We start from the raw sequence: 47,979 nt of genomic DNA, 5'->3' as shown, positions 1-47,979 counted from the left end.
CGAACCGACCGCAGCTCACTGCGTATCGCCAGCGTCTGCTTGCACGGCCCTCGTTCGCACGCGCCGTCGACGAAGCGCGGCCGTATCGCGACTATTTTCCGCTGGGCGCGCCGGACCGGGATTGAAGACAAAAATGGGAGTCGCGCACGTTCTGCCGAAAGGGACGTATTCTGACGCCCATTTGTTGCGTGAGAACGACATCGGAGACGCGCTTGGGATGCGCGAGGAAAAAGTAGATTTCCATTTCAACCGGAAATTACTTCGGCCGGAAAAGTGGTGTTGGAAATCCCTGATCTCGTCGTGGTGACTGCGTATTCGATAGCGGCCACGAATCAACCGGCATCCGTTGCCTGGGCACATCCACCAACCAAGCAGAGACGTTCGTCCCGCTCCTGTCGACGTCCGTCCCAGTCGCCTCGACAGCGGGGCTGAATGCAGATATTTCCTTGCCTGTCGGATTGATCCCGATGCATCGCGATGTTCGGATTCTTCTCGGTGGCCTGTTAGATAGAAATGCAGTTTAGTCCGCGAGAAGTGCCTCGCGATATGGAAGCTTGTCGCCATTGGCGACGACAGTGCCGAGCGCTTTCTTTCTCGTTTCGGAATGGGCCTAAAAGCGGGCCGAACACGCGTCATGGAGTTGATTGATCGTGAAAACAGGGTTACTTGCTCTTGCTGTTGTCGCCATTGCGGCTGCCGTCATTTTTCTTTCTTCAAAACAGCAGCACGCATCCGCCGCCATGGTCGCCGATGTCGCGCCGGCTTCGACGCGCCCAGGCGATGGAAATTTCGACGGTGCGCAGATACCTGCCAGAAAGCATTCCGCTGATGAGGCGAGCTACGCGACCGCAGTGGATCTGGCCTCGATTGCCGCGGTCATCAAGAGCAAGGCCGACGCCGGTGATGCCACGGCGCAGCGGATCTACGGGCAGATGCTCGAGGAGTGTCACGCCTACAGTCTAGGCCGCAGGACTTTCAAGGCCGATGTCGAGCAGCTCGCGAAGGTGACGCCTGCGCTCGCAGAAAGTTACCGGTCAGCCGCAGCCATCCGCGAGAAACGCTGTGCGCGTTTCACGGACGGCGTGGCGATCGCCGGCGATGAGCAGTATTTCTGGTATGCCCGCGCGGCGTTGAAAAAAGATCCGCAGGCCACCGCCAAGATCCTGGTCAAGATGGACCCGGCCAACATGAGCGATCAGGCGTTGCGCGAAGCCACGCAGATGGTTGTTTCTTCCAAGGATCCGGAAGCGCTGATGGAGCTGTCGAAGGTCATGGGCGAGCGCTATCAGTCACGCGCATCGGTCCTCGGCGCCGTCTCCGGCAGCCATCGCAGCGAATACGCCTGGCGACTGACGGCTTGCCGGCTCGGGGCGAATTGCACCGGTAACAGTCCTGCGCTCATCGACTACTGCCTGTACTCGGGTTTTCGATCCGCCTGCAACGGCAGCGATTTGCAAGAGGCTTTGAGAAGGGAGGCGCTTTCACCGGAAGACTACGAAGTGGCAATGAATCAATCCACCGCTCTGATTAAAAATATCAACAACCCATAGGGGATTTTATGTTTCGACTATTGCTTGCACTGATTTTCCTTGGCCTGTTTTCGCAGGCTTCCTTTGCCCAATCCGTTTCCGTCACGGTCGGGCAGGGCATCTATTCCGGTTTCGGCCCCGGCACCTTGCTGGGCGAGGCGAACGTCATGCAGGACGTGGAAGTCCGCATGGCAGCGCAGACCAACGTGATCGGCATGTATCGCACGACGAATGGCCCGTCGACCTTGCCGATCGGCACCATCGTGACCGTCACGTACAGGGATGGTTCGAGCGAGAAATTCATCGTCACCGGCACCGTCGGTTCCATGCAGGCGGCACCGATTGCCGGCACGCAGAAAGACAAGAATGGGCACCCGATCAATACCTGCGACGCGACCTGCGCTCCCGCGGCAACATCGGGTAGCGCCGGCGGCAACGAGGGCGGTGGTGCCTCGTCATCGTGGTGGAATACCTTCTGGCAATGGCTGACCTCCTACTTCAACCAGCCGGTGCGTCAGGGGCACGTGGACATCGGCCCCATCGAGCAGTAGGTCGCCCGGATAGTGTGGCCGCTGCAAACGAACCCCTTCCGTCTGGAAGGGGTTCTTCGTTTCCATAATTCGAAGGGGCCGATACGCGGCAAAATGGCATGCAGAACAGAGGCGCGCGGATCAGCGGGCGCTAAATTGCAGCCGTCATGCTTGCCGATCGCGCAAACAACCACGCCGACGCGAGCCACAGCGCAACGAAGACGCCGGTCAGCCCCGCTATCACGCCGGGCTCGGCAGTGAAGGCGGCCAGTGCGATGCCGCCGACCAGCGCCTGCGTGATCGCCATCGCGACCAACACGCGCGCCATCCCTCGCGGCTGGAAGCGCACGATGAGGGCGCCGATGATTCCGACGGTGAGGACGCCGGCAAACATCAGGTTGGCGCGATCGTGTTCGCTGCCGATGATTCCGACGGCGAGGTTTATCCAGACAAGGAAGAAGGCTGCCACGATGGCCACGCCGACGGCGGCCCGGTACGCGGTGTTGTGCGACATCCTCGCGCCCAGTTCGTAGGCGCTGCAGGCGCAGAGCAGCATGGTGCCGAAGACGGCGAAATCGAGCAGAGTCCAATTCACGTCCCTGGTGAACTGCATCGCCACCAGCGGCAGCAACAGCAGGCAGGCTGCGCCGCTCCAGACGACGAATCCCCAACGTCCGCTGCCTTTCTTCATGTTTGCTGCCATTGCCTGGTCTCCTTGTTTTCTTTGGGCCTTCAAGCTGGTCTGTGTGATCTTCGGGCCCCGAAGGATTTCCAGTTTCCGTGGTGCAGGTGAAGGCGTTGCGCGTGGCATGTGAAGTGGGGAAGAAGTCCTTCAGCGCGTCAGTGGAAACGGATGGCGGCTCGTGTCCCGCGCGAATCGTCCGGCCAATGCATCCATCCGGATATAGCGAATTTCCAGCGGTTTTTCTCGCTTATACCACCGTGGCCTTGTTGCCGGATTCCAATCCGTCGGCCTAGCGTGGCGTCACCGTCTGCACATCCCGGGACAGCCGTCACGGGCGCAGGCGCCATGAGAGGACCAATAGACACTTGATGAACGCCATTCTCACACTCTGTGTTGTTTCCGCCATCGTGATCGCGGTGTCGGGCTTTCGCATCTGCCAGGAATACCAGCGTGCCGTGGTATTCCGGCTCGGACGCTTCCAGGCCGTGCGCGGCCCCGGCTGGTACTGGAATATTCCGCTGATCGAATGGCAGCGACGCCTGGACATGCGTACCTGCACGGTCGATATCGAGCAGCAGGAAACGGTGTCGCGCGACAGCGTCACGATCAAGGTCAATGCGGTGCTGTGGTTTCGCATCGTCGACCCCGAACGTGCGGTGATCTCGATCCAGGACTATCGCGCCGCGGTTTACCAGGTGGCGTTGACCAGCCTGCGCAACATCATCGGTCAGCACGACCTGGACGACGTGCTGAAATCGCGCGACCGCATCAACGAAACGTTGCGCGCGATGGTCGACGAGGCGACCGATCCGTGGGGCCTGTCGGTGGAAATGGTCGAGATGAAGGACGTCGAGATTCCGATCGCCATGCAGCGCGCGATGGCGCGCGAGGCCGAAGCGGTGCGTGAGAAACGCGCGCGCATCATCAAGGCCGAAGCCGAACTCGAATCCTCGGTGAAGCTGCGCGATGCCGCGCAATTCATCGCCGACAATCCGGCGGCGCTGGAGTTGCGCCGCATGCAGATGGTCACCGAAGTCGGCGCCGAACATAACACCACGACGCTGATCATGATGCCGTCCGACTTCATGACCCTGGCCAAGCGTGCTGGCGACTACCTGCAGGCCAAGGCCTCGTAGACGATCGCGTTGGATTGCCGAGATTAGGCGCGCTCGGTGACGCGAACGGAGACTGGGGAACGTCCTATCCGATGCAATTCGAAGCCGCAACGCCCGCGTTGCGGCTTCTTCTATTGAGAGAGGCGCCTTCGCGGCGTCGCCGGACGCACTCACTCATCTGCGACGAGAAGCCACAACGTTCGTCAGCGCGCCTTCTCGCGAAACTGCACGACGTTGCCTTCTGGGTCGTGACCATCGCAGACGCGTCCGCCCTGGAAAAACCACTCGCGTTCGCGCGGGTTGAGTTCGCCGCCAAGATCGGCTGCCAGCTTGCGCACGGCATCGATGCTTTCGACGTGGAAGACCAGCTTGATCGGCGTGTCTTCTCTTCGTGTGGGCGGCGACGTGAGCGTGATCGATTCAGCGATCCCAGCCGGAATCGCCAGGATTACCAGCTGGAATGCGGGCGATGCGAGCACGACGTGATCGGTTTCCGAATGCGTCAGTTGCAGGTCGCAGATCCGGCTATAGAAGGCGCTGAGGCGTGCGACATTCTTTGCGTAAACGACAGCGCCCACGGCGGCATGCTGAGACATCTGAACTCCTTGGGTTGTTTGCGCCTGCAATCATTGTCCGCGCGATCCGGCGTTTTAATGTTCTCAGTCGGTTCGTCGATCGGCGATATGCCACAGCACGCCGGTGGGATCGGTCAGGTACAGGACGCGCAAGCCCCAGGGCTGCATCGTCGGTGGCTTGAGCATGATGTCGGGATATTTCGCCTTGAGCCCTGCCGCTTCGATGTGCCGCCACCAGTCATCGGCATCCTCGACCATCAGATGCATCATGAAATTGTCCGCGAATTGCGCTACATGGAAATTCTGCAGAAGGAAACGAAATGCGCCGGCTTCGAACTCGGCCACCTGTTCGTTGCCCCAGTTGAGCTTGAAGCCGAGATCGAGATAGAACTGCTTTGAAATCTCGTGATCCTTCGCGGGTACGAAGGTCTTCAGGTCGAGAACGGCAGGCATCTTCATGGCTTGTCTCCGGGCGCTGCGTCCGTTGCGACGGTTTCCAGAGCCTCGCCAAAATATAGCGTGTGCCCTTGGTCGTCCTCGATGACGAATTCCCGCGTGTCCCAGGCGGTCTCGTGCACTTCCTTCAGCAGGCGAATCCCCTTCTTTTTTAGGCTGTCCGCCGTTGCCGCGACGTCATTGGTTTCGAGATAGAGATGGAAATGCCCGCCCGCCCTGACGAATTCGATCGAGGGGTCCTTCTCGTCCACGAGCTTGAGGTGGAAGAGCTGATCGCCGGCGCGGATGCCTGCGTAGAAATCCTGGTGCTGGAATTCCAGCGTCAATCCCAACTGAGCGGTGTAAAAGCGGATCGATGCCGCCAGGTCGGTGGTTCGAAGCTGGGCGATCACGGCGCTGATCTTCATCTTTCCTCCGATGATTTGCGGATGCAGTGAATCAGCGGGCGCCGTAGGCGCGAAGCAGTTCGGACACGAGGATGCCGTTGATGGTCATGCCTTCGAGGTTTGCATGTGTGATCGCGACATGGCTGAAGTCGATGTCATCGAAGGTCGCGCCCAGCAGCGAGACATTGGTGAACGCAGCACCGGAAAGATTGATGTTGTTGAACCGCGCCGAGCGCAGATTGACGTCATCGAACTGCGCGTCGGCAAGCGAGGTTTTTTCGAATTTCGCGGCGGTCATGATTTCTTTCTCCGGGGTTTCACTGGCGTCGCTGGTGCCGCGACGGGGATTGCGCTCGCGGCATGTCCGCCAAGAATCTCGCCGATGCCTTCGAGCAGCGCGCAGGCCCGCAGCAATACGCGGCGATCATCTGCGCTGAGGGTGGTGGCGATGATCTCGGCCAGCGGCGAGTCCTCCGCCTGCGCCGCGGTGACCAGGCGTTTCCTGCCCAGCGCCGTCAACCCAAGCAGCCATCGCCGGCCGTCGGAGGCATGCGCCTCGCGGGCCAGCCAGCCATCGCTTTCGAGTTCGGCGACCAGGCGCGTCAGCGACGGCAGCTTGACGCCTTCGCGCGCGGCCAGCTCGGTCGGCGTCATCGGGCCGGCGCGATAAAGTTGGCCGATCACGCTGAGCTTGGCGGTGCTGACGCCCTCGCCCTGCAATCTTGGCCGCAGCCGGCGCGCGAGCATGAGCACCGCCCTGCGCAGCCGTACCGCACATTGAGTTGTCTCGGAACTGGTTCTGGTCATGGAGATACAAAGAATAGTCTTTGGATATCATAAGGCCGATCTTTGTATATTTCAAGTCTGACGAAGATTGGGGTCGATGCGACGCAGGCGATCCGCGCCGTATTTCGCCTCCTTACCGCCGGATCATCGTCGCCAGCATCGTTGCGACCAGGACTTGCTCGTCTTCCTGATCGGCCCAGACATCGCCGCGCGTCACCATCAGCGTGCGCCCAGGCTTGAGCACGGTGCCGACCGCACGAAATTTTTTGCCGGCGGCGGGACGCAGCAAATTGAGCTTGAATTCCACGCTCAGCACGTCCGATCCTGACGGCATCAGCGACAGCGCCGCGAAACCGCAGGCGCTGTCGACCAGCGTGGTGACGATGCCGGCATGCACGAAGCCGTGCTGCTGGGTCAGGTCGGTGCGATAAGGCAGCGAAATTTCGACCTCGCCTGCGTCCACGCGTGTGAGCAGCGCGCCGATCAGGCGCATCGCCGGCTGCTGGTCGAAGCAGGTACGGACGCGTTCGGCGAAGTCGGCGGCAGGTGCGAGTTTGTCCATGGTGTTGGCAGCCTAGAGTGGGAAGTTCGACCGTCGCAACGATGCCGGCGCGATGACGCCTGCACATGGCGCAATCGATGCGCCTAATCGATGCGGTACACCCGCGCCTTCGGCAAATCTTCATCGACCTGCAGGAACCAGCGGCCGGCGATGCCCGGCACCACCACGATCTCCGGCGCTTGCATCGGTTTGCGCAGTTTCATGCTGCCCTTGAGCACCTTCCATTGCTGGCCGTTCTCGAGTTCGAAGACGGTGCCCGGCTCCCAGCCGCTGACCACACCCTTGAGACGGCTATGAATGGGTTCGACATCCATGCCGATGAAGGAGGCATGCGGCGGTTGTGCTTCGCGCGCTGGCGCTTCGGCTTTCGCGGCAGCGGTGACAGCGACGGCATCGTCGCGCAGCACGGCATTGAGCGCAGTCAGTTGTGCTGGCGACAGGGTATCGAGGCCGGTCGCGTGCAATTGCTCGGTCGTGAGACGCTGCTCGATATTGACGTAGGGTGGCTGCGCCAACGCCAGTGCTGCGATGGCCATCAGCAGAAGCGTCAGCGTGAGGGCAAGGGTTCTTCTCGCGAACATGGTGTTTCTCCTGCGTGGCGTGATCCCGGCAGGCGCCGGGAATTCTGCATCTGGATGGCGATTCTAGTCCGGGCTTGTTTCAGGTTTGCATTCTTGCCGCAAGCTTCGGAAAAATCACAGCACAGGTCACCCTTCTCGGGATGTGGGAGCAGCGGTCGAGATCGCCCCCGCGCTGCCTCGAGCGACTAGAATGGCCGTAGGAACCACCAAGGGGCGCTTGTGATCGCTGTCGATAATCTGTCTTTTGCGTACAAGAAGACCCTGCTCTACCAGAACTTCAATCTGCGACTCAGCGAACCCGGTGTCTATGGTGTGTTCGGCCGCAACGGCAGCGGCAAGTCGACATTGCTGAAATTGCTGGCGGGGTTGTTGTTTCCACGGCAGGGGCGCATCGATGCAATCGGCTTTGCGCCGCGCGACCGCCACCCCGATTTCCTGTCGCGGGTCTACATCGTCCCCGAGGAGTTCCATCTTCCCGATCTGAGCGCAACGAAACTCGCGCAGACGCAATCGGGTTTCTATCCGGCATTTTCCGCGAAGGCGTTTGCGGACTATCTCGAGATCTTCGAGTTGTCGGCCAGCCAGACCTTCGGCGAGATGAGCCTGGGCCAGAAGAAAAAAGCCGCGATCGCTTTCGCACTCGCGACCTTCACGCCGGTGTTGCTGCTCGACGAGCCCACCAACGGGCTGGATATCCTCGGCCGCGACCAGTTCAAGAACATCGTCGCGCGACCCGAACAACGCGAGCGCCTGATCCTGATCAGCACGCACCAGGCGCATGATCTGGAGCGGATCATGAGCCATATCCTGTTCATCGATTCCGCGACGCTGGCCTTGTCGGCGACGATGCCGGAGTTGTCGGCGGCGTTGACGATGGGTGTTGCGCAGAATGCCGGAGATCTCGCGGCGGTCGCCGATGTCATCTATCACGAAGCGATGGGCCAGCAGTTCGCCTACGTCGCTGCCAACCGCACCGGGACCGCTGGCGCCGTGCATCTGGAGCTGTTGTACAAGGCGTTGAGCTTGAACAAGGCCGGTGTGCTCGCGGCGTTGCAGGCCGCGGACAAGGAGGTTGCTCATGTTTGATTTCACGCGCTTCCGGCGGCTGGCCGCCGCACACTGGGCCGAGTATCGCCGCGCCTACGCCTGGTTTTTCGGCATCGGCATGATCGTGCAGTTCGTTCTGGTGCTGATCATCCTGTCGATGCCGCACGGTTATACCTCGCTCGGCAACGATGGCCAGGGCACAATCTATTTTTGCGGCTTGTTTCTTACCGCGCCAATTTTCGCCGGACGCTACTTCCAGGCGATGGCCAAGCGCGAATCGGCGCTGGTGTTGATGATGCGGCCTGCGTCTATCTTCGAGAAATGGCTGCTGGCGATCATCGTCATCGCGTTGCTCTATCCGCTGGTCTACACGCTGGCCTTCTATGTCTGCGATGTGCCCGCTTGGCTAATCGCGGCTTCGCAAGTGCAGCATGCGTTGGCGTTGCTGCCGAAGGACGCGCCGGAGGAATCGACATACCTGCTCAGGTCGACGTCATATACGTTGTTCGTCGTTTGGCAGCCGATGCACCTGTGGCAATTTCTTGGGTGGAATTTGATGCTGGCCCCCTTCGAGGCATTCGCCGTGCTGGGCAGTCTCTATTTTCGTGCCATGCCCTTCATCAAGACGATACTCGCGGCGTTCTTCGTATTGCTGGCGTCGATCTTCCTGTCGGCCATCTTCGACAGCAATCCGGCGGCTTTTTTTGGTTTCTGGGACGACCATACCAAGCTGGCTGCTTGGCAGATGGTGTTTTTCCCCAGTGTCTGGTTTGGCGTTCCGCTGCTGCTGTGGCTATCTTGCTTTTTCGCCTTGCAGGAACGGGAGATAGTCTGATGAAACGTACGACCATCACTTTCCTGGCGGCGCTCGCGCTCTTTCTCGGCACCATCGCCTCGTCGAAATACAGCGTAAGCAACGATTTCATCCAGAAGCCATTGGATTTTTCCGGTATCGATACCGTGCAGTTCGAATCGGCGGGTCTCAGCGAAATCGCGATCTCGAAAACGCGGGCTCCGATGTTGCGTCACCGCCCGGATGACGCGGCCAAGATCCAGGTGACGCGGCAGGGCAACACCTTGCTGATTCGTTCGGATACGTCGCAATACGGCGATGTCGAGCTGATCATCCCGGCGACCATACGCACCCTCATCACTCAGAGCGCTCGCGTCGGAAGCAAGGACAAACTGGATTCACTCGATATCCGGGCCTCCGAGGACCTCTATTGGAGTGGCGACATCAAGACGCTGCGCATCACCGACACGCGCGCATACGGCGGCTGCAGCCCGCGCTGCCAGAATGGCCTTCATGTCGAAGATGGTGCGATCGCCGATCTCACCATCGCTACGCCGGCAGGCGAGGTGACGCTGAATCAGGCCGATGATATAAACAACGCCACCTTGCTACTGGGCCCCGATGCATCGTTTTCGCTGCTGAATGCCCATCATGTCGACCGGATACGTGTTGTCGATTTCGAGAGTGGCAAGTAACGGGTCGAAGGGCGGCTCGTACACTCGGTAGGCAAGGCGCCGGCGGCGAAATGGAATGCCGCAGGCGATGTCGATTGCGTCGCGTTGGGCGGATCCCTGCGCTAGCTGCCGAGCATCGGCTCCAGGGGTAGCGGCAGGGGCAGCCAAGGCTCTGGGCCCGCTCAGGCAGCGGCCAAACGCGAGTAAGCTGCAAGCGTCCCTCCACCGCCCCGCGCCATGACTCTGACCACGCCGGCCCGCTCCGATCGAACGCACCTGTGGCTGGGTTTGGTGATCTTCGTGCTCGCGCTGCTGGCATCGTGGTGGTTCATCGATTTTGTCGCCAGCACTGGCGACCGCCTCGAGCGCGATCGCGTGCAGTCGCTGGCACGCACCGCAGCTGCGACGCTGGAGTCGGGTCGCATCGCCAGCTTGCGGGGCAGCAGTGCCGACATCGCCACGCCGGGTTTCGATGCGGTGCGCGATGAGCTGCGTCGGGTCCGCGACGTCAATCCGGATTTCCGTTTCGTCTATCTGATGCGGCCGCAAGCGAATGGCGGCAAGCAGATGATTTTTCTCGCCGATGCCGAAGTGCCGGAATCGCCGGACTATTCCGCGCCTGGCGACGCCTACGACGGGCCCTCGCTGGAACTGTGGCGGGTGTTCCGCACCGGCATCCCCGAGATCCAGCCGCCGTATCACGACCGCTGGGGCTATTGGGTCACCTCGATCGCGCCGGTTCGCGACGCCACCGGAAAAGTCGTCGCGATCCTCGGCATGGATGTGCGCGCCGACAACTGGCTCGCGACGCAGGCGCGCTACCGTGCGTTCGCCTTCGCGATTTCTGCTTTGGTGCTGATGTTGATTGCGCTGTTCACGCTCGGTCTGCATCTGCAGAAGCGCGCCGGTGCGCGCCTTGCCATGCTCAACGGACAGCTGGCGCAGCAACTCGATGCGCTCGAGCGCGCGCAGGAAGGCCTGCGCCTGGCCGATGTCGTCGTGCGCCACACCGGCGAGGGCGTGCTCGTGCTCGATCCGGATCTGAAGGTGCTCAGCGCCAATCCCGGTTTCGTGCGCATCACCGGCCACGCCGCGGGCGATGCCATCGGCAAGACGCCGCCGCTGTTCGATGACGACGCCGATGCCCTGCAACAAGTGCGCACGCGTTTGCAAAGCGGTGTGCATTGGGATGGCACGCTCTGGGCGCGCCGAGCCGATGGCGATCGCTTTCCGCTGGAGGCCAGTCTCGACATCGTGCGCGATGGCGAAGGCCACGTGCAGCATTACGTGATGGTGTTCCGCGACGTCACCGTGCAAAAACAACTGGAGGACCGCCTGCGCGAACTCTCCGCCACCGATGGGCTGACCCTGCTCGCCAATCGGCGCAGCTTCGACGAAGCCCTCGAGCGCGGCTGGCATCACGCCACGCGTCATGGCGAGCCGGTGTCGTTGATCATGATCGACATCGACCACTTCAAACCTTACAACGATCTCTACGGCCACGGTGCCGGCGATCGCTGTCTGCAGCAAGTGGCCACCGCCATCGCGGCAGGTGTGCGTCGCGAAGGCGCGCTGGTCGCGCGTTACGGTGGCGAGGAATTCGCGGTGATCCTGCCGCGCACCGATGCCGCCGCTGCACAGGAAATTGCCGAAGCGCTGCGCCGTCGCGTCGAATCTCTGGGCATCGCCCACGCCGGCAATCCCGACGGCCGCCGCGTCACCGTCAGCGTCGGCATCTCCACCCGCACGCCACCGCAAACCGCCGATTTCGAAGACCTGATGCAAAGCGCCGACGAGGCCCTGTATCGCGCCAAGGAAGGCGGCCGCAATGGTGTGGTGGTGGCTGGGTAGGGGCTTCGAACTATCCATCGCCTGTCATCCCGGCGAACGCCGGAGCCCACAGTGGTTTTCGCGAAAGATCAGCGTGTCGAGATCAAAATGGATCCCGGCTTTTGCCAGGATGACGAATGAAGTCACCTCGCGCCAAACCCGCGTCGAACACGGCTCGCCACGGATAGCTCACGTCTTGCGGCAGATCCATTGTCTCAGGCTGAGGACTCGCCTATCTTCTGCCGTCCTCCCTTGGAATTTCTCTCATGCGCATTGCAAGACTTCTCGTCATCGTCGTGTTGGCCGGCGGCGCTTGGTATTACTCCGATCGCGAACTCAAGAAGATGGATGCCGAGGAAGCGGTCAGCACGCAGGGGTTTGCCGCGATGACAATGCCGGACGGAATGAGTGCACGCGGCGTGATCATTTTCTCGCCGAAGGATTGTCCGTCGGACGCAGCGCAACGTGCCGAAGCGCTGGCGCAGTCGCTGCGCAGCGCGGGTATCGAATTCTCGCGATCCGATGAAGCCAACTTCGGCGATCTGCCTGATGCCGACACCGCCGCGCGCATCGAAGCGGTGATGAACGGCCCGGTGCCCGTGGTTTTCGTCAACGGCAAGGCCAAGGCCAACCCCAGCGCGGCGGAAGTCATCGCCGAGCTTCACTCCGGCCAAAAGGGCTGAAAAGAGCAGTTTTCCCGCGCTGGTATTGCTGTCCTGCGACAGGCGAAGCGAATTCCTGCGGGCAACTTTTCTGGCGGGACACCACATGCGCGATCATTCGCTGCGCCCCGGCCCTGGACGGCGACGCGGCTGGAAATCGATGGCGTGCATTACGGCGATACCGGCATTTTTCGCATCCCGGTGTCGTTTATTCCGCAAGGGAAAATTGCCGAGCCGATCCCGGAATACTGCCCGGAAAGCGCCGATGTCTATTCCGGAAGCCTGAAGCTCATTTCCAGGCCCGAAGGAACGATGCTCTGATCGTGGCGCGACCGGCGGCGTGATCAGCGTGGCGAAGAAGGAAGTGCAGGCGAAATAATCGCGCCCGCAATCAATCCTCGAACTGGAAAAGATCCAGGCCCTCGGCATCGTCGCTGGTCGAGCGCTCCGCGCTCAACGGATCGTCGGCCGATGCCTGCCGGCTGGCGAGCGTCGGGTTCGGAATCGTGCGCAGGCCCAGGCGGTGGAAGACCTCGCCGACGTGATCGGGATTGCCTGTGCGGATGTCCGGCCAGTCGGCATCGAAGAGGATATCGACGCTGACGACATCGTCGTCGCTGCGTTCTTCGAGGACGCTGAAGCTGTCCACCCAGTCGATTTCCAGCAGGGCCTTGGTCACATCTTCCAGCAGGGACGCACCGGCGCCATGACCGGCACCGTCAATGTTGTCGCGCTCGAACAGGTAGGTGCCCATGGTCCTTTTCTCTTCCATCGCCGAGTGGCCCCGCGCCACTTCGTCACCCTATCGAACTCGCGCGAAAAATAATTGTTGGCGAAGACCTTTCCGACCAGCGGGCGGAATGTACCGACGAAAGCGAAACACCGCGGCTGACGGCTATTTCCACGCGGAAATGTCGTCATTCCCGGCGAAAACGCGCTGATGTTGTTCAGCCTTGCGTCGTCGCGGAAGGCATCGACGCGCCTGGTCGCGTATCGACGCAGCGCAGCATCGATGCGCGCCGAGGAATTCCCGCCGGAGGCATCGAACTCGATGACTCGGCATCACGGCAACGCAGGCATCAGCGATCGCGATCGATCCGCTCCAGCAGACCGTGTGCGCCACGATCGATCAGCGCGAAAGCGGTTTCGAAATCGCGTGCATCGCCGGTGTAGGGATCAGGCACTTCGCCCTGCGTCTGCACGCCGGACCACTCGAGAAACAGCGCGCATTCGGCACGGGCATCGCGCGGCCGGCGTCGACGCAACGCATCGAGATTGCTGCGATCTGCGCACAGGATCAGATCGAAGTTGTTGAAGTCAGCCGGCAGCAGCATCCGCGCACGCTGCCCGGAAATGTCGATGCCGTGCTGCCGCGCCACCGCAATCGCACGCGCATCCGGCGGTTCACCCGCATGCCAGTCGCCCAGTCCTGCGGAATCGATCCGCATCGCCCCCGGCCGCGACTGCCAGCGCGCCCGCACGCAACCTTCCATCAATGGCGAGCGACAGATGTTGCCGAGGCAGACGAAGAGGAGGGAGGGCATGTGCACGCGTTGATTCTCGTGATTCGACATCGTCACTGGCAGATCGGTCTCCGTCAATCGGCCATGGCGCAACGGAATCCGGAAACGACAACGGAGCCACGCGGCTCCGTTGTCGATGCTGCCTTGGCCATGCCGCCGCCGGCGTAGTTACTTTGCCGAGGTTTTGAACTTGAGATTGACGAAGCGCTTGTTGAGCAAGGTAAACACGATGCGATCGCCGGTTTGGCCCCATTCCAGGCCGCCGCTGTCGAGTTGCGATTTGATCTTCGGCTTCAGGGTGATTTCGGAAGTGAATGCCGGAATGTCGACTACCAGCGTGCCGGTGGTCTGCTGTGCGGACGCGGCAAACCCTGGCAGCAGCAACCCGAGGGCGAGCAGGGCGCGGAAATGCGCTTGCTTCATGACTTTCCTTCAATTGAAAAATTAGGGCGAGGCAGCCGGAACGATGACCGGAATTATTCCCCTTGGCCCGCTGCGGTTTTCCGGGTGTTGCGCTGCCGCGATGGCGAATCCAACAGCGACATTGCCTGCAATTCTAGCCATGCCCAGGTCGGTCGGATGCCTCGCCGCGATCGTCTGCGGGAAGCGCGAATGTTGGGGGCCGCGGCACAGTCCCCTGCTTTTTATGGGACAAAAAAACACCAGCTTCGGATCGCGGTAGAAAAAACCCGGCTTTTTTGCTGCTTTTGGGCTTGGCGGCGCGGCAAGCTTGGTCTACATTCCGTCTGCCGAGGGGATTTCCAGGCATCCACCCACTAATTCGAGTAATACGAGGAAACTATGGCAACCAAGAAGAAAGCGGCATCCAAGAAAGCTGCGCCGAAAGCTGCCGCCAAGCCGGCCGCCGTGAAGCCGATCAAGGAAGCGCTGAGCAAGTCCGGTCTGGTCGCGCACATCGCCGAAGCCACCGCGATTGCGGCCAAGGACGTGCGTGCGGTGCTGGCAGCGCTGGAAGGCGCCGTTGCGGCATCGGTCAGCAAGAAGGGCGCTGGTTCGTTTACCCTGCCGGGCCTGCTGAAGATCACGGCGATCAACGTTGCCGCGAAGCCGAAGCGCAAGGGCATCAACCCCTTCACCAAGGAAGAGCAGTGGTTTGCCGCCAAGCCGGCTTCGACCAAGGTCAAGGTGCGTCCGCTCAAGAAGCTCAAGGACGCTGCGGCCTGAGTCATCGCCGCCGGAAGACGCCAGGCCCTGGGCCGGCGTCTTCGTTGCTTGAAGTCGCATGAAAGAAAAGGGCCGGATTCGCATCCGGCCCTTTTTTTGTTGCGTGATTGCGCTGCTGTGCGGGCCTTTCGGCCCGGCGGCGTCAGTTCGGCTTGGGCATCTTGAGCTCGTACTGCTTCGGCGGCTCGGCACCCATCAGGTAACGCACGAAATAGTCCCAGCGCTTGCGCGCCATGTACAGGCTGGCCGCGCCATAGCCGTGGTGCGCGTTGGGAATGAGCAGCAGGTCAAAATCCTTGTTCGCCTTGATAAGCGCATCGACCACCAGCAGCGTGTTGGACGGCGGCACGTTATCGTCCATCAGGCCGTGCGCGAGCAACAGGTGGCCCTTGAGGTTGGCGGCGTGGTTCTGGTTGGCCTGGTCGTCGTAGTTGGACTTGCCGTCCTTGTCCTGGCGCAGCAGGCCCTGCCATTTCTCGGCCCAGTCGTCCTCGTAGTTGCGGTTGTCGTGATTGCCGCTCTCGGCGATGCCGACCTTGAACAGATCCGGGTAGCGGAACATCGCCGTCGCCGTGGCGTTGCCGCCGCCGGAATGTCCCCAGACGCCAACGCGATCCATGTCGATCCAGGAATAGCGCTTGCCGAGCTCGTGCAGCGCGGCGACCTGGTCGGGCAGGGTGTTGTCGCCGATGTTCTGGAAATACGCGTCGTGGAAAGCCTTGGAGCGCCACGGCGTGCCCATGCCGTCGATCGCGACGACGATGAAGCCCAATTCCGCCAGCGCCTGATTGTCGCCATGCGCGGGCAGGAAGCTGCGGCTGCGCACCGATCCGGTCTGCGGGCCGGGATAGATGTAATCGACGATCGGATATTTCTTGCTGGCGTCGAAGTTGCTGGGCTTGAACATCTGGCCGTACACCAGCGTTTTGCCGTCGCGCGCGGTCGCCGTGAACGGTTCCGGCGCGACCCAGCCGCTGGCGCGCAGGCGCGTGAGGTCGGCGTGGGCGAGTTCGGCGATCTTGCTGCCGTCGTCGCTGCGGCGCAGCGTGGTCACCGGCGCGGTCGCGACGGTCGACCAGGTATCGACGAAATACTTTCCGTCGGATGACATCAGCACCTCATGATCGGCGTCTTCCGGCGTGAGCAGGGTCAGGCCCTTGCCGTCGAAACCGATTTTGTAGAAATGCTGGAAATACGGGTCGCGACCGCGTTCCTTGCCGACGCCGCGGAACCACAGCGTGCGCGATTTCGCATCGACGCGCAGCACCTCGCTGACATTGCCCTCGCCGGTGGTGATCGCCTGCTTGAGCTTGCCGCTGGCGAGGTCGTACAGATAGAGATTGCCCCAGTTGTTGCGCTCGCTGAACCAGATCACTTCCTGGCTCTCGGGCAGGTAGCGCCAGTTCACCGCGCCATTGCCGCTCTCGAAATACGTTGCGACTTTTTCGTTGAACACCTCGCGCACCGCACCGGTTTCAGTATTGGCCACGCGCATCCAGGTCTGGGTGTGATCGCGCGAGGTGGATACGAAGCCGAGGCTGCGGCCGTCCGCGGCCCATTGCACGTCTTCCCAGCCGCCGAAGCAGCTGACGTCATCGCAGAGGCTGGAACGATGCTGGTCCGGCGGCATCTTCAGGCGCAGCACGTGTGGCGAATCGACGCGGATGACCACGCGCTCGATCATCGTGATGTCCTTGTCGCCGACCAGCGGATATTTCCAGGTCTCGACATGCGGATGGCCGACGCCGGTGCCGACCGTGGTCATCTCGCCGGTCTTGCGCTGGTCCTGCTGGAAAGTGGCGATCTGTTTCGAATCCGGCGACCAGACCAGCACCGCGCGATCGCTGTGCGTCCAGCCGGCGTTGTCGGTGGCGTAACCGAAATCCTTGATGCCATCGGTGGTCAGCGCGCTTTCCTTGCCCGTGGCGACATCGCGCAGCCACAGGTTCCAGTTGCGGATGAAGGCTTCGTGCTTGCCGTCGGGGGCGAGCACGCCGGGCTCGTCGCCGGTTTTCGGTCCCGCGGCGGCAACGCTGCAACTCGCTTTCGCGCCGAGGTCGCAAAGGTAGTGTTGCCCGTGCGTGGTGATGTTCCAGCGGCCATCGCTGCCGCGAGTGAAGTCCGAGATCGGCGGCGCCAGCAAATTGCTCTTGACCGGCTTGCCGGTGGCGGCAGACAGCGCCGAATAAAGTTTGTCCTGGTCGAAGGCCGACATGGCCTTGCCGGTGGCCGGATCGACCTGCATCCAGTGGCCACCGCCGGCATCGGAATCGAGCCAGGTCAGCGTGCCGTCGTCGCGCCAGGTCAGACGCGACGCGGCGTGATCGATCAAAGGCACGGTGCGGTAAGAGAGTGCGTTTTCCGCACGCTGATAGTCGCTGGCGGTGAGTGCGCGCGTCTGCGCGGCGGCGCCTGTCGACACCACTGCCGTCAACGCTCCCAGCAAACACGATTTGACCATCATCGAACGCATGCAGACCTCCAGGACAACGAATGGGTGGGGCGTGCACGGCAGCGAGCCGTCGCGTCCCGGACGCCCATGCTAGCCCGGCGCGCGCTGCCGCGCCCCCTGCCGAACGCCATGGTGCGTCGTCGGCGGCGCTTGTAGGGACGGAGCTGCGCAGGGGCAGCCCGCGTGTCGGTCAGATGGCTTTCTGCTCGAGGCGCTCGCGGCGTTCGGCTTCGAGCATGTCGAGATAATCGTCCAGTGTTTTTCCGTGGCTTTCGGCCTCCAGCGTCGCTGCGCCGGCGAGTGCGGCGGAATAGTCCAGGCGCAGGGTCTGGCCGTTCTGCGCATGCAGGGCGACGATGTGCTTGAGCATCGCGATGACCATACCAGCGCTGTCGGTGTTGGCGACGACCTTGCCGCCGAAGATCACGCCCCAGGCATCGCCGCGCTGACCGGCACCACCGACCACGGCGTCGTCCTCGTCGAGCAGATGCGCCTGCGCGGTGATCGCCGTGCTGCTGCGGGCTGCGCCGGGCCTGGCGAGCTTTTTCCGACGCAGGTCGCGCTTGGCCTTGGAATGGATGGACATCGGGAATTCCTTGCGCGGTGATACGGGCGGGCGCTGAGGGGCCTAGTCTTGCAGAAAATGTGTCGGCCAGTGTCGTCGCCGCAGATCGTTCGCGGCAGCGGGTGACAAATGCGCAACCGTCGGCCATCGCGCGCAATATCGCTGCTGTCGTTGTGTGAGCCCGCGCACAGTCGTGCGGCTTGTGCGCTTCATTCGGGCAATGGGAGTATCGATGCCTGTCCTCCTGAAGCCCTCCCATGAAACGAATCGCCGCGGTACTCGCTCTTGGGCTGTGTGTTCACCCGACGATGGTGCTGGCGCAGGCGGGGTCGGGAACGAGTTTCGCCTACTGCGATGTCGAGGACACCGGCGGTCGAAAAATCTGGGTATCGCAGGTTTTCCCCGCGCCGAAATACACCGATGGCATGGAGACCGAGTTCCACACCTATGTCGGTACGCTGGGTGGCGCCGGCAACAAGCGCTGCCTGGTTGCGCTCACGCGCGAGGACGCGCAGGCGACGCGCGACAAGATCGAAGCGATCATGCGAAAGCGCACTTTCGGCATTTCCGTCTACAGCTGGCATGACGTCAACTGGACGCCGAGCGCGGCGATGTATGCCGCCACCGGGCCGAAACCAGCGATGGCGACGGATCAGTTCGTCTACTGTCGCAACGTCAATGTCGATAGTCGCAAGATGGTCGAATCGTATGTGTTCGTCGCGTCGTTGCCGCCAAACACCCAGGCCGGCTATTTCTCCGAACTCAGCCGCTACGGCAAGGAGTTCGATGCGCAGGTCGTGGGCCAGGGCGTTGCCTCGGGCGCGATGTGCCTCGCCAGCGACACGCGTGCGGAAGCCGACAAGAGTCGCGAGGATTTCCGCAAGTCGTTCCCGTTTTCGGGCATCAAGAAAATCGACGTGGCCTTTGCGCCGGGACCGATGCCTGCGGCAGCCATCGCACCATCGCGATCGGCGGCAACGACGAAAGCCATTGCGACGACATCCAATGCCGCGTTGGCCAATGGCGCCGACGACGAAGTCGAAGCGGATTTCTGGCGCCGCATCGCCAGCAGCAAGAACGCCCAGGATTTCGACGATTACCTCGCGACGTACCCGCAGGGCCGGCATGCGCCGATCGCACGCCTGGAGTCGCGACGCCTGCGTGGCGGCGCCGCGAATGCACCCGCGGCGAAGCCCGGCAAACCCGGCGCGCGTGCGCCAGCGGCCTCCGCCAACGTTGTTCTCGATCCGGCCTATCCCATCGACGATGCGATCCGGCACCGGATCGACAGCGAACGCTTCTTCCGGGTTCCGGCCGCCACGGCCGGTGATCCGGTGCAGCAATCGGGCAGCCGCATGGCCAACAAGACGGTGCCGATCGCATCCGCGTTGAAGGCGCAGCGCATCGCTGGCAGCAATATCTGTCGGGTCGAGCAGCAGATCAGCGCGGGCCAGAGCGATCCGGTCGTGACCACCACTACTGGACTGAACTGGGCGGGTTTCATTCCGCTGAACGATGCCTCGAAGATGTCGAGCCAGTACGGGGTCGTCAACGGCGTCGTGCGCGCGATCGATATCGACAATCTGTCCGGGCAACCTTTCCCGCTGCTTGCGGGCAGTGCGTTCGGCTTCCGGTACAAGCTCGAAAACGTCGACAATTCAACCGGGACGAAGACGTTTTCGATGAACTGGACTTGCCGTGTTGGCGCGACCACGCCTGCTGCCGCGGTGATCGCGGGAACGCCGGGCGATCAAACCGAACTGCAATGCCACGCCAGCTTCGAAGGTCTCCCTCTGCCGGAACGCGATTCGGTCTGGCACTGGTTCGGCGCCGCTGGCTGTTTCCTGCAGGACCCGACCCGCTAGACTGGCGCGACTGCGATTGGCAGGCCCGATCGTCGATCACCCGACGCAGTTCCTGATTTTTCCGGAGTATTTCGATGAAGACATGGCTGATTGCAGCGTCCTGCCTGCTGATGTTTGCCGCGGCATCCGTGCGCGCCGGTGAGCCGTCCTTGCCCGGAGGATGGTCGAGTCCACTGCGTCTGGCAAAGATGGAGAATGTCGATCCAGGCGACATCGCCACCTATGAAGCTGCACGTCGCGTCGGCAAGTCGGCGTCGACGGATGCGGTGATGGTCTGGTCCGGGAAGAGCCATGGTGCGCAGACGTATCTGCGGCTGATTCCGTTCACGCGCTTCGGCGATCTCGATGCGCGCCAGGACACGATGGCCGTGAGCGCCGCCAACCGCGATCCGCTGTTGCGCGCGCCTTTCGTCACGCAGGTGTGGCGGCGCGTCGACGAGATGTCTTTTCCGTCGCCTACCGATCCGGGCTTGAACGAATTGACTGCGATGAGTGCGCGCATCGAGATCGTCAGCGAGCTCGACGATGCCAAGCGCGCGACGCTGGTACAGGCCTGGAAAACCCTGGAAACCGCGCTCGCGGCGCAGAAGTATCCGCTCGCCACGGTGACTTACGAAAACAGTTTTGGCCATGGCGAACTGATCCGCATCTGGCTGGCGAAGGACGAGGCGACGCTGAAATCCGCCGCGACCATGTCGGTGCTGCTCGGTTGGGAGTTGGGCGATCGCAAGGCCAGGGATCTGCTGTTCGAGATCAATCAGCATGTTCAGATCCAGTCCTCCTTCCTGGTGCAGCGCCGGCCGGAGCTGTCCAGCCCCGGGCAGTGATTGCGCGCTGGCGAATATTTCCCCGGTCGTCGCCGAAATAATCTGTTGCTGCGGGATTCGCGACCCGCTGCGGTCGCGAAAGTCTGCCTTGAGCGTTGCCGGCGAGGCCGGGACGGAAGGTCATGCATGACTTCTGGGCCTGTCTGGGCTCCGGCCCGGTCGTCAGTCTGGCCCTCGGTGGCGGAGCACTGACGCTTCGCAGGGGCGATCCAGCAGCGATCCTCAGTCCGGCCATCACCCAATTCGCTGCGCGGCCTCGCGCAGCTTTCGGCCGTGCTGGCCAGCCTTCCTGTTGAGGAGTTTCGGATGCGCCGCATTCTGGTTTCTGCCATCGTCCTGGCGCTTGCCGGGCTTCCCGCCGTTTCCGCGCTCGCGGCCACTGGCAAGCCTGCCGCCGCCGTTTCCGCGACCACCACGCAGTTGCCGCGTACGGTGCGGCCCAGCCATTACGACGTGGCGATCGTGCCCGACGCCAAGTCGCTGACTTTCGCCGGCAAAGTCGGCATCAGCATCGACGTGCTGCAACCGACCGCCAGCATTACGCTCAATGCCCTCGACATGAGCTTCTCGCGCGTGCAACTGCTCGCCGCCGACGGCAAGACCGTTGTCGCCACCGGCAGCGCGAAAGTCGACGCCGATGCCCAGACCGCGACCTTCAGCTTCGCAAAAGAAATAGCGAAAGGCCGTTATCAGCTCGCGCTCGATTACACCGGCAAGATCGGCACGCAGGCCAATGGCCTGTTTGCGATCGATTACGACACCGCCGCCGGCAGCAAGCGCGCGCTGTACACGCAGTTCGAAAACTCCGATGCGCGCCGGCTGATTCCGTCCTGGGACGAGCCCGCGTACAAGGCGACGTTCGCGCTGAGCGCGGACGTGCCCAGCGACCAGATGGCGGTCAGCAACATGCCCGCCGCGCAGACCACCGATCTGGGCAACGGCCGCGCGCTGGTGCGCTTCGCACCGACGCCGAAGATGTCGACCTACCTGCTGTTCTTCGCACTCGGCGATTTCGATCGCGCCAGCGACAGCATCGACGGCACCGAAGTCGGCGTGGTCACGCAGAAAGGCGTGTCCGCACAGGCCGCGTTCGCGCTGTCTTCGGCCAAGACGGTGCTGCTCGAATACAACGATTACTTCGCCACGCGCTATCCGCTGCCCAAACTCGACAACGTCGCTTCGCCCGGCAGCAGCCAGTTCTTCGGCGCGATGGAAAACTGGGGCGCGATCTACACGTTCGAATACGCGATGCTGCTCGATCCGAGCATCTCGACCGAAGCCGACAAGCAGGAAGTGTTCTCGATCGAGGCGCACGAGATGGCGCACCAGTGGTTCGGCGATCTGGTGACGATGCGCTGGTGGGACGACCTGTGGCTCAACGAAGGTTTCGCGTCGTGGATGGCCAGCCGCACCACCGAGAAACTGCATCCGGAGTGGAACACCGCGCTGCAATCGGTGGGCAGCCGCGAATCGGCGATGGGCCGCGATGCCGTCGCGACCACGCACCCGGTGGTGCAGCACGTCGAGACCGTAGAACAGGCCAGCCAGGCGTTCGACGCGATCACCTATTCCAAGGGCGAGGCGGTGATCCACATGCTCGAAGGCTACGTCGGCGCCAATGCCTGGCGCGACGGCGTGCGTCGATACATGAAGGCGCATGCCTACGGCAACACGTCGTCGGATGATCTGTGGAAGGAAATCGAAGCCGCGGCGGGCAAACCCATCACCGCGATCGCGCATGATTTCACCCTGCAGCCGGGTGTGCCGCTGATCCGCGTTGGCGAACCCGTGTGCAGCGCAGGCAAGACCACGCTGACCTTGACGCAGGGCGAATTCACCACCGACCGTCCCGACAAGAAGCCGCTGAGCTGGCGCGTGCCGGTGATCGCCGGAATGATCGGCAGCGACAAGACCGCGCGTGCGCTGGTGACCGGCGGCAAGGCAACGATCAGCCTGCCCGGTTGCGGCGCGGTGATCGTCAACGCCGGCCAGAGCGGCTACTACCGCACGTTGTATTCGCCGAAACAATTCGCACAGGTCAAGAGCGGCTTCGGCAAGCTCGCGCCGATCGACCAACTCGGTGTCCTCTCCGACAGCTGGTCGTTGTCGCTGGCTGGATTGCAGCCGACATCGGACTTCCTCGACCTCGCCAAGGCCACGCCGATCGATGCCGATCCGCAGATCTGGGGCAAGGTCGCTGGTGTGTTTTCGAGCATCAACACCTATTACAACGGTGACGCGGCGCGGCAGGCGAAATTCCGCACATTCGCGATCGCGCAACTCGCGCCGGCCTTCGCCGAAGTGGGTTGGACGCCGCGACCCGGTGAACTCGATACCGTGGCGATTCTGCGCAGTGATCTGATCTACACGCTGAGCGCACTCGGCGATCCGGCCGTGATCGCCGAAGCGCGACGTCGTTACGCGGCACAGGCCAGCGATCCGGCCGCGATGCCGGCGGCCTTGCGCAAGACCATCCTCGCCGTCGTTGCGCGTCATGCCGATGCGGCGCTCTGGGATCAATTGCATGCGGCGGCGATCGCGGAAAAAACGCCGCTGATCAAGGACCAGTGGTATGGGCTGTTGGCCTCGCCCGAAGATGCGGCATTGGCGCAGCGCGCGCTGGACCTGTCGCTGACGGCGGAGCCCGGTGCCACCAACAGCGCCGGCATGATCAGCGATGTCGCCGGCCTGCATCCGGACATGGCCTTCGATTTCGCGATGGCGCACATGGGTCAGGTCAACGAACGCGTTGATGCGACTTCGCGTGGCAGTTACTACCCGGGACTGGCGGGACGCTCGGCGGATCCGGCGATGATCGGCAAGATCAAGGCCTACGCGCTCGCCAATCTCGCGCCCGGTTCGCGCCGTGGTGCCGATACGGCGGCGGTCAGCATCGCCTACCGCGTCAAGATCCGTCGCGAGCGCCTGCCGGCGATCGATGCCTGGCTGGCGAAGCACCGCGCCTGATCGCGATTCAACGACCGGCGATTGCATCGCGTTGAATTTCTCTTCCATCAGGAAAAACGGCATAAAAAAAGCCCCGCAGAAAACTGCGGGGCTTTTTCGTTTGCGGCCGCTTGTCGGCGAACAAGACCCGCATGTGCGGGTCCTGTTGCCGGAGACAGACGATCAGAAGCGGTAGTTGACGCCGATGCGCAGGATGTTTTCCTTGTAATCGGCCGAGTGATAGAAGGTGTTGGTCGGGAACGCGATTGGCGGCGTGAAAGCGGTGAGGTTGGTGCTGGTGCCGGAAATGCTGCCGAAGTCGGCGCGCAGGTATTCGGCTTTGAGCGACCAGTGGTTCTGGAAGTTGTACTCGTAGCCCACGCCCCAGATCGTTGCGCTCTTGGTCTTGGAGGCGGCGAAGCTCTCGGCGGCCGTGGCGAAGTTGTCGTTGAAGGTGTCCACGACCTTGAGCTTGGTGCGGCCCAGGCCGGCGGTGACGTAGTACAACGAATTGCCGGCGCTCAGGCCGAGGCGGCCACGCAGCGTCATCAACTGGTCGGCCTTGGTGGTTTCGCTGAGGGTGTAGGCAGTGGGTGCGCAGCACGGATAGGTACCGCCGGCGGCGCGCGAGTCGGAAGCGCTCTGCGTGTTGTAGTCGAATTCGACGCCAAAGACCGCGTCGCCCTTCTGGAAGTTGTAGCCAGCGGTGACGCCGCCACCGAAGGAATCCGGGCTGACCTTGCCGGCTGCAGAGGAAGCGATTGCGGGCGTGCTGCTCATCGCGAAGTAACCGGTCGGGCTGAACACCGGGGTGACCGCGACATTGGATTTGCCTTTTACCTGGCCGGCGTTGGCGCCGATGTAGAAACCGGTCCAGTCCGTGGTGGCTGCCTGCGCCGCTGTGCTGGCGGTGGCGAGTGCGAGCAGGGTTGCAGCGATGCTGAGTGTCTTGGAAGCCATCTGTTGAGTCCTCGAATGATGTGAGTGTGTGCGGTGACCTGGCCAGCCCTTTGGGAGCTGCGGTCATCGGTCCATCGACAGGAAATCGTTTGCTTGTGGCTGTCGGGCCGACGGGTTGAATAACGCCAGTTTTACAAAAAGGTGGACAAGAGGACCTGCGGCCCTGCTCGCCGGGTCCCTCCGGAGCCCCATTTTTCAGGCTTTTCCATCACTTGCGCGGGAGACGGCTTCATTCATCGTGATGAACAAAATGGGGCTGTCGCCAATTTCGCAGCGCAGCAAAAGAAGCGCGAAAAACATTGCTGATCTCCCGACCTCGCCTTGCAGAGACTTACGATCGGATCGGCGATCGGCGCATCATGGCCGCGAGATTTGATGGCGACGCGGGCATCCGATGCTGCGAGCAACGCGACCGACGCTGGCGATTTCCCTTCTGGCCTTGGCGTGGGGCGGAGCGTTGTCGATGTCGGCCGATATCGCCGCGGCGCAAACGTCGTCGCCCGTCTCGGGCGAACGCCTGCTCAAACCCTTGGCCGTGGACATCAAGCTGTCGGCCGATGGCAGGATCACCCAGACGCGCGCCGATGACGCGATGCCGACAGCGCTGCGCGAGTTGCTGCTCAAGGCGGTCGGCACCTGGAAGTTTTCGCCGGCGCGACGCAAGGGCGTCGCCATCGATTGGGCGACGCGGGTGACGGTCACCCTGATCGCGGTGCCTACGAACAACGGTTTTTCCCTGCGTGTGGCCGACGTGGCATTGGCCAATACCTGGATGCCCGAGCACGGCGTTTCGAAACCACCGCCTTTGCCCGCCGGATTGCTGTCGGCACGGCAGCGGACGACGCTGGCATTCGTGCTCGATCCCGGCGTCGATGCGCAGGATTACGATATCCGCGTCATTCGCCGGGACGGCCGCGCCATCGAGAAGCACGATCCTTATGCCGTCGGTGCGCTGCCGACGGTGCGAAGCTGGCACTTCGATTCCCTGCAATGGGATGGCGCTTCCTATGCCGAAGCGATCTGCGTGCCGGTGGTGTTTACGCTCGACATGCACGATGCACCTGAGGAAACCGCGGCGGAGCGCGCCAGGGCCTGCCAGTCGATTCCCGAGCTCGCGGATTTCCGCGGCATCGCGCTGCTCGACACGCCGGTCGGCAAGATGCTCTGATCCATCGTGGCGCGCGCCTCTCGATAGCGCCCTTATCGAAGCTTCGGGGAAATCAGGATGATGGCTGCGTCGTCGAAGGATCCGCTGCATGGCATCACCCTCGAGCGCATGCTCGTCGATCTTGTTGCGCAACTGGGTTGGGATGGTCTCGGCAGCGAGATTCCCGTGCGTTGCTTCAATGTCGACCCCAGCATCAAGTCGAGCCTTACGTTTCTGCGGCGCACGCCTTGGGCGCGCAGCAAAGTCGAGGAGCTGTATCGCCAGCACAGGGATGCATCCGCGGCGGGGCAATGAGAGCATGCGGCAGGAGCATCGACTCGCACGCAGCATCGATGCGTTGACTGCGACATCCAGACCTCGGAGATCCCCATGACCGGCAGCCAGCGCGAAATCACTTTCCGTTTCCTCGCCGAGCCGACCGATGTCAATTTCGGCGGCCAGGTGCACGGCGGCGCGGTGATGAAGTGGATCGATCAAGCCGGCTTCGCCTGCGCCGCCGGCTGGGCCGGCACGTATTGCGTCACCATCTATGTCGGCGGCATCCAGTTCGAGCGGCCGATCCGGATCGGGCAACTGGTGGAAGTGCGCGCGCAGGTGGTCTACACCGGCACCACCAGCCTGCATGTCGCCGTGCAGGTGTCGGCGCGCGACACCACCGGCAATCAGTACGAGCGCACCACGCATTGCCTGATGGTGTTCGTGGCGCTGGACGAGCAGCGCAAGCCGGTCGCGGTGCCGGCATTCGTGCCGATCAGCGATGAAGAGAAGGAGCTGTCGAACTACGCGCAGCACATCATGATGATGCGCAAGGTCATCGAGGCCGAGCGTCGGCGCTTTCTCGCCCGGATCGAATCGGCGCCGCACAAGCCGGCCGATCCGCCGGCCTGACGCGGTCGCCCTTTTCGCCGGCGGCGGATGCGATTAGAGTCGGCCTGTCCTGGGCGCGCCGCGCGCACTTTGCGCGGCAGCGATGGGAGCCAGGAGTGCAGCATCGACCGATCACACATCCAGGGGTGACTCATGAAGCGTGGACTGATCTTGGTACTGGCATTGGCGGGCGCATCCGCTGCGCATGCCGACAGCGTTTTTCCGCTCGGCAAGGACATGGCTGCGGGCCATCAGCTGCCGCGGCCCTACGGCATCGGCGTGGATTATTTCGGCGCGCACCAGGACTATGAGATCAAGTCCCTGCAATTCGTTTTCCCGGGGGCACCGCCGGTGCCGCCCAGCCTGGTCGGCGTCAAGAACCGCATGCACGAGGAAGACGTCAAGTTCGATGTCTGGGTATTTCCGTTCCTCAACGTCTTCGCGGTGTACGGCCATATCAACGCCGAGACCAAGGTCGATCTTTCCGCGATCACCTTCCCCGGGCTGCCGGCATCGTTGGGTGTGTTGCCGGTCAACTATCAGGGGCAGGCCTACGGCGGCGGCATGACGCTGGCCTACGGAAACGAAAAGTGGTTCACCTCGCTCACTGGTGTGCGGGTCAACACCAGCCTGAGCGGCGATTTCGATTCCTCGGTCACTTCGACCACCTGGCAACCGCGCATCGGTCTGGTCCGTGGCAACTGGCAGGTCTGGACCGGTGGGCTTTACATCAAGACCAATGAGCGCCATCAGGGCACGATCGCACTGCCCTTCATTGGGCCTGTGCCGTTCGATGTCGAGCTCGGCGAGCGCAACAAGTGGAACGCCACGCTAGGCGCGCGCTACAGCTTCGATCGCGATTTCGACATCTCGCTGGAAGCCGGCGGCGGTGGTCGCGAGACACTGCTGTTGAATGGCACCTGGCGTTTCGGCGGCAACGACTGAGGCGGCACGATGCGTCGCTGGCCAGCGCTGTGGCTAGGCCTGGCCTGCGGGCTCGTGCTCGGCAACGCCTGCGCTTACGAAACCGATCCTTACACGCATCGTCTGGCGCCGCTGGTCGACGCCGCGCCCGCGCTCGATCGCGAGGTCAACGCGGCGCTGCGCGAGGTATTGATCGAGCATGGCAGCGAGCCGCGCGAGGAGCGCATCGTCGCGGCGGTGTTCCATCGCCTCGGCGGTTACTACTGGGTCGACCATATCGAGCGCTGGGCGATGGATTCGCCGGAAGTGCAGAAGCTGCCGACGCCGCGCTGGCATTCGATTTATCGTGATGTACCGCTGCACGACAGCCGCATCAGCGGTTTGTTCGGCATCGGCCCGAGCTTTCTTCTGGATGGAAACCTGATCGGCACCGACAAGCTTGGTCATTTCTTTTCGCAGGGGCGGAAGTTCTGGCGGCGCTGGCGACGCCTGCACGACGAGGGCCGGGCCGCAGCGCATTCGGCTTTCACCGAACGGGCGATCTTCGGCGCGCCGATGACCGGTGTCTATTCCAATGCCGACCTGGTCGCGAACTACGAGGGCTATCGTTTCTACCGCAGCCTGTTCGAGGACGATGTCGTGCCGGGCAAGCTGGCGCTGCTGCGCTGGCAGGACGGCCACTGGATCCAGCAACGGCAGTTCGAATGGAACGATTTCGTCAACGCCTACTGGGACGAGGCGCTCAATCCCAATGCCTATGACGGCCTGCTGGCCCCGGCGATGCGGCGGCGGCTGCGGGAATTCTGCCCTGAGGTCGCGCAGGCACCGGAGCGCTACCGCGTCCCGCCGGACGAAGATGCGCGCCTGCAACAGCGGTACCGGCAATTGCAGTTGCGCGATCGTCGCGACTGGCGGCTCGACCGCCTCTGTGCGGAAAGCGGATGAGCGATTGAAATTTCCTGGCGGAACACCGGCGAATCCGTCCCCGGGTTCCGCCACTCGTCCCCGATGACCCGCACTCCGTCACCGCCGACGCGGCCTGGCGCGATGTGTCGACGCAGACTGGGCGCACTCATCCACTGGAGACTGCGATGCACCCCGAATTCGAACTTGGCCTGCGGGCCGCCTGGCTGACCCTGATCGCTTACTGGGTCTGGAGCGCGCGGACGGCCAAATCGTCCAGCCGCAACGAACCGGCCTGGCGGCGTCTGCTGATGTACTGGCTGCCCTTGTTCGTCGCGGTGCTGCTGCTCGGGCCCGGCGAATGGTTTGGCCACAGCTGGTTGCGCGAACGTTTCGTGCCGCACGGCCGCTGGGTCGAGGCGATCGGTTTGGGCATCGTCTGGGCGGGCGTGCTGATCGCCTGCTGGGCGCGGTACGTGCTGGGTCGCAACTGGAGCAGCGTGGTGCAGCTCAAGGTCGATCACGAACTGATCGAGCACGGCCCTTACCGGCTCGTGCGCCATCCGATCTACACCGGGTTGCTGGTCGCGTTCTTCGGCAATGCGGTGATGGTCGGTGACTGGCGCGGGCTGATCGCAGTGGCGATCGTCTTCGCGTCGTTCTGGCGCAAGCTGCGCCTGGAAGAGACTTGGCTGGGCGAGTTCTTTGGCAGCCGCTACGACGAATACCGGCAGCGCAGTTACGCGTTGCTGCCCGGAATTATCTGAGCCCGATTCGTAGGAGCCAGCTTGGTCTTGGTAGGAGCCAGCTTGCTGGCGACAGCTGCTCGTGGGCACCTTGTCGCCAGCGAGCTGGCTCCTACGCGTCGGTCGCCAGCAAGCTGGCTCCTACGATTAACTATTTGGCCATTTCCTTCATCGCTTTTGCGTAGCCTTCGGCTTCCATGGCCTCGACGGTGATGCGCACCTGCACATCGTCGCCGACCATCGGCACACCGTAGCCGAGGCCGAAATCGGAACGTTTGATATGCGTGCTGGCGTCGAAGCCCAGCGCCGGCAGCTTGAGCATCGGATAGATGCCCTGCTGGTTGAGCGTGACATCGAGCACCACCGGCTTGGTCACGCCGTGCAGGCTCAGGTCACCGGTTACCTTGAAGCGGCCAGCCTTGGCGCCGCGCTCGACCTTGGTACTGGTGAAGGTGATCGTCGGAAATTTCGCCGTGTCGAAAAACTTGTCGCCGCGCAATTCCTCATCCAGCGCCGCCACCCGGGTGTGGATGCTGTCGACGGCGATGTTGACCTTCACCGAGGACTTGCTGATATCGGCGGCGTTCCATTTGAGGCTGCCGCTGATCGTGTCGAAGTCGCCGCCGGGATGCGAATAACCCATATGCGCCCAATTGAATTGCACCTGGGTATGGCTGGGGTCCAGCGTGTAGGTCACGTCGGCGGCGGTCGCCGGCGCGGCGAAAGTCGAGAGCAGGCTGGCGAGGGCAAGCGGTAGCAGGGGCTTGAAGGCGGGGGACATGGCGTCGTTCTCCAGGGGTGGGCGGCGGGCCGCGTAAATATGCCACCGCGCGGTCCGGTCAGGCGAAAAACCCGTTTGCTGTGGTCCGGAAACGCCACCGCGACGGAGGCCTTGGGGTAAAATTCCGCCCCCATGCGCGCCCCGTCCTTCCTCCGCACCATGACCGTCCTGGCCTTGCTGGCCATGGCGTTGCTGGCGCTGGCGCCGACGATCAGCCGTCTGCGCGCGCCCGACCAGCACGGCGGCAATGGCGTCTGGGCCGAGATGTGCACGCTTGCCGGCCTGAAGTGGGTGAAGTTGCCGGGTGGCGATGGCGCCGGCATTCCCAAGCCCTCAGCTGCGATGGGCGATGACTGCGCCTACTGCCCGCTGCTCAATGCACTGGCGACGCTGTTCGTCCTCGCCGTGCTTTTGCTGCCGCGTCTGCGTGCCGATATCGCGCAGGTTTTTTTCGTTGCACCACGGCGATCATCGCCGTATCCCAGCGGCCTCGGTTCCCGCGGCCCGCCACTCGCCTTCTGAATAGCAAGCACCCTTCCTGATCCGTGCGGCCAAGCGCCGTGCGGTCGTGCTGTTCGGAGTCAACATGTCTTTTTTCTTCATCGCGACGGCGCGTCCGTTGCGTCTGCTCGCCGCGCTCGCATTGCTGCCGATGGCCGCACATGCCAATACCGACACGGCCGATGCCGGCCGCGACAAAAAACCGAAAACCATCGCCGCGGTGGAAGTCCATGCCGATGCCGTCGAGCGTCGCGAGCAGCGGCTGCGCCATGTTGACCACGACGGCTCCAGCGTCAGCATCGGTCGCGAGCGCATTGCCCAGAGCAATGTCGTCGGCAGCGAAGACCTGCTGCGTTATGCGCCCAACCTGACCGTGCGCTCGCGCTACATCGGCGACCGCAACGCGCTGATCGGTGGTCGCAGCAATGGCACCACCACCGGCTCGCGTGCGCTGGTCTATGTCGACGGCCTGCTGATCAGCGACCTGCTCGGCGCGAGTTTCAATCCGCCGCGCTGGGGCATGGTCAGTCCGTCGGAAATCCAGGGCATGGATGTGTTGTACGGGCCGTTTTCGGCCGAGTTGCCGGGCAATTCGATGGGTACGACGCTGCAGATCACCACGCGCTATCCGCGCGCTCTCACTGCCACCGCCGATGCGCAGTTGTTCACGCAGGCATTCGCCGACGCTTACGGATTCAAGGGCGATTACAGTGGCGAGCGCGTCAACGCCAGTCTCGGCGAAAGTCGCGAACGCTGGCGCTGGTTCGTCGCCGCCAGCCGTCTCGACACCACCTCGCAGCCGATGCAATACGCCACGCCGGGCTCATTCGTCAGCAGCGGCGTCGGCAGCTTGCCGCTGCTGACCGGCGCGATCAGCGACCTCGATCCGCAAGGCGCAGCGCGCGTGATTCTCGGTCCGACCGGTATCGAGGACACGAAACAAGTCAATGCCAAGTTCAAACTCGGTGTCGATGTCAGCGATGCCGCGACGCTCGAATTCGTGCTCGGCTACTGGCAGAACGATTATCAACGCCGCGCTGTGAGTTTTCTGCACGATGCTGCCGGCGCCACGGTGTATGGCGGCAACTGGCGACTGCCCGATGGGCGCGGCATCCGCATTGCGGACGCGACGTTCGCGCCGCAGACGGGTTCGGAGCGACATTGGCAGAGCGCGTTGTCGTTGACCTGGCAGTTGAGCGCGGACTGGGCGTTGCAGGCGATCGCTTCCGACTACCGAGTCGCGGAAAATCGTCTCGCCAGCGCGACGATGCGTCCTCCACTCGCGGACATCGGTGGCGCCGGCAGCGTTTCGTTCGGCGACGGCACCGGCTGGAATACTTTCGATATCAAGCTCGATGGCCATCTTGGCGCGCATCGCCTGCGCACCGGCGTGCATGCCGATCGCTACGTGCTCGCGCAACAGGTTTACGCAACGCCGGATTGGCGTGGCGATGTCCTCGGTGCGCGCAGCGGCGTATTCGCCGGCAAGGCACGCACGGAAGCGATCTACCTGCAGGACGACTGGCAGTTCGCGCCGACCTGGACTCTGGACACGGGTGCGCGCTACGAGCGCTGGAGCGCGTTCGACGGTGTGCGCGGCGGCGGCAGCAATACGCCGGTGAACTACCCAGTGCGCCGGATTAGCGCCTGGTCGCCGAAGCTTGGGCTGCATCATGATTTCGGCGAAATCTGGACGCTGCGCGCCAATCTTGGCAAGGCAGTGCGCTTCCCCACCGTTTCGGAATTGTTCCAGGGTGCGGTGGCGGGCAACGCCATCGTCAACGCCGACCCGAATCTGCGCCCCGAGACAAGTTACTCCAAGGAACTCGCACTTCAAGCGCAGCTCGATCACGGCAGCGTGCGCATCAGCCTGTTCGAGGACGATATCCGCGACAGTCTTTTCACGCAGACCAATCTGTCGGTGACGCCCAGCGTGACCAACATCCAGAACATCGGCCGCTTGCGCAATCGCGGCATCGAATTCGTCGGCGATTGGCGGGACATTGGCGTCAACGGGTTGAGTCTGTCGGCGAGCTTGGCGTTCAATCGTTCGCGCATTCTGTCCAACGCGAATTTCCCGGCCAGCGAAGGCAAGCGCGCGCCGCGCATTCCGGCGACGCGGGCGTCGGCGGTGCTCAGCTATAAACCCGATGACGCCTGGCGCTTCAGTCTTGCCGGACGTTATTCCGGCCGGCAATGGAACAACCTCGACAACACCGACATCGATCCGCAGGTATTCGGCGGCACGTCAACGTTCACCGTGTTCGATGCCAAGGTCGTGCGCACCTTGGCTGCGGGCATGACGCTGGGCCTGGGCGTGGACAACCTCACCGACAAGAACTATTTCGTTTTCCATCCCTATCCGCGCCGCACGATTTTTCTTGAGCTGCGCTACGGCGAGGACACGCCATGAACGCGAACGCTTCCGTGACCTCGGAAAATCCGCCCGCGACGCAGCAATACCGACGCCTGTGGCGCTGGCATTTCTACGCCGCGTTCCTGGTGATTCCCTTCATTGTCTGGCAGGGCATCACCGGCGTGATCTACCTGTGGCATGAGGATCTCGCCGATGCGCTGTGGCCGCAGCTGCGCCTCGTCGAAGCACGTGCGGCAAACGCGAGTCTCGATCAACAACTGACCGTTATCCGGCAAAACATCGGCGCCGCGATGCCGGCGACGCTCATCGTCAAGGCCGACCCACGCCGAAGCACGCAATGGGTGTTCGATGAGAGCAACGGCCTGCACAGTGCTGCCTTCGTCGATCCGCATACCGGGAAATTTCTCGGCAGCGTTTCCGCCAACACCTGGCTGCCGGGCCTGACGCGCGAACTGCATGGTGGCTGGCCGCTGGGCAAGCCGGGTTCGTGGCTGCTCGAACTCGGCGACGGCTGGTGCATCGTGATGGTGCTGACCGGCCTGTATTTGTGGTGGCCGCGTTCGCGTCAGGGCCTCGCAGGCGTGTTGTATCCGCGGCTGCGCGCGGGTGCACGGATTTTCTGGAAAGACATCCACGCGGTGATCGGTTTCTGGTTCTCGCTGATCTTTCTCTCCTTCCTGTTCACCGCACTTCCGTGGACAGATTTCTGGGGAAATCATCTGCTCAAGCCGATCCAGCGCCTGACCGGACAGGGCGTGCCGGCAGCGCTGGGCATCGATCACGCCGCGATGCACATGGCGATGCCCGATGGCATGGCGATGGCGCCGATCGCCTTGCAGGACATCCTCGATACCGCGCGTCGCGAAGGTCTGGATGGCGATCTGGAAATTCGTCTCCGTTCCGGCGACGCGCCGATCCAGGTGACGATGAAGACTGCGCGCGCGGCCGACGAACGCACGCTGCAGATCGACCGTTTCCACGGCGAGGTGCTCGCGCGCGTCGGCTGGAACGACTATCCGGCGATTCCCAAACTCGTCGCCACCGGCGTCGATCTGCACGAGGGCACGTTTTTCGGCACGGCCAATCGCATCTTCAATACCGTCGTGGTTGCCGCGTTGCTGTGGCTGGTCGTCACCGGATTGATCGGCTGGTATCGGCGGCGACCGGGCAAGGTTTTGTCGGCGCCACCGCCGCAGCTGACGCGGATGCCACGCTGGCTCAAGGGTGTTGCGCTCGGTCTGTGCGTGTTCATGCCCTTGCTCGGGGCGAGCGTCCTGCTGCTGTGGCTGCTGGACGCGCTGGTGAAGCTCGCTGTCTGGCAGCGAGCATGATCGCGATGCCGCGATAAGATCCGTGCATGCGATTTCTGCCGCCCAGCCGCGATGCCGTGCCTGCCGATGTGTTCGCGCATCCGCTGTTCGCGGATCTGCACGGGCAGCGTGATCTGTTGTGTTCGCGCGACTGGCCCGAGGTCGCGATGCTCGATGCCCGCCTGCAGCCACTGCGGCATTCGGTTACTGGATCGTCGTTGTCGCTGCGCGCGCAGGAAGACATCATCGACGACGGTCTGCATTACGAAGAACGCATCTTCCGCGACGGCGTGATCGCAACGCGTGTGTGCAACTGGCACGACCTGTTCAACGCGCTGATCTGGAAAATCTTCCCGGCGACGAAATCGGCGTTGAATGCCTGCCAGGCGCAGACTCTGCAGCGCACCGGTTCCCGGCAGCGCACGCGGGCGCAGGATGCCTGGACGCAATTCGACGAAGCCGGCGCGATGGTGGTCCTGCGCGACCCGGCCCTGCTGCCGCTCTGGGATGCGCATGACTGGACCGCCTTGTTCCTGCGCGAGCGCAGTGCCTGGTCCGATGGACGGATATCGTTGTCGGTGTTCGGGCACGCGGTGATGGAGCACGCCCTGCATCCGCAGATGCTGCTGGTGACGAAGACGCTGGTGTTTGTCGCGGATCGCGATGATGCCGATGACATTGATCGATGCACCGCCGATGCGATTATCGCCGGCGACGTGCTGCGCGATCCGCAGGCATTGCGACCGTTGCCGGTGTCGGGCATTCCCGGCTGGCATCACGCGCGCCAGGATGCGGCGTTCTATCGCGACCAGCCCTGCTTCCGGCCTTTGCGCGCGGGTCGCAGCTATCCTCTGCCGCGGCCGTTGCGCGATCCAGCAACAGCAGCCGCGATATCGGGCTGAGGGTTTTGTCGCTCGTGCTGCCGGTGCATGCACGGCAGCATCGCGCACGGCCGCGCGAGTCTGCTCTATAGTCCCGAACAAGATCCGCGCATTTGCGGCAGGTGAGGCTTGGCCATGAATCCCGTACGCATTTTTCTGTTGGGGTCGCTGTTGCTCGGCGCTGCCGTCGATGCCGATGCTTCGACCTTGTACAAATGCACCGCTGCGAGTGGCTTGGACACGATCCAGTCTTCGCCCTGTCCCAAAGGTTCGACGCAGGTCTGGAAGCGCGACTCGACGCCCGATCCCGGCCTGACGCCAACCCAGGCGAGCCAGTTGGAAGCACGGCAACAAAAAGAGGCGCAGGACGCGCACGCGCTGTCGGTGCTCGCCGGCACCACGCCTGTCGACCGACCGCCACCACCACCCGCGCCACCCGCGCCGCCGCCGCCGGCAAAGCCGGCGCGGGAAACATCGGAAGCACCGATCTATCCCAAAGGTCCGTGTCGTCTCGCACATGAGTTCGCCGATGCGATCCGCGACCACGACAAGGATTTTCTGGAAATGCGCCAGGATCAGCTGGCGCGTCTCGACCGCTGGGTCGAGAACCAATGCCGGGATCCGGACGAGCCGTAACAGCCGCCGCCGAAAGTCCCGCGACGATCACACTGACCGGCAACCCGACGCTGCGGTACGGGATGATCAAGTCCACAGCCATGACCATGGTCATGTTCCGATTCTTCCCGGTCGCGATTAAGCTCGCCCATTGCCGTTGCCGGAGGGGCGCGGCGGGGCGGCGCATTCGCGCGATTTTTTTCGGGAGAGGTCATGAACAAGATGATTTTAGGCGGGCTGCTGGTGACGGCGTTGCTGGCGGTGAACTCCGCGCAGGCCGATACGCCCGCAATCGAGAAGGTCGTGCAATACCGGATCACGGTCGATGCCTCTGGCCACGCCATCCTTCCTGCCAAAGATGATGCCGCTGCCGATATCTCGCCTGCGATCCTGCAGGCGGTGCGTGAGATGGCCGGCAAGCTTGCCTTCACTCCCGCCACGGTCAACGGCAAGGCGGTCGCGAGCGAGACCACGCTGACGATGACGGTGGTGTTCGACAAACAGGCCGACGGCAGTTTCCGCCTGCGTCTGAAAGATGCCGATACCGGTGCGGCGGCGAAGGAGGCGGTGGCTCCGCTGTATCCGTCGACGGCGCTGCGCTACGACCTCAGCGCGCGCATCCTCGTGCAGCTCGACATCGCCGCCGATGGCAGCATCGATCCGGAAAAAGTGCAGATGCTGCGCACGGATATCTCGACCGTCGGTCACGGCATGGAAGCGAAATTCCGCAACGCGGTGCGTGATGTGTTGCCGCAGTGGCATTACGCCACCGATGTCGTCGACGGCCATGCGATGCCGGCGCTGCAGCTGGTGCCGGTGACGTTCTGCAGCAAGAAGCCATCCTGCAAATTCATCGACGGTCTCGGCGACGCTGCGATGCCGGCGCTGCCTGCAGCGGCCTTGCCGGCAGGCGTAGTGCTGGCGAAAGTGAATTTCGCGCATCCGCCGGGCAGCAAGCCGATGGGCATCAATGCCGTGAGTGTGCCGGGCCAGCGCACGCGCTGAGTTCGACAGCCGCTCGCATTTTCCATGATGGCAAGAGTGCTCGCGATGTGAGCGAGCCATCGCCAAACTGACTGCGGGCTGCACCATCGCCCGCAGTCGTCATCGCGTTCAAAACCGATTCATCGCCGAAAGGCCAGTCTCGCCCCGTGTCCAACACGAGGAGCTACACGATGCGCACTTCCCATTTGCTCGCCGTTTCCCTGGCTGCAGTGCTCGCCACCGCTGCAATGGCTCCCGCAGCCCAGGCCCAGACCCGCGTCCGCATCTCGGTCAATCTTGGCGACGTGCTTTATGTCTCCGGCCATCCGTATTACCGCGGCGACCGCAGCCCGGTCTATGTCGAGCAGGACCGCTGGGGTCACCGCCAGTACTACCGTTACGCCGAACCGCGTCGCGTGGTTTACGTGCCGGCGCCGTACTACGCCAGCAACTATCGCCCGCAGCCGTACTACGGTCATGACGATCGCTGGGATCGCGACCATCGCCATCACGACAATGGCCGTCACCGCGGTCACGATCGCGACCATGACCGCGACGATGATCACGACAACGGCCGCCGTGGCCACGATCACGACTGATCGGCAACTGTTCGAATCAGCTTCGCAATGACAAACAGGCCGGGACTTCCCGGCCTGTTTTTTGTTTCCGATACGGCAGCGCTCGGGTAGGCTAGCTGGCCACGACCGGATCGCGGGGAAAGAAGTGATCGAACTCATCGGTTTCGACGGCGACGACACGCTCTGGCATAGCGAGGGCTACTACCAGACCGTGCATGCCGAGTTCGAGCGCATCCTCGGCGCCTACGTCGACCTCGCCGATGCGAACGTACACGACCGCCTGCTCGCCACCGAGCGCCGCAACCTGCAGGTGTTCGGCTACGGCGCGAAAAGCATGACCTTGTCGATGATCGAAACCGCGATCGCGCTGACCGACGAGCGCATCAGCACCCGCGACCTGCACCGCCTGCTGGAGCTGGGCAAGGAAGTGCTGGCGCATCCGGTCGAGTTGCTGCCCGGTATCGCCGAAGCCGTCGCTGCTATCGCGCGCGACTACCGCATCGTGCTCATCACCAAGGGCGATCTGTTTCATCAGGAAGCGAAAGTCGCGCGTTCGGCATTGGCCGACCTGTTCCAGCGCATCGAGATCGTGTCGGAAAAAAACGAGCCGACCTATCGGCGCGTGCTCGGCGAATTCGCCATCCAGCCAGCGCAGTTCCTCATGGTCGGCAACTCGCTGCGCTCCGACATCCAGCCCGTGGTCGAACTCGGCGGCTGGGGCGTGTACATGCCCTACCACGTGACCTGGGCGCACGAAGCCGATACGCATTTCGCCACCGACAACCCGCGCCTGCGGCAGATTGATGCAGCGAGTGAAATTCCTGCGGCGATTGCCGAGTTGGGCAAGCGTGCGAATCAATCCGCTATGTAGGAGCGATGGCAATCGCGACAGGCGTCTGCCACCGGGCGTCGTGTCGCGATTGTCATCGCTCCTACGAAGCGGCTCGTGTCTAAAGGTTCAGATAATTCGGCCCCGCGCCACCTTCAGGCGTGACCCAATTGATGATCTGGTACGGGTCCTTGATGTCGCAGGTCTTGCAGTGCACGCAGTTGGCGGCGTTGATCTGCAGGCGCGGGCCGGACTCGTCCTTGACGATTTCGTAAACACCGGCGGGGCAGAAGCGCGTGCAGGGATTGCCGAATTCGCTCGCGCAGGTGGTGATGCAGATGTCGGTGTCGGAAACGTGCAGGTGGATCGGCTGGTCTTCGTCGTGTTCGGTCGCAGCGTAGTAGACGCCGGCGAGACGGTCGCGTGGTGGCAGCGTGCGTTCGACGTAATCGCGCTTGGGTTTTTCCGCGACGTCGAGTTTCTGCGTCGCCGAATAATCCGGTGTCACCGCCATCGTCCACGGTGACAGGCCCATCGTCAGCGTTTCCCAACCAGAATTGACAAGCCCGAACACGCGGCCCTTCTTGAAGCCGGGTTTGAAGTTGCGGACTTTCTTCAGTTCGCGCATCACCACCGAGCCGCGCAGCTGCGCGTCCCAGCCTTCGGATCTTCCGAATTCCGCGACGTGTTCGGCGGCCATCATTCCCGAGCGCATCGCCTGGTGCGTGCCCTTGATCTTGGGCACGTTGAGCAGGCCGGCGGCGTCGCCGATCAACAGCGCGCCGGGCATCTCGAGTTTCGGCAATGACTGGTAACCGCCGGTGACGATCGCCCGCGCGCCAGCGGAAAGAATCGTGCCGCCTTCGAGCAGCGCCTTCACGCTGGGATGGTTTTTCCACTGCTGGAAGGCTTCGTACGGCTGGTAATTCGGATCCTTGTAGTCGAGTCCGCTGACGTAACCGAGCGCGATGCGATCCTTGTCCAGGTGATACAGGAAGGAGCCGCCATAGGTTTTCGGATCCGCCGGCCAGCCCATCGTGTGCACGATCTTTCCGGGTTCGCAGACGCCGGGTTTGACCTGCCACAGCTCCTTGATGCCGATCGAATAACTCTGCGGGTCGCTATGCAGGTCGAGATGATATTTGCTGACCAGCTGCTTGGTCAGATGGCCGCGCGCGCCCTCACCGAGCACGGTGAGCTTGGCCTTGATGTCGATGCCCTGCGTGTAGCCGGGTTTGTGCGTGCCATCTTTCGCCACGCCCATGTCGCCGATGCGCACGCCGGCGACCGCGTCGTGTTCGTCGAACAATACTTCTGCGGCGGCAAAGCCCGGGTAGATTTCCACGCCCAGCGCTTCCGCCTGCGGCGCCAGCCAGGCGCACATCGCGCCCAGCGAGACGATGAAGTTGCCGTGGTTGTTCATCTGCGGCGGCACGATCGGCAGTTTGAAGCCGCCAGTTTTCGACAGGATCCAGAATTCGTCCTTGCCGGCGGGCACGCAGATCGGCGGTGGATTCTTGCGCCAATCGGGCAGCAGTTCATCGAGTGGCTGCGGCTCGATCACCGCGCCGGACAGGATATGCGCGCCGATGGTCGATGCCTTCTCGATCACGCAGACGCTCATCTCCGGCTTGAGCTGTTTGAGGCGGATCGCGAAGGCCAGGCCGGCCGGGCCGGCGCCAACGGTAACCACGTCGTATTCCATGACATCCCGTTCGCTCATTGCCTTGCTCCGTACGCCGATGCGGCGAATTGTCCGGGTTTGCCGGGGGCGCGGCAATCGACGACACTCGGGGTTTCGACACTGTGCCCGCCATGACCGACAGCGACGCCATCGCCGACCGCCTGCGCCGCGCGCCGCTGTATCGCGTCCTGCACGCATTGGCCAGGGGCGAGATCAGCAGCGAAGCGCTGACCGGCGCCTGCCTGGCAGCGATTGCCCGCGATCATGCGCTCAATGCCTGGACCTGGGTCGACGATGCCGGCGCGCTCAGTGCCGCACGCGCTTCCGACGAACGCCGCGCCGCCGGCAAGCCGCTGGGTCGCCTCGACGGCGTGCCCGTGGCGATCAAGGACAACATCGATGTCGCTGGCCTGCCCACGAGTCTTGGCCTGCCCGGACATCACGCCGCGGCGCGCGAAGATGCGCACGTGGTCAAACGTCTGCGCGGCGCCGGTGCGGTGTTGCTGGGCAAGACCAACCTCGACGAAGGCGCGTTCGGCACGATCGGTCGCAACGTTCATCACGGCGATGTCGGCAATCCGGTGAATACCGGCCGCGCTGCAGGTGGCTCATCCGCGGGTTCGGCGGCAGCGGTGGCGGCGGGTCACGCGATCATCGCGCTCGGTTCCGACACGCTCGGATCGATCCGCATTCCTGCGGCTTTCATGGGCCTGGTCGGACACAAGCCGACCTTCGGCGAATTGAGTTGCCGTGGCCTCGCTGCCGGTTTACGCCGGCTCGACTGCCCCGGTGTGATCGCGCATTGCGTGCAGGACATCGCGCTGCTGCTGCCGGTGCTCGCCGGTTACGATGCCGGCGATCCACGTTCGCGCAAGCGTCGCGTGCCGCTGGCGCCGCCGGACTGGGCGCCGGGGGAATTGCGCGCCGGCGTGGTCGCCGATCTCGCCGCGCTGGGCGTGTCGCCGGAAGTGGTGGAAAGGTTCAGCACGGCGATGGCCTGCGTCGCACCGGTGTTCGGCAGCACGCAGCCGGTCGCGCTCGACATCGCGCCGATGGATATCGCCGCGACCCGACGCGCGGCGCTGTTGTTGATGGAAGCGGAAATCCTCGCCGCGCATGGCGAAGCGATGCAATCGGCATCGGAAAGATTGCGCGGCTTGCTGGCGTTCGCGGAAGGAAAGTCGGCCGTGGATTTCGCGCGCGCCGATCGTCGCCTCGATGCCTATGTGGTGCAGGTGCGGCGATTGTTCGAACAATTCGATGTGCTGCTACTGCCGACCGTGCCGATGGCGCCGCCGCCAGCCGGCGCGCCGGAGCCGTCCAATCTCGCTGACCTATGCGCGCTCGCGAGCCTCGCCGGCTGCCCGGCGCTGAGCCTGCCGCTGTCCGGCGGGCAGGGCCTGCAACTGGTCGGCGCGCCCGGCAGCGATCTGCGCCTGCTGGAGCTCGGTGAAATCATCTCAGCGGTGGCTGACTGCGGCGAGTGATCGCCGGCTTGCGGTTGTGGGCGGAGCCGCGACTTGATCCGGTTGCGGCGCCACCGTGCCTCTGGTCAACGCAGGCACAAGACCGTGGGAATAGTTTCTGCTGAGGCAGCCATGGTCATGCCCGCTCCTAGGTCACCTTTTGATATGCGCCGTCGCCTTGGCCAGGCACTGCATCTTCTCCGGCTTGCTGTTCGCGGCGGTCAGGCATTCGTAATCGTCGCGATTGTAGGTCTGCCCGGCGACGCATTTCGCGGTGCCGGTCTCGGCGGCGTGTTCGGCGAATTCCTTGAAGCTCTCGGCGCTCTCGCTGGTCATCCCTTCCGTCGCGACGCCGATTTCGATGCCGGTCAGCGTGTTGCATTCGACCGCCGTCAATGGCTTCGAACTGCAGCCAGCGAGCGTGAGGGCGACGGCGAACGGTAGAAGAATCAGCGGGGTTTTCATCGAGTGGTCTCGTTGGCTGGAAGGTGGAACAGAGTGATTGCATGGTGATGCCCGCACGGGGATGCCATCACGGCCTCGATGCGGTCATCCCCTATCGGCGCAGCAGAAACAATCCGGCGATGGCGAGGACCACGCCGAGCATGCGTTGCCAGGACATCGCCTCGTTGAAGAACACGATGCCCGCGACTGCCATGATCGCCGCACCGCCCGCGAGAATGACCGGCACCGCCGACAACGGCCCGCCGCGTTGGAACAGCAGGAAAAACGCGACCGTGCCCGCGCCGACGCAAATGCCGGTCAGCGCGGAGTAGTTGAATCCGATCAGGGAAAATTTCTGTTCCCAGCGACCACTGAACCAGAGAAAGCCGAGATACAAAAGAATGGTCAGCGCCGCCGTGCCCTCGACCACGAAGCCACCCAGACCATCGCCGATATGGTCGGAGGCCAGACGCGTGAAAATTTGATGTGCGCCGTAAAGAATCGCGGCGACGACGGCATACCAGAACCAGGGGGCCATGAAAGTGCTCGCTTTAGTTATGCGCAACGGCGGGGTGGGGCGCTGGCGGGGCCGTCACTTCTTCCCCGCATCTCCCTGCCCACTGACCAGAGCCCACGCCGCGATGTCATCGGAACTGCGATCGAGCGCCTGCGAGAACGCGGCAACGACAGCGCTGACATCCTCGCTGGTGGCCAGCTGCGTCGAACGGAAGTTGCGCGCGGCGACCACGCGGGCATCGTCGCCATGAATGAGCTTGGCTTCGATCTCGATGGTCGCTTCCGGTGCGCCGGCCTGGTGGTAGATCGACTCGAAGCTGCGCAATTCCGTGGCCAGCTGGTATTCGCCGCGGATGCCGTTGCCGGGCCGCGAGACGGCGAGAATTTTTCCGGAGTCCTCGAGTTTGTGCAGCAGCGCGCTCTGCACGAGATCGGGCACGCTGTCGGACCAGATCGCGCCCTTGTAGACCTGCGTGTAAGTCGCGTCGGGACGCACGCTGATACGTTCGGAATCCAGCGACTGGCTCGTGTTCGGGCGCGGCACGGTCAGCGACCAATCCACGCGCGGCCAGTCGTCATGCGTGCCGCGCGTGAGCTGCGGCACGAACACTTTCACCGGCTCGCGTTTGCCGATGATGGTGGAGCAGCCGACCAGCAGCAGCGGCAGCGCGATCAGGGCGACGATCAGGGGACGTTTCATTTTTTATCGAACTCCTCCGGACGGGTGCGGCCGGTGATGTAGCCGCCGGGATTGTTGTCGAGCTTGGTGGCGACGCGGCGCAGGTCGCGGATCAGGCTGCGCAGATCGGTGAGCGTCGGGCCGACCTGGGTAAGACCATTCTGGCTGAAGCTGGCGATCGCCTCGCGATTGCCGCCGAGGATGGAATCGGCATTCTTGCTCGCCGATTCCAGTGCGGTGAGTGTGCGGTCGAGCTTGGTCATGATCGGCGGCAGCTCGTTGATGACCTTGCTGTCGAGTGTGTCGAGACTGCCGTTGGCCTTGCCCAGCACCTGATTGAGCTGGCCGCTGGCATCGCGAAGATTTTTCAGCAGCACGGCGATGTCCTGCTTCTCGCCCGACAGCGTGGTGGTGAGCTGGTGCAGGTCGTCGAGCGCGCCGCTGAGGCGCGCGATGTTCTGGTCGCTGAGAATCAGGCGCACGCGTTCGACGATATCGCTGGCGGCTTCGGCGACGTTCTGCAGTGCCGACGGCTGGGTTTCGATCACCGGATAACGCTGCCCCGGTTTCGGCAGCAGCCGCGGACTTTCTGGCAGGCCGCCGCTGAGCTGGATCTGCGCGACGCCGGTGAGTCCGATGAAAGCGAGCTTGGCTTTGGTGTCGATCTTCACCGGCGTGCCGGCGCGCAGGCGGATCAGCGCGATCACGCGACGCGGATCATCGGGATCGAGCGTGAGGTTCTGCACTTCGCCGACGCTGATGCCGTTGTATTGCACAATGCCACCGGTGCCCAGGCCGGTCACCGCTTCCTTGAACACCACTTGATAGGTGTCCCAACTGCGGTTGGAGGCCCAGTTCGCGGCCCACAATGCGAACAGGATCGCGAGGATGAAAACGAAGATCGTGAACAATCCGATCAGGACATGGTGCGCGCGCGTTTCCATGGTCAATCCTTCTTGCCTGTGGCGGCTTGTGCAGCGCGGCCACGCGGGCCGTGGAAATATTCCTGCACCCAGGGGTGATCGAATTTCTCGACCTCGGCCAGGGGTGCGTTGATCAGCACGCGGCGGTCGGCTAGCACCGCCACGCGATCGCAGATGGTGTAGAGCGTGTCGAGATCGTGCGTGATCAGGAACACGGTCAAACCCAACGCCTGTTGCAAGGTACGGATCAGATCGTCGAACGCGGCCGCGCCGATCGGATCGAGGCCGGCGGTGGGCTCGTCGAGAAACAGCAACGCCGGATCCAACGCCAGCGCCCGCGCGATGCCGGCGCGTTTGCGCATGCCGCCGGAAAGTTGCGAGGGATATTTGGCCGCCGCTTCGTCGCCGAGGCCGGACAGGCGGATCTTGAGGATGGCCAGGTCGTGCACGAGATCGGCCGGCAGGTGCGGGTAATGTTCCTTGAGCGGCACCTCGACGTTCTCGCGCACCGTCAGCGACGAGAACAGCGCGCCGTTCTGATACAGCACGCCAGTGTTGCGCTCGACCTTCAGACGCGCGGCCTTGTCCTCGGTCAGTGCGTTGACGCCGAGCACTTCGATCGTGCCGGCCTGCGGCGTGCGCAGATTGAGGATCGCGCGCATCAGCACGGATTTGCCCGTGCCCGAACCGCCGACCACGCCGACGATCTCGCCGGGGCGCACGTCGAGATCGAGATTTTCGTGCACCACCTGATCGCCGAAGGAATTGCCCAGGCCGCGCACGCGAATCGCCAGCGACGAGTCCTGCGGGAGCGGCGACGTATCGTTCATGCGCTCACCAATCCATCTGCATGAAGAACAGCGCCGCGAATGCGTCGACCAGGATCACCAGCGAAATCGTCTGCACCACGCTCGAGGTCGTGCGTTCGCCCACCGATTGCGCGGTGCCCTGGGTCTGGAAACCTTCGAGGCAACCGATCAGCGCGATGATGATCGCGAACAGCGGCGCCTTCGACAGGCCGACCCAGAAATGCCGGATCTCGACGGTTTCGTGCAGGCGCGTGTAGAACATTTCCGGCGAGATGCCGAGGCTCGCCGAGCCGACCACCAGGCCGCCGGCGAGACCGGAGATCATCGCCAGGAAGGTCAGCAGCGGCAGCATGATCACCAATGCGAACAGCCGCGGCAGCACCAGCAACTCGATCGGGTTCAGGCCCAGCGTGCGGATGGCGTCGATTTCTTCGCCGCTCTGCATCGCGCCGATCTGCGCGGTGAAGGCGCTGGCGGTGCGGCCGGCGAGCAGGATCGCGGTCAGCAGCACGCCGAATTCGCGCAGGAAGGAAATGCTGACCAGTTCGACGACGAACACCTCGGCGCCGAAATCGCGCAGCACGGTCGCGCCGAGGAAGGACACCACGCAGCCGACCATGAAACTCAGCAGCAGCACCAGCGGCACGGCATCGAGGCCGACCGATTCCATGTGATAGATGGTCGCGGTCCAGCGGATGCGCGAGGGCCGCAGCAGCGTCGCGAATGCCGTTTCCAGCGTCAAGCCGCCGAAACCGATCAGCGCCTTGATCTCGTTGTAGTAGTCCTCGACCGAGTAGCCGAGGCGTTCGAGCATCTGCCGGAAGCCGTGGTCGCGGCGTTTGTCGCGCGGCGGCGCTTCGCAGATCAGCCGCACCGACTCGACCATTTTCAAGTGCACGGGTTTGACATCGACCGTGGCCAGGCCGAGCCCGACCTTCACCGCGTAGCGCGACAGCAGCATCGCGCCGGTGGAATCGAGGCGGGCGATGTCGCGACCGTCGATGTCTTTGGCGCGATCTGGTGCGCGCTCGATCAGCGCCAGGATCGTGTCGGCGTTGACCAGAGTCCAGTCGCCGGTCGCGCGCAGGATGTCCGGGTCGCTCTGGCTCGGGGCAATGGCGGGGGCTTGGCTCATCGAGCCCAGAGCATGACCGAAACGCCGCTCAGGGTCAGCCCCACCCCGACCACGGCACGGCGGCCCAAGGGTTCGCGCAGCCAGAACCAGGCCAGCACGAGGATGAACACCGATGCGGTTTCGCCGAGGATGGCGGCGATCGAGGCCTGGATGTATTTGAAGCCGGCCAGCCACAGCACCATCGCGAGGAACTGTCCGACGAACGCCGCGAGCGCGAGCTTGCGCCAGGGCATGCCGACGGTCGGCGGCGTCAGCAGCGCGGTTTCGCCGCGCAGCATCGCGATCACCACCATGCCGGCGAGCGCGCCGAGCATGCGCAGCCCGGTCACCCACAGCAGCGGCTGCGCTTCCAGCACGCGCTTGACCAGCACGATCGAGATCGCCATCAACACGATCGCCAGCAGCGCCAGCGCGAAACCGCGCACGGCATGGGCGGGACGCGGCGCCTGGCCCGGGCGTGGCCAGGCGGCCAGCCACACGCCGAGGCTGACCAGCACGAACCCGGCGATCTGCAGCGGCTGCAGGCGCTCGCCGAGAAAGATGAAACTGAGCACGATCACGAACGGGCTGTAGCTGTTGCCGATCACGCCCATGCGGCCGGCGCCGAGTTCGTTGAGTGCGCGGAAGTACAAGGTGTCGGCGATGCCGATGCCGAGCAGGCCACTGCTGACCGCGGCGAAGATCTGCATCGCGGTGAAGGCCGGCAGCGTCAGGCCATGCAACAGCGGAATCGCCGGCAGCAGCATCAGCAGCACCATGGCGTTCTTGAGGAAGTTCAGCTGCAGCGGCGGCAGGCGCGCGCCGAGTTGCCGATACAGCATCACGCCGATCGCCCAGGCCAGGGCACTGAGGATCGAGCACAGTTCGCCAAAGCCCTTGCCCAAGTCCCGCCCCTGGAAAATCCCCGCGGCATTGTCCGGCCGCGGCCCGTTTCATGCCATCCTTTTGTCATGACCGCGATCGACAACGATGCCCGCGCGCCGTATCTGACGCGCATTGATTTCCTGATCGAGCTGGCGCGCCGGCTGCACATCTATGGCACCTCTGCGCAGCGCATCGAGGGCGCGATGGCGCAGGTCGCGCGCCGCCTGGAGGTCGAAGCCGAGATCTGGTCGAACCCGACCGGCATGCTGATGAGTTTCGCCGACATCGAACGCGGCGCGCCGCACAAGATCACCCAGATCATCCGGCTCGAGCCCGGCGACACCAATCTCGGTCGCCTCGCGGCGGCGGATGCGATCGCCGAGGATGTGGTGTCCGGTCGTCTGCATATCCGCGAAGGCCTGCAGGCGATGCGCGCGCTGGATCGTCCGGCGCGCGCCTATGCCAAGCCGCTGGCGGTTTTCAGTTTCGGTCTGGCGTCCGCATCGGTCGCCGGTTTGCTGTCGCGTACGGGCTGGGCCGATCTGATCACCGCCGCCTTGCTCGGCGCGATGATCGGCGCGCTGACCATCTACAGCGAAACGCGACCGCGCTGGGCCGATGCCCATGAAGCCCTCGCCGGCTTCATCGCGACGATCGCGGCGAGCGCGGTGGCGAGTTTCATCGCGCCGCTGTCCTTGCAGGGCGTGATCATCGCCGCGCTGATCGTGTTGATGCCCGGCCTCACGCTCACCAATGCGGTCTCGGAGTTGACCAGCCAGCAGCTGGTGTCGGGCACCGCGCGTTTTGCCGGTGCGTTGACCGTGTTGCTGAAGCTGACCTTCGGCGCCGTCGCCGGTTCGCACGTGGTCGGATTGTTCGGCTGGCAGCCGTTGTCGAACGAAGCCTCGACCGTGTTGCCGACCTGGATGCCGTGGCTGACCCTGCTCGCCGGTTCGTTCGCGTTCGCGGTGCTGTTCAAGGCCGCGCGCCGCGACGTGCTGCTGGTGATGGCTTCGGTCTGGCTGGGCTATATCGCGACGAAATTCGCGGCGACTTTCCCCGGTGCGCAGAACAACACGCTGCCGACCGGCGTGTTTTTCGCCGGCATGGTGGTGACCGCGGTATCGAATGCCTATGGCCGCTACTGGAATCGCCCCGGCGCGCTGATCCGCGTGCCCGGCATCATCCTGCTGGTGCCGGGCAGCCTCGGTTTCCGCAGTCTGAATTTCGTGTTCGCGCGCGACGTGATGTCCGGCCTGGACACCGCCTTCGCGGTGATCATGGCCTTGATCGCACTGGTCGCAGGCATATTGTTCGGCAGCCTGCTGATTTCACCGCGGCGGAATTTGTGAAAACACCGATGTCGTAGGAGCGATGGCAATCGCGACTAGTTGATGTCGCCGCAGCACATTCGGTCGCGATTGCCATCGCTCCTACACGACGCAAATCATTGCCAGCGCC

At 63.4% G+C, this 47,979-nt stretch carries 52 protein-coding genes and 1 pseudogene; 30 read left to right on the top strand and 23 right to left on the bottom strand.

Annotated elements, in window-relative coordinates:
* From VKM35_RS06240 to VKM35_RS06230, 3 genes and pseudogenes are all read left to right on the top strand, one after another.
* Positions 1-125: pseudogene (locus tag VKM35_RS06240) on the top strand (glutathione S-transferase family protein); the annotation flags it as partial.
* 525 nt (positions 126-650) lie between these two features.
* Complete coding sequence (locus tag VKM35_RS06235; protein ID WP_324319480.1) at positions 651-1,550, top strand: hypothetical protein; 900 nt, start codon at positions 651-653, stop codon at positions 1,548-1,550.
* Positions 1,551-1,558: 8 nt separating this feature from the next.
* Complete coding sequence (locus VKM35_RS06230) at positions 1,559-2,080, top strand: hypothetical protein (RefSeq protein ID WP_324319478.1); 522 nt, start codon at positions 1,559-1,561, stop codon at positions 2,078-2,080.
* Between the two features lie 130 nt (positions 2,081-2,210).
* Here the strand turns inward: VKM35_RS06230 and VKM35_RS06225 are convergent, their stop codons facing one another.
* On the bottom strand, positions 2,211-2,750 hold the full coding sequence (locus VKM35_RS06225; RefSeq protein ID WP_324319476.1) for a hypothetical protein: 540 nt from the start codon (positions 2,748-2,750) through the stop codon (positions 2,211-2,213).
* 362 nt (positions 2,751-3,112) lie between these two features.
* Here VKM35_RS06225 and VKM35_RS06220 point away from each other — a divergent pair, with 362 nt between their 5' ends.
* Positions 3,113-3,880: a slipin family protein gene (locus tag VKM35_RS06220; RefSeq protein WP_324319474.1), complete on the top strand. Its 768-nt coding sequence runs from the start codon at positions 3,113-3,115 to the stop codon at positions 3,878-3,880.
* Between the two features lie 182 nt (positions 3,881-4,062).
* Here the strand turns inward: VKM35_RS06220 and VKM35_RS06215 are convergent, their stop codons facing one another.
* The 7 genes from VKM35_RS06215 to VKM35_RS06185 all read right to left on the bottom strand — a co-directional run bounded on the left by VKM35_RS06215 (position 4,063) and on the right by VKM35_RS06185 (position 7,205).
* On the bottom strand, positions 4,063-4,455 hold the full coding sequence (locus tag VKM35_RS06215) for a VOC family protein (protein ID WP_324319472.1): 393 nt from the start codon (positions 4,453-4,455) through the stop codon (positions 4,063-4,065).
* A gap of 63 nt (positions 4,456-4,518) precedes the next feature.
* Positions 4,519-4,893 (bottom strand): VOC family protein, encoded by a 375-nt coding sequence (locus VKM35_RS06210; protein ID WP_324319470.1) that lies wholly within the window; start codon positions 4,891-4,893, stop codon positions 4,519-4,521.
* Complete coding sequence (locus VKM35_RS06205) at positions 4,890-5,297, bottom strand: VOC family protein (RefSeq protein WP_324319468.1); 408 nt, start codon at positions 5,295-5,297, stop codon at positions 4,890-4,892. Before VKM35_RS06205 ends, VKM35_RS06210 begins: the two co-directional genes overlap by 4 nt.
* 31 nt (positions 5,298-5,328) lie before the next feature.
* Positions 5,329-5,574 (bottom strand): pentapeptide repeat-containing protein, encoded by a 246-nt coding sequence (locus VKM35_RS06200; RefSeq protein ID WP_324319465.1) that lies wholly within the window; start codon positions 5,572-5,574, stop codon positions 5,329-5,331.
* Positions 5,571-6,023, bottom strand: a complete 453-nt coding sequence (locus VKM35_RS06195) for a MarR family winged helix-turn-helix transcriptional regulator (RefSeq protein ID WP_324319463.1) — start codon at positions 6,021-6,023, stop codon at positions 5,571-5,573. The genes VKM35_RS06200 and VKM35_RS06195 overlap by 4 nt, the downstream gene beginning before the upstream one ends.
* Positions 6,024-6,195: 172 nt before the next feature.
* Complete coding sequence (locus tag VKM35_RS06190) at positions 6,196-6,624, bottom strand: PaaI family thioesterase (RefSeq protein ID WP_324319461.1); 429 nt, start codon at positions 6,622-6,624, stop codon at positions 6,196-6,198.
* 83 nt (positions 6,625-6,707) lie between these two features.
* Complete coding sequence (locus tag VKM35_RS06185; RefSeq protein WP_324319459.1) at positions 6,708-7,205, bottom strand: hypothetical protein; 498 nt, start codon at positions 7,203-7,205, stop codon at positions 6,708-6,710.
* A gap of 219 nt (positions 7,206-7,424) precedes the next feature.
* On the opposite strand from VKM35_RS06185, the gene VKM35_RS06180 reads away from it, so the two are divergent.
* From VKM35_RS06180 to VKM35_RS06155, 6 genes are all read left to right on the top strand, one after another.
* Entirely contained in the window at positions 7,425-8,291 is an 867-nt protein-coding gene (locus tag VKM35_RS06180; protein ID WP_324319457.1) for an ATP-binding cassette domain-containing protein, read from the top strand.
* A complete protein-coding gene (locus VKM35_RS06175; RefSeq protein ID WP_324319484.1) occupies positions 8,242-9,087 on the top strand; it encodes a hypothetical protein in 846 nt (281 codons plus the stop codon). Before VKM35_RS06180 ends, VKM35_RS06175 begins: the two co-directional genes overlap by 50 nt.
* Positions 9,042-9,740: a hypothetical protein gene (locus tag VKM35_RS06170; RefSeq protein ID WP_324319455.1), complete on the top strand. Its 699-nt coding sequence runs from the start codon at positions 9,042-9,044 to the stop codon at positions 9,738-9,740. The genes VKM35_RS06175 and VKM35_RS06170 overlap by 46 nt, the downstream gene beginning before the upstream one ends.
* A 216-nt stretch (positions 9,741-9,956) precedes the next feature.
* The gene (locus VKM35_RS06165; protein ID WP_324319453.1) at positions 9,957-11,570 is read left to right on the top strand and encodes a diguanylate cyclase domain-containing protein; all 1,614 of its coding nucleotides are present in this window, start codon (positions 9,957-9,959) and stop codon (positions 11,568-11,570) included.
* Between the two features lie 245 nt (positions 11,571-11,815).
* Positions 11,816-12,232 (top strand): hypothetical protein, encoded by a 417-nt coding sequence (locus tag VKM35_RS06160; RefSeq protein ID WP_324319451.1) that lies wholly within the window; start codon positions 11,816-11,818, stop codon positions 12,230-12,232.
* Between the two features lie 144 nt (positions 12,233-12,376).
* Entirely contained in the window at positions 12,377-12,532 is a 156-nt protein-coding gene (locus VKM35_RS06155; protein WP_324319448.1) for a hypothetical protein, read from the top strand.
* A gap of 70 nt (positions 12,533-12,602) precedes the next feature.
* Here the strand turns inward: VKM35_RS06155 and VKM35_RS06150 are convergent, their stop codons facing one another.
* The 3 genes from VKM35_RS06150 to VKM35_RS06140 form a co-directional block, all read right to left on the bottom strand.
* Positions 12,603-12,965, bottom strand: coding sequence for a hypothetical protein (locus tag VKM35_RS06150; protein ID WP_324319447.1), 363 nt, complete (start codon positions 12,963-12,965; stop codon positions 12,603-12,605).
* Positions 12,966-13,290: 325 nt separating this feature from the next.
* Entirely contained in the window at positions 13,291-13,755 is a 465-nt protein-coding gene (locus VKM35_RS06145) for a low molecular weight protein-tyrosine-phosphatase (protein ID WP_324319445.1), read from the bottom strand.
* Between the two features lie 147 nt (positions 13,756-13,902).
* Positions 13,903-14,157 carry a hypothetical protein gene (locus VKM35_RS06140; protein WP_324319443.1) on the bottom strand — a complete coding sequence of 85 codons (255 nt, stop codon included), beginning with the start codon at positions 14,155-14,157 and terminating at the stop codon, positions 13,903-13,905.
* 378 nt (positions 14,158-14,535) lie between these two features.
* On the opposite strand from VKM35_RS06140, the gene VKM35_RS06135 reads away from it, so the two are divergent.
* Positions 14,536-14,919: an HU family DNA-binding protein gene (locus VKM35_RS06135; RefSeq protein ID WP_324319441.1), complete on the top strand. Its 384-nt coding sequence runs from the start codon at positions 14,536-14,538 to the stop codon at positions 14,917-14,919.
* Between the two features lie 142 nt (positions 14,920-15,061).
* Here the strand turns inward: VKM35_RS06135 and VKM35_RS06130 are convergent, their stop codons facing one another.
* Positions 15,062-17,392: a S9 family peptidase gene (locus VKM35_RS06130; RefSeq protein WP_414636575.1), complete on the bottom strand. Its 2,331-nt coding sequence runs from the start codon at positions 17,390-17,392 to the stop codon at positions 15,062-15,064.
* Positions 17,393-17,561: 169 nt separating this feature from the next.
* On the bottom strand, positions 17,562-17,957 hold the full coding sequence (locus tag VKM35_RS06125) for a hypothetical protein (RefSeq protein WP_324319439.1): 396 nt from the start codon (positions 17,955-17,957) through the stop codon (positions 17,562-17,564).
* 236 nt (positions 17,958-18,193) lie between these two features.
* Here VKM35_RS06125 and VKM35_RS06120 point away from each other — a divergent pair, with 236 nt between their 5' ends.
* The 3 genes from VKM35_RS06120 to VKM35_RS06110 all read left to right on the top strand — a co-directional run bounded on the left by VKM35_RS06120 (position 18,194) and on the right by VKM35_RS06110 (position 23,595).
* Positions 18,194-19,801: a hypothetical protein gene (locus VKM35_RS06120; protein WP_324319437.1), complete on the top strand. Its 1,608-nt coding sequence runs from the start codon at positions 18,194-18,196 to the stop codon at positions 19,799-19,801.
* 74 nt (positions 19,802-19,875) lie between these two features.
* On the top strand, positions 19,876-20,628 hold the full coding sequence (locus VKM35_RS06115; protein WP_324319435.1) for a hypothetical protein: 753 nt from the start codon (positions 19,876-19,878) through the stop codon (positions 20,626-20,628).
* Positions 20,629-20,934: 306 nt separating this feature from the next.
* Positions 20,935-23,595 carry a M1 family metallopeptidase gene (locus tag VKM35_RS06110; protein WP_324319433.1) on the top strand — a complete coding sequence of 887 codons (2,661 nt, stop codon included), beginning with the start codon at positions 20,935-20,937 and terminating at the stop codon, positions 23,593-23,595.
* 162 nt (positions 23,596-23,757) lie between these two features.
* Here the strand turns inward: VKM35_RS06110 and VKM35_RS06105 are convergent, their stop codons facing one another.
* Positions 23,758-24,534 carry an outer membrane protein gene (locus tag VKM35_RS06105; protein WP_324319431.1) on the bottom strand — a complete coding sequence of 259 codons (777 nt, stop codon included), beginning with the start codon at positions 24,532-24,534 and terminating at the stop codon, positions 23,758-23,760.
* A 394-nt stretch (positions 24,535-24,928) separates the two neighbouring features.
* On the opposite strand from VKM35_RS06105, the gene VKM35_RS06100 reads away from it, so the two are divergent.
* From VKM35_RS06100 to VKM35_RS06075, 6 genes are all read left to right on the top strand, one after another.
* Positions 24,929-25,702 (top strand): hypothetical protein, encoded by a 774-nt coding sequence (locus VKM35_RS06100; protein ID WP_324319429.1) that lies wholly within the window; start codon positions 24,929-24,931, stop codon positions 25,700-25,702.
* A 60-nt stretch (positions 25,703-25,762) separates the two neighbouring features.
* Entirely contained in the window at positions 25,763-25,996 is a 234-nt protein-coding gene (locus VKM35_RS06095; protein WP_324319428.1) for a VF530 family protein, read from the top strand.
* A gap of 75 nt (positions 25,997-26,071) precedes the next feature.
* A complete protein-coding gene (locus VKM35_RS06090; RefSeq protein WP_324319426.1) occupies positions 26,072-26,590 on the top strand; it encodes an acyl-CoA thioesterase in 519 nt (172 codons plus the stop codon).
* 132 nt (positions 26,591-26,722) lie between these two features.
* The gene (locus VKM35_RS06085; protein ID WP_324319424.1) at positions 26,723-27,514 is read left to right on the top strand and encodes a hypothetical protein; all 792 of its coding nucleotides are present in this window, start codon (positions 26,723-26,725) and stop codon (positions 27,512-27,514) included.
* Positions 27,515-27,523: 9 nt separating this feature from the next.
* Entirely contained in the window at positions 27,524-28,438 is a 915-nt protein-coding gene (locus VKM35_RS06080; RefSeq protein WP_324319422.1) for a hypothetical protein, read from the top strand.
* A gap of 146 nt (positions 28,439-28,584) precedes the next feature.
* On the top strand, positions 28,585-29,163 hold the full coding sequence (locus VKM35_RS06075; RefSeq protein ID WP_324319420.1) for an isoprenylcysteine carboxylmethyltransferase family protein: 579 nt from the start codon (positions 28,585-28,587) through the stop codon (positions 29,161-29,163).
* A gap of 130 nt (positions 29,164-29,293) precedes the next feature.
* Here VKM35_RS06075 and VKM35_RS06070 read toward each other — a convergent pair whose 3' ends face one another.
* Positions 29,294-29,923: a YceI family protein gene (locus VKM35_RS06070; protein WP_324319418.1), complete on the bottom strand. Its 630-nt coding sequence runs from the start codon at positions 29,921-29,923 to the stop codon at positions 29,294-29,296.
* 132 nt (positions 29,924-30,055) lie between these two features.
* Between VKM35_RS06070 and VKM35_RS06065 the strand changes: the two genes are divergently transcribed.
* From VKM35_RS06065 to VKM35_RS06030, 8 genes are all read left to right on the top strand, one after another.
* Complete coding sequence (locus VKM35_RS06065; protein WP_324319416.1) at positions 30,056-30,445, top strand: DUF2946 domain-containing protein; 390 nt, start codon at positions 30,056-30,058, stop codon at positions 30,443-30,445.
* Positions 30,446-30,509: 64 nt separating this feature from the next.
* On the top strand, positions 30,510-32,837 hold the full coding sequence (locus VKM35_RS06060; RefSeq protein WP_324319414.1) for a TonB-dependent receptor: 2,328 nt from the start codon (positions 30,510-30,512) through the stop codon (positions 32,835-32,837).
* Positions 32,834-34,132: a PepSY domain-containing protein gene (locus tag VKM35_RS06055; RefSeq protein WP_324319411.1), complete on the top strand. Its 1,299-nt coding sequence runs from the start codon at positions 32,834-32,836 to the stop codon at positions 34,130-34,132. The genes VKM35_RS06060 and VKM35_RS06055 overlap by 4 nt, the downstream gene beginning before the upstream one ends.
* 26 nt (positions 34,133-34,158) lie before the next feature.
* A complete protein-coding gene (locus VKM35_RS06050; protein ID WP_324319409.1) occupies positions 34,159-35,013 on the top strand; it encodes a DUF3025 domain-containing protein in 855 nt (284 codons plus the stop codon).
* Between the two features lie 114 nt (positions 35,014-35,127).
* Entirely contained in the window at positions 35,128-35,628 is a 501-nt protein-coding gene (locus VKM35_RS06045) for a hypothetical protein (RefSeq protein WP_324319407.1), read from the top strand.
* Positions 35,629-35,820: 192 nt separating this feature from the next.
* Positions 35,821-36,612 (top strand): hypothetical protein, encoded by a 792-nt coding sequence (locus VKM35_RS06040; protein WP_324319406.1) that lies wholly within the window; start codon positions 35,821-35,823, stop codon positions 36,610-36,612.
* A gap of 170 nt (positions 36,613-36,782) precedes the next feature.
* The gene (locus tag VKM35_RS06035) at positions 36,783-37,190 is read left to right on the top strand and encodes a hypothetical protein (RefSeq protein ID WP_324319404.1); all 408 of its coding nucleotides are present in this window, start codon (positions 36,783-36,785) and stop codon (positions 37,188-37,190) included.
* A gap of 124 nt (positions 37,191-37,314) precedes the next feature.
* The gene (locus VKM35_RS06030; protein WP_324319402.1) at positions 37,315-38,040 is read left to right on the top strand and encodes an HAD family hydrolase; all 726 of its coding nucleotides are present in this window, start codon (positions 37,315-37,317) and stop codon (positions 38,038-38,040) included.
* A gap of 79 nt (positions 38,041-38,119) precedes the next feature.
* Here VKM35_RS06030 and VKM35_RS06025 read toward each other — a convergent pair whose 3' ends face one another.
* Positions 38,120-39,721, bottom strand: coding sequence for an electron transfer flavoprotein-ubiquinone oxidoreductase (locus VKM35_RS06025; RefSeq protein ID WP_324319399.1), 1,602 nt, complete (start codon positions 39,719-39,721; stop codon positions 38,120-38,122).
* Between the two features lie 92 nt (positions 39,722-39,813).
* On the opposite strand from VKM35_RS06025, the gene VKM35_RS06020 reads away from it, so the two are divergent.
* On the top strand, positions 39,814-41,169 hold the full coding sequence (locus VKM35_RS06020) for an amidase (protein WP_324319398.1): 1,356 nt from the start codon (positions 39,814-39,816) through the stop codon (positions 41,167-41,169).
* Between the two features lie 132 nt (positions 41,170-41,301).
* Here VKM35_RS06020 and VKM35_RS06015 read toward each other — a convergent pair whose 3' ends face one another.
* The 7 genes from VKM35_RS06015 to VKM35_RS05985 all read right to left on the bottom strand — a co-directional run bounded on the left by VKM35_RS06015 (position 41,302) and on the right by VKM35_RS05985 (position 46,538).
* Positions 41,302-41,613, bottom strand: coding sequence for a hypothetical protein (locus VKM35_RS06015; RefSeq protein ID WP_324319396.1), 312 nt, complete (start codon positions 41,611-41,613; stop codon positions 41,302-41,304).
* Between the two features lie 91 nt (positions 41,614-41,704).
* The gene (locus VKM35_RS06010) at positions 41,705-42,130 is read right to left on the bottom strand and encodes an EamA family transporter (RefSeq protein WP_324319394.1); all 426 of its coding nucleotides are present in this window, start codon (positions 42,128-42,130) and stop codon (positions 41,705-41,707) included.
* A gap of 54 nt (positions 42,131-42,184) precedes the next feature.
* The gene (locus VKM35_RS06005; RefSeq protein ID WP_324319392.1) at positions 42,185-42,808 is read right to left on the bottom strand and encodes an ABC-type transport auxiliary lipoprotein family protein; all 624 of its coding nucleotides are present in this window, start codon (positions 42,806-42,808) and stop codon (positions 42,185-42,187) included.
* Complete coding sequence (locus VKM35_RS06000) at positions 42,805-43,731, bottom strand: MlaD family protein (protein WP_324319390.1); 927 nt, start codon at positions 43,729-43,731, stop codon at positions 42,805-42,807. Before VKM35_RS06000 ends, VKM35_RS06005 begins: the two co-directional genes overlap by 4 nt.
* 2 nt (positions 43,732-43,733) lie before the next feature.
* Positions 43,734-44,540: an ABC transporter ATP-binding protein gene (locus tag VKM35_RS05995; protein WP_324319388.1), complete on the bottom strand. Its 807-nt coding sequence runs from the start codon at positions 44,538-44,540 to the stop codon at positions 43,734-43,736.
* A 4-nt stretch (positions 44,541-44,544) separates the two neighbouring features.
* On the bottom strand, positions 44,545-45,654 hold the full coding sequence (locus VKM35_RS05990; RefSeq protein ID WP_324319386.1) for an ABC transporter permease: 1,110 nt from the start codon (positions 45,652-45,654) through the stop codon (positions 44,545-44,547).
* Positions 45,651-46,538 (bottom strand): DMT family transporter, encoded by an 888-nt coding sequence (locus tag VKM35_RS05985; RefSeq protein ID WP_324319384.1) that lies wholly within the window; start codon positions 46,536-46,538, stop codon positions 45,651-45,653. Before VKM35_RS05985 ends, VKM35_RS05990 begins: the two co-directional genes overlap by 4 nt.
* Before the next feature lie 66 nt (positions 46,539-46,604).
* Between VKM35_RS05985 and VKM35_RS05980 the strand changes: the two genes are divergently transcribed.
* A complete protein-coding gene (locus VKM35_RS05980; RefSeq protein WP_324319382.1) occupies positions 46,605-47,870 on the top strand; it encodes a threonine/serine ThrE exporter family protein in 1,266 nt (421 codons plus the stop codon).
* Positions 47,871-47,979: the final 109 nt, after the last annotated feature.

Origin of the sequence: Arenimonas sp. (assembly GCF_035312645.1) — a bacterium.
Classification (GTDB): domain Bacteria; phylum Pseudomonadota; class Gammaproteobacteria; order Xanthomonadales; family Xanthomonadaceae; genus Arenimonas.
The sequence above is the reverse complement of the archived record's forward strand: the minus strand, read 5'-3'. Positions and strand labels throughout refer to the sequence as shown.

Bases quoted from the DNA above. Each gene is read 5' to 3' on its own strand.
- VKM35_RS06110 (WP_324319433.1), top strand. From the start codon at position 20,935: ATGCGCCGCATTCTGGTTTCTGCCATCGTCCTGGCGCTTGCCGGGCTT.
- VKM35_RS05980 (WP_324319382.1), top strand. From the start codon at position 46,605: ATGACCGCGATCGACAACGATGCCCGCGCGCCGTATCTGACGCGCATT.
- VKM35_RS06190 (WP_324319461.1), bottom strand. From the start codon at position 6,624: ATGGACAAACTCGCACCTGCCGCCGACTTCGCCGAACGCGTCCGTACC.
- VKM35_RS06160 (WP_324319451.1), top strand. From the start codon at position 11,816: ATGCGCATTGCAAGACTTCTCGTCATCGTCGTGTTGGCCGGCGGCGCT.
- VKM35_RS06010 (WP_324319394.1), bottom strand. From the start codon at position 42,130: ATGGCCCCCTGGTTCTGGTATGCCGTCGTCGCCGCGATTCTTTACGGC.
- VKM35_RS06045 (WP_324319407.1), top strand. From the start codon at position 35,128: ATGAATCCCGTACGCATTTTTCTGTTGGGGTCGCTGTTGCTCGGCGCT.
- VKM35_RS06215 (WP_324319472.1), bottom strand. From the start codon at position 4,455: ATGTCTCAGCATGCCGCCGTGGGCGCTGTCGTTTACGCAAAGAATGTC.
- VKM35_RS05990 (WP_324319386.1), bottom strand. From the start codon at position 45,654: ATGAGCCAAGCCCCCGCCATTGCCCCGAGCCAGAGCGACCCGGACATC.
- VKM35_RS06200 (WP_324319465.1), bottom strand. From the start codon at position 5,574: ATGACCGCCGCGAAATTCGAAAAAACCTCGCTTGCCGACGCGCAGTTC.
- VKM35_RS06140 (WP_324319443.1), bottom strand. From the start codon at position 14,157: ATGAAGCAAGCGCATTTCCGCGCCCTGCTCGCCCTCGGGTTGCTGCTG.
- VKM35_RS06185 (WP_324319459.1), bottom strand. From the start codon at position 7,205: ATGTTCGCGAGAAGAACCCTTGCCCTCACGCTGACGCTTCTGCTGATG.
- VKM35_RS06035 (WP_324319404.1), top strand. From the start codon at position 36,783: ATGCGCACTTCCCATTTGCTCGCCGTTTCCCTGGCTGCAGTGCTCGCC.
- VKM35_RS06220 (WP_324319474.1), top strand. From the start codon at position 3,113: ATGAACGCCATTCTCACACTCTGTGTTGTTTCCGCCATCGTGATCGCG.
- VKM35_RS06075 (WP_324319420.1), top strand. From the start codon at position 28,585: ATGCACCCCGAATTCGAACTTGGCCTGCGGGCCGCCTGGCTGACCCTG.
- VKM35_RS06060 (WP_324319414.1), top strand. From the start codon at position 30,510: ATGTCTTTTTTCTTCATCGCGACGGCGCGTCCGTTGCGTCTGCTCGCC.
- VKM35_RS06205 (WP_324319468.1), bottom strand. From the start codon at position 5,297: ATGAAGATCAGCGCCGTGATCGCCCAGCTTCGAACCACCGACCTGGCG.
- VKM35_RS06230 (WP_324319478.1), top strand. From the start codon at position 1,559: ATGTTTCGACTATTGCTTGCACTGATTTTCCTTGGCCTGTTTTCGCAG.
- VKM35_RS06085 (WP_324319424.1), top strand. From the start codon at position 26,723: ATGAAGCGTGGACTGATCTTGGTACTGGCATTGGCGGGCGCATCCGCT.
- VKM35_RS06050 (WP_324319409.1), top strand. From the start codon at position 34,159: ATGCGATTTCTGCCGCCCAGCCGCGATGCCGTGCCTGCCGATGTGTTC.
- VKM35_RS06225 (WP_324319476.1), bottom strand. From the start codon at position 2,750: ATGAAGAAAGGCAGCGGACGTTGGGGATTCGTCGTCTGGAGCGGCGCA.
- VKM35_RS06090 (WP_324319426.1), top strand. From the start codon at position 26,072: ATGACCGGCAGCCAGCGCGAAATCACTTTCCGTTTCCTCGCCGAGCCG.
- VKM35_RS06120 (WP_324319437.1), top strand. From the start codon at position 18,194: ATGAAACGAATCGCCGCGGTACTCGCTCTTGGGCTGTGTGTTCACCCG.
- VKM35_RS06150 (WP_324319447.1), bottom strand. From the start codon at position 12,965: ATGGGCACCTACCTGTTCGAGCGCGACAACATTGACGGTGCCGGTCAT.
- VKM35_RS06145 (WP_324319445.1), bottom strand. From the start codon at position 13,755: ATGCCCTCCCTCCTCTTCGTCTGCCTCGGCAACATCTGTCGCTCGCCA.
- VKM35_RS06055 (WP_324319411.1), top strand. From the start codon at position 32,834: ATGAACGCGAACGCTTCCGTGACCTCGGAAAATCCGCCCGCGACGCAG.
- VKM35_RS06115 (WP_324319435.1), top strand. From the start codon at position 19,876: ATGAAGACATGGCTGATTGCAGCGTCCTGCCTGCTGATGTTTGCCGCG.
- VKM35_RS06065 (WP_324319416.1), top strand. From the start codon at position 30,056: ATGCGCGCCCCGTCCTTCCTCCGCACCATGACCGTCCTGGCCTTGCTG.
- VKM35_RS06025 (WP_324319399.1), bottom strand. From the start codon at position 39,721: ATGAGCGAACGGGATGTCATGGAATACGACGTGGTTACCGTTGGCGCC.
- VKM35_RS06005 (WP_324319392.1), bottom strand. From the start codon at position 42,808: ATGAAACGTCCCCTGATCGTCGCCCTGATCGCGCTGCCGCTGCTGCTG.
- VKM35_RS05995 (WP_324319388.1), bottom strand. From the start codon at position 44,540: ATGAACGATACGTCGCCGCTCCCGCAGGACTCGTCGCTGGCGATTCGC.
- VKM35_RS06195 (WP_324319463.1), bottom strand. From the start codon at position 6,023: ATGCTCGCGCGCCGGCTGCGGCCAAGATTGCAGGGCGAGGGCGTCAGC.
- VKM35_RS06095 (WP_324319428.1), top strand. From the start codon at position 25,763: ATGGCTGCGTCGTCGAAGGATCCGCTGCATGGCATCACCCTCGAGCGC.
- VKM35_RS06100 (WP_324319429.1), top strand. From the start codon at position 24,929: ATGCTGCGAGCAACGCGACCGACGCTGGCGATTTCCCTTCTGGCCTTG.
- VKM35_RS06040 (WP_324319406.1), top strand. From the start codon at position 35,821: ATGAACAAGATGATTTTAGGCGGGCTGCTGGTGACGGCGTTGCTGGCG.
- VKM35_RS06105 (WP_324319431.1), bottom strand. From the start codon at position 24,534: ATGGCTTCCAAGACACTCAGCATCGCTGCAACCCTGCTCGCACTCGCC.
- VKM35_RS06070 (WP_324319418.1), bottom strand. From the start codon at position 29,923: ATGTCCCCCGCCTTCAAGCCCCTGCTACCGCTTGCCCTCGCCAGCCTG.
- VKM35_RS06125 (WP_324319439.1), bottom strand. From the start codon at position 17,957: ATGTCCATCCATTCCAAGGCCAAGCGCGACCTGCGTCGGAAAAAGCTC.
- VKM35_RS06210 (WP_324319470.1), bottom strand. From the start codon at position 4,893: ATGAAGATGCCTGCCGTTCTCGACCTGAAGACCTTCGTACCCGCGAAG.
- VKM35_RS06135 (WP_324319441.1), top strand. From the start codon at position 14,536: ATGGCAACCAAGAAGAAAGCGGCATCCAAGAAAGCTGCGCCGAAAGCT.
- VKM35_RS06020 (WP_324319398.1), top strand. From the start codon at position 39,814: ATGACCGACAGCGACGCCATCGCCGACCGCCTGCGCCGCGCGCCGCTG.
- VKM35_RS06000 (WP_324319390.1), bottom strand. From the start codon at position 43,731: ATGGAAACGCGCGCGCACCATGTCCTGATCGGATTGTTCACGATCTTC.
- VKM35_RS06015 (WP_324319396.1), bottom strand. From the start codon at position 41,613: ATGAAAACCCCGCTGATTCTTCTACCGTTCGCCGTCGCCCTCACGCTC.
- VKM35_RS06165 (WP_324319453.1), top strand. From the start codon at position 9,957: ATGACTCTGACCACGCCGGCCCGCTCCGATCGAACGCACCTGTGGCTG.
- VKM35_RS06080 (WP_324319422.1), top strand. From the start codon at position 27,524: ATGCGTCGCTGGCCAGCGCTGTGGCTAGGCCTGGCCTGCGGGCTCGTG.
- VKM35_RS06130 (WP_414636575.1), bottom strand. From the start codon at position 17,392: ATGCGTTCGATGATGGTCAAATCGTGTTTGCTGGGAGCGTTGACGGCA.